The 55,697-nt window shown below is 70.4% G+C and carries 56 protein-coding genes, 3 tRNA genes and 1 pseudogene (2 of these 60 running past the window's edge); 13 read left to right on the forward strand and 47 right to left on the reverse strand.

From position 1 onward, the window contains the following. Positions 1-2, reverse strand: partial view of an SDR family oxidoreductase gene (locus NS354_RS03910; RefSeq protein WP_058593298.1) — a 2-nt sliver only. It extends 766 nt beyond the left edge of the window; just 2 of its 768 coding nucleotides fall inside the window; its start codon straddles the left edge of the window (only 2 of its three bases are visible, at positions 1-2); its stop codon lies off the left edge, out of view. 159 nt (positions 3-161) lie between these two features. Here NS354_RS03910 and NS354_RS03915 point away from each other — a divergent pair, with 159 nt between their 5' ends. Further along, complete coding sequence (locus NS354_RS03915) at positions 162-518, forward strand: RNA polymerase-binding protein RbpA (RefSeq protein WP_058593299.1); 357 nt, start codon at positions 162-164, stop codon at positions 516-518. 7 nt (positions 519-525) lie between these two features. Here NS354_RS03915 and lnt read toward each other — a convergent pair whose 3' ends face one another. The 8 genes and pseudogenes from lnt to NS354_RS13785 all read right to left on the reverse strand — a co-directional run. Beyond that, positions 526-2,208, reverse strand: coding sequence for an apolipoprotein N-acyltransferase (gene lnt, locus NS354_RS03920; protein WP_241490328.1), 1,683 nt, complete (start codon positions 2,206-2,208; stop codon positions 526-528). 8 nt (positions 2,209-2,216) lie between these two features. Next, positions 2,217-4,517, reverse strand: coding sequence for a DEAD/DEAH box helicase (locus NS354_RS03925; protein ID WP_058593300.1), 2,301 nt, complete (start codon positions 4,515-4,517; stop codon positions 2,217-2,219). Further along, positions 4,514-5,323 (reverse strand): twin-arginine translocase subunit TatC, encoded by an 810-nt coding sequence (tatC, locus tag NS354_RS03930; protein WP_241490329.1) that lies wholly within the window; start codon positions 5,321-5,323, stop codon positions 4,514-4,516. Before tatC ends, NS354_RS03925 begins: the two co-directional genes overlap by 4 nt. Positions 5,324-5,400: 77 nt before the next feature. Further along, positions 5,401-6,390, reverse strand: coding sequence for a helix-turn-helix transcriptional regulator (locus NS354_RS03935; protein ID WP_058593302.1), 990 nt, complete (start codon positions 6,388-6,390; stop codon positions 5,401-5,403). Further along, positions 6,383-7,510, reverse strand: a complete 1,128-nt coding sequence (locus tag NS354_RS03940; protein WP_058593303.1) for a helix-turn-helix transcriptional regulator — start codon at positions 7,508-7,510, stop codon at positions 6,383-6,385. Before NS354_RS03940 ends, NS354_RS03935 begins: the two co-directional genes overlap by 8 nt. 8 nt (positions 7,511-7,518) lie before the next feature. Continuing rightward, entirely contained in the window at positions 7,519-8,445 is a 927-nt protein-coding gene (locus NS354_RS03945) for a hypothetical protein (protein ID WP_058593388.1), read from the reverse strand. A 116-nt stretch (positions 8,446-8,561) separates the two neighbouring features. Beyond that, positions 8,562-9,641, reverse strand: coding sequence for a tRNA (adenine-N1)-methyltransferase (locus tag NS354_RS13780; RefSeq protein WP_058593389.1), 1,080 nt, complete (start codon positions 9,639-9,641; stop codon positions 8,562-8,564). A gap of 189 nt (positions 9,642-9,830) precedes the next feature. Then, a pseudogene (locus NS354_RS13785) lies at positions 9,831-10,400 on the reverse strand (HAD family hydrolase); the annotation flags it as partial. Between the two features lie 41 nt (positions 10,401-10,441). Between NS354_RS13785 and NS354_RS03955 the strand changes: the two are divergent. Next, a complete protein-coding gene (locus NS354_RS03955) occupies positions 10,442-11,563 on the forward strand; it encodes a PAC2 family protein (protein ID WP_058593304.1) in 1,122 nt (373 codons plus the stop codon). An 8-nt stretch (positions 11,564-11,571) separates the two neighbouring features. Here the strand turns inward: NS354_RS03955 and mshC are convergent, their stop codons facing one another. From mshC to NS354_RS03980, 5 genes are all read right to left on the reverse strand, one after another. Then, positions 11,572-12,819, reverse strand: a complete 1,248-nt coding sequence (gene mshC, locus NS354_RS03960; protein WP_058593305.1) for a cysteine--1-D-myo-inosityl 2-amino-2-deoxy-alpha-D-glucopyranoside ligase — start codon at positions 12,817-12,819, stop codon at positions 11,572-11,574. After that, positions 12,816-13,712, reverse strand: a complete 897-nt coding sequence (locus NS354_RS03965) for an undecaprenyl-diphosphate phosphatase (RefSeq protein WP_058593306.1) — start codon at positions 13,710-13,712, stop codon at positions 12,816-12,818. The genes mshC and NS354_RS03965 overlap by 4 nt, the downstream gene beginning before the upstream one ends. Before the next feature lie 145 nt (positions 13,713-13,857). Then, positions 13,858-15,171, reverse strand: coding sequence for a M20/M25/M40 family metallo-hydrolase (locus NS354_RS03970; RefSeq protein WP_058593307.1), 1,314 nt, complete (start codon positions 15,169-15,171; stop codon positions 13,858-13,860). A gap of 140 nt (positions 15,172-15,311) precedes the next feature. Continuing rightward, positions 15,312-15,396: transfer RNA gene (locus NS354_RS03975), tRNA-Leu, on the reverse strand. 165 nt (positions 15,397-15,561) lie between these two features. After that, positions 15,562-17,373 carry a DEAD/DEAH box helicase gene (locus NS354_RS03980; RefSeq protein ID WP_058593308.1) on the reverse strand — a complete coding sequence of 604 codons (1,812 nt, stop codon included), beginning with the start codon at positions 17,371-17,373 and terminating at the stop codon, positions 15,562-15,564. 93 nt (positions 17,374-17,466) lie between these two features. Here NS354_RS03980 and NS354_RS03985 point away from each other — a divergent pair, with 93 nt between their 5' ends. Then, entirely contained in the window at positions 17,467-18,294 is an 828-nt protein-coding gene (locus NS354_RS03985; RefSeq protein ID WP_058593309.1) for an SGNH/GDSL hydrolase family protein, read from the forward strand. Positions 18,295-18,317: 23 nt separating this feature from the next. Next, the gene (locus NS354_RS03990; protein WP_058593310.1) at positions 18,318-18,662 is read left to right on the forward strand and encodes a spore germination protein GerW family protein; all 345 of its coding nucleotides are present in this window, start codon (positions 18,318-18,320) and stop codon (positions 18,660-18,662) included. 8 nt (positions 18,663-18,670) lie between these two features. Here NS354_RS03990 and gluQRS read toward each other — a convergent pair whose 3' ends face one another. Continuing rightward, entirely contained in the window at positions 18,671-19,618 is a 948-nt protein-coding gene (gene gluQRS / locus NS354_RS03995; protein ID WP_058593311.1) for a tRNA glutamyl-Q(34) synthetase GluQRS, read from the reverse strand. A 68-nt stretch (positions 19,619-19,686) separates the two neighbouring features. Between gluQRS and NS354_RS04000 the strand changes: the two genes are divergently transcribed. The 3 genes from NS354_RS04000 (at position 19,687) to pdxY (ending at position 22,592) form a co-directional block, all read left to right on the forward strand. After that, positions 19,687-21,057 (forward strand): FAD-binding oxidoreductase, encoded by a 1,371-nt coding sequence (locus NS354_RS04000; RefSeq protein ID WP_058593312.1) that lies wholly within the window; start codon positions 19,687-19,689, stop codon positions 21,055-21,057. A 121-nt stretch (positions 21,058-21,178) separates the two neighbouring features. Beyond that, the gene (locus tag NS354_RS04005; protein ID WP_058593390.1) at positions 21,179-21,664 is read left to right on the forward strand and encodes a pyridoxamine 5'-phosphate oxidase family protein; all 486 of its coding nucleotides are present in this window, start codon (positions 21,179-21,181) and stop codon (positions 21,662-21,664) included. A 76-nt stretch (positions 21,665-21,740) separates the two neighbouring features. Next, positions 21,741-22,592 (forward strand): pyridoxal kinase PdxY, encoded by an 852-nt coding sequence (pdxY, locus tag NS354_RS04010; RefSeq protein WP_058593391.1) that lies wholly within the window; start codon positions 21,741-21,743, stop codon positions 22,590-22,592. Positions 22,593-22,661: 69 nt separating this feature from the next. Here the strand turns inward: pdxY and NS354_RS04015 are convergent, their stop codons facing one another. Together NS354_RS04015 and NS354_RS04020 are read right to left on the reverse strand one after the other, a co-directional pair. Beyond that, positions 22,662-23,033, reverse strand: a complete 372-nt coding sequence (locus tag NS354_RS04015) for a fluoride efflux transporter FluC (RefSeq protein WP_058593313.1) — start codon at positions 23,031-23,033, stop codon at positions 22,662-22,664. Beyond that, positions 23,030-23,488: a CrcB family protein gene (locus NS354_RS04020; RefSeq protein WP_082677889.1), complete on the reverse strand. Its 459-nt coding sequence runs from the start codon at positions 23,486-23,488 to the stop codon at positions 23,030-23,032. The genes NS354_RS04015 and NS354_RS04020 overlap by 4 nt, the downstream gene beginning before the upstream one ends. A 112-nt stretch (positions 23,489-23,600) precedes the next feature. Here NS354_RS04020 and NS354_RS04025 point away from each other — a divergent pair, with 112 nt between their 5' ends. From NS354_RS04025 to NS354_RS04035, 3 genes are read left to right on the forward strand one after another with little or no spacing between them, the layout of a single operon-like run. Further along, positions 23,601-24,608 (forward strand): metal ABC transporter substrate-binding protein, encoded by a 1,008-nt coding sequence (locus tag NS354_RS04025; RefSeq protein WP_082677880.1) that lies wholly within the window; start codon positions 23,601-23,603, stop codon positions 24,606-24,608. After that, positions 24,602-25,408 carry a metal ABC transporter ATP-binding protein gene (locus NS354_RS04030; RefSeq protein WP_241490338.1) on the forward strand — a complete coding sequence of 269 codons (807 nt, stop codon included), beginning with the start codon at positions 24,602-24,604 and terminating at the stop codon, positions 25,406-25,408. Before NS354_RS04025 ends, NS354_RS04030 begins: the two co-directional genes overlap by 7 nt. Next, entirely contained in the window at positions 25,405-26,271 is an 867-nt protein-coding gene (locus NS354_RS04035; protein ID WP_058593315.1) for a metal ABC transporter permease, read from the forward strand. The genes NS354_RS04030 and NS354_RS04035 overlap by 4 nt, the downstream gene beginning before the upstream one ends. 91 nt (positions 26,272-26,362) lie before the next feature. On the opposite strand, the gene NS354_RS04040 is transcribed toward NS354_RS04035, so the two are convergent. The 11 genes from NS354_RS04040 to NS354_RS04090 all read right to left on the reverse strand — a co-directional run bounded on the left by NS354_RS04040 (position 26,363) and on the right by NS354_RS04090 (position 36,608). Further along, positions 26,363-26,438, reverse strand: a tRNA-Ala gene (locus NS354_RS04040). A gap of 94 nt (positions 26,439-26,532) precedes the next feature. After that, positions 26,533-26,907 (reverse strand): ribosome silencing factor, encoded by a 375-nt coding sequence (gene rsfS, locus NS354_RS04045; RefSeq protein WP_193750696.1) that lies wholly within the window; start codon positions 26,905-26,907, stop codon positions 26,533-26,535. A 65-nt stretch (positions 26,908-26,972) separates the two neighbouring features. Next, positions 26,973-28,775 (reverse strand): hypothetical protein, encoded by a 1,803-nt coding sequence (locus NS354_RS04050; protein ID WP_153002103.1) that lies wholly within the window; start codon positions 28,773-28,775, stop codon positions 26,973-26,975. Then, positions 28,775-29,371 carry a nicotinate-nucleotide adenylyltransferase gene (nadD, locus tag NS354_RS04055; RefSeq protein WP_082677881.1) on the reverse strand — a complete coding sequence of 199 codons (597 nt, stop codon included), beginning with the start codon at positions 29,369-29,371 and terminating at the stop codon, positions 28,775-28,777. Before nadD ends, NS354_RS04050 begins: the two co-directional genes overlap by 1 nt. A 12-nt stretch (positions 29,372-29,383) precedes the next feature. Beyond that, on the reverse strand, positions 29,384-29,599 hold the full coding sequence (locus NS354_RS04060; RefSeq protein ID WP_058593318.1) for a hypothetical protein: 216 nt from the start codon (positions 29,597-29,599) through the stop codon (positions 29,384-29,386). Positions 29,600-29,656: 57 nt separating this feature from the next. Then, positions 29,657-30,910, reverse strand: coding sequence for a glutamate-5-semialdehyde dehydrogenase (locus NS354_RS04065; RefSeq protein WP_193750697.1), 1,254 nt, complete (start codon positions 30,908-30,910; stop codon positions 29,657-29,659). Between the two features lie 65 nt (positions 30,911-30,975). Continuing rightward, positions 30,976-31,752 carry a glutamate 5-kinase gene (gene proB, locus NS354_RS04070; RefSeq protein WP_082677882.1) on the reverse strand — a complete coding sequence of 259 codons (777 nt, stop codon included), beginning with the start codon at positions 31,750-31,752 and terminating at the stop codon, positions 30,976-30,978. Continuing rightward, positions 31,749-33,254, reverse strand: a complete 1,506-nt coding sequence (gene obgE, locus NS354_RS04075) for a GTPase ObgE (protein ID WP_058593321.1) — start codon at positions 33,252-33,254, stop codon at positions 31,749-31,751. Before obgE ends, proB begins: the two co-directional genes overlap by 4 nt. Positions 33,255-33,324: 70 nt before the next feature. After that, complete coding sequence (gene rpmA / locus NS354_RS04080; protein ID WP_010157307.1) at positions 33,325-33,579, reverse strand: 50S ribosomal protein L27; 255 nt, start codon at positions 33,577-33,579, stop codon at positions 33,325-33,327. A gap of 33 nt (positions 33,580-33,612) precedes the next feature. Beyond that, positions 33,613-33,921 (reverse strand): 50S ribosomal protein L21, encoded by a 309-nt coding sequence (gene rplU / locus NS354_RS04085; RefSeq protein ID WP_010157308.1) that lies wholly within the window; start codon positions 33,919-33,921, stop codon positions 33,613-33,615. Positions 33,922-34,067: 146 nt separating this feature from the next. Further along, positions 34,068-36,608 (reverse strand): Rne/Rng family ribonuclease, encoded by a 2,541-nt coding sequence (locus tag NS354_RS04090; protein ID WP_058593322.1) that lies wholly within the window; start codon positions 36,606-36,608, stop codon positions 34,068-34,070. A gap of 259 nt (positions 36,609-36,867) precedes the next feature. Between NS354_RS04090 and NS354_RS04095 the strand changes: the two genes are divergently transcribed. After that, positions 36,868-37,479 (forward strand): vitamin K epoxide reductase family protein, encoded by a 612-nt coding sequence (locus NS354_RS04095; RefSeq protein ID WP_058593323.1) that lies wholly within the window; start codon positions 36,868-36,870, stop codon positions 37,477-37,479. Here NS354_RS04095 and coaE read toward each other — a convergent pair. Continuing rightward, positions 37,466-38,071 (reverse strand): dephospho-CoA kinase, encoded by a 606-nt coding sequence (gene coaE, locus NS354_RS04100; RefSeq protein ID WP_058593324.1) that lies wholly within the window; start codon positions 38,069-38,071, stop codon positions 37,466-37,468. The genes NS354_RS04095 and coaE overlap by 14 nt on opposite strands. A gap of 48 nt (positions 38,072-38,119) precedes the next feature. On the opposite strand from coaE, the gene NS354_RS04105 reads away from it, so the two are divergent. Further along, positions 38,120-38,734: a DUF4126 domain-containing protein gene (locus tag NS354_RS04105; protein WP_058593325.1), complete on the forward strand. Its 615-nt coding sequence runs from the start codon at positions 38,120-38,122 to the stop codon at positions 38,732-38,734. A gap of 65 nt (positions 38,735-38,799) precedes the next feature. Here NS354_RS04105 and rpsA read toward each other — a convergent pair whose 3' ends face one another. After that, entirely contained in the window at positions 38,800-40,245 is a 1,446-nt protein-coding gene (gene rpsA, locus NS354_RS04110) for a 30S ribosomal protein S1 (protein WP_058593326.1), read from the reverse strand. Between the two features lie 219 nt (positions 40,246-40,464). Continuing rightward, positions 40,465-43,092: a DNA polymerase I gene (polA, locus tag NS354_RS04115; protein WP_193750702.1), complete on the reverse strand. Its 2,628-nt coding sequence runs from the start codon at positions 43,090-43,092 to the stop codon at positions 40,465-40,467. Between the two features lie 114 nt (positions 43,093-43,206). Between polA and NS354_RS04120 the strand changes: the two genes are divergently transcribed. Next, positions 43,207-43,665, forward strand: a complete 459-nt coding sequence (locus NS354_RS04120) for a hotdog fold thioesterase (protein ID WP_058593328.1) — start codon at positions 43,207-43,209, stop codon at positions 43,663-43,665. Positions 43,666-43,723: 58 nt separating this feature from the next. Here the strand turns inward: NS354_RS04120 and NS354_RS04125 are convergent, their stop codons facing one another. The 16 genes from NS354_RS04125 to rpe form a co-directional block, all read right to left on the reverse strand. After that, entirely contained in the window at positions 43,724-44,335 is a 612-nt protein-coding gene (locus NS354_RS04125; protein ID WP_010157317.1) for an ANTAR domain-containing response regulator, read from the reverse strand. 36 nt (positions 44,336-44,371) lie between these two features. Beyond that, positions 44,372-44,533: a hypothetical protein gene (locus NS354_RS13530; RefSeq protein WP_193750698.1), complete on the reverse strand. Its 162-nt coding sequence runs from the start codon at positions 44,531-44,533 to the stop codon at positions 44,372-44,374. A 187-nt stretch (positions 44,534-44,720) separates the two neighbouring features. Continuing rightward, positions 44,721-44,802, reverse strand: a tRNA-Leu gene (locus NS354_RS04130). Positions 44,803-44,885: 83 nt separating this feature from the next. Beyond that, positions 44,886-46,361, reverse strand: coding sequence for a pyruvate kinase (pyk, locus tag NS354_RS04135; protein WP_058593329.1), 1,476 nt, complete (start codon positions 46,359-46,361; stop codon positions 44,886-44,888). Between the two features lie 17 nt (positions 46,362-46,378). Continuing rightward, a complete protein-coding gene (gene lgt, locus NS354_RS04140) occupies positions 46,379-47,380 on the reverse strand; it encodes a prolipoprotein diacylglyceryl transferase (protein ID WP_058593330.1) in 1,002 nt (333 codons plus the stop codon). An 84-nt stretch (positions 47,381-47,464) separates the two neighbouring features. Continuing rightward, positions 47,465-48,259, reverse strand: coding sequence for a tryptophan synthase subunit alpha (gene trpA / locus NS354_RS04145; RefSeq protein ID WP_058593331.1), 795 nt, complete (start codon positions 48,257-48,259; stop codon positions 47,465-47,467). Next, on the reverse strand, positions 48,256-49,419 hold the full coding sequence (gene trpB / locus NS354_RS04150) for a tryptophan synthase subunit beta (protein ID WP_058593394.1): 1,164 nt from the start codon (positions 49,417-49,419) through the stop codon (positions 48,256-48,258). The genes trpA and trpB overlap by 4 nt, the downstream gene beginning before the upstream one ends. Positions 49,420-49,522: 103 nt before the next feature. Further along, positions 49,523-50,293, reverse strand: a complete 771-nt coding sequence (gene trpC, locus NS354_RS04155; protein WP_058593332.1) for an indole-3-glycerol phosphate synthase TrpC — start codon at positions 50,291-50,293, stop codon at positions 49,523-49,525. A gap of 1 nt (position 50,294) precedes the next feature. Next, entirely contained in the window at positions 50,295-50,528 is a 234-nt protein-coding gene (locus NS354_RS04160) for a DUF6704 family protein (RefSeq protein ID WP_010157323.1), read from the reverse strand. Positions 50,529-50,630: 102 nt separating this feature from the next. Next, positions 50,631-51,296 (reverse strand): Trp biosynthesis-associated membrane protein, encoded by a 666-nt coding sequence (locus NS354_RS04165; RefSeq protein WP_058593333.1) that lies wholly within the window; start codon positions 51,294-51,296, stop codon positions 50,631-50,633. After that, positions 51,286-52,920: an anthranilate synthase component I gene (locus tag NS354_RS04170; RefSeq protein ID WP_058593334.1), complete on the reverse strand. Its 1,635-nt coding sequence runs from the start codon at positions 52,918-52,920 to the stop codon at positions 51,286-51,288. Before NS354_RS04170 ends, NS354_RS04165 begins: the two co-directional genes overlap by 11 nt. Before the next feature lie 51 nt (positions 52,921-52,971). Further along, complete coding sequence (gene hisI, locus NS354_RS04175) at positions 52,972-53,370, reverse strand: phosphoribosyl-AMP cyclohydrolase (RefSeq protein ID WP_058593335.1); 399 nt, start codon at positions 53,368-53,370, stop codon at positions 52,972-52,974. Next, the gene (hisF, locus tag NS354_RS04180) at positions 53,367-54,152 is read right to left on the reverse strand and encodes an imidazole glycerol phosphate synthase subunit HisF (protein WP_058593336.1); all 786 of its coding nucleotides are present in this window, start codon (positions 54,150-54,152) and stop codon (positions 53,367-53,369) included. Before hisF ends, hisI begins: the two co-directional genes overlap by 4 nt. Before the next feature lie 10 nt (positions 54,153-54,162). Further along, positions 54,163-55,005, reverse strand: coding sequence for an ATP phosphoribosyltransferase (gene hisG / locus NS354_RS04185; protein WP_058593337.1), 843 nt, complete (start codon positions 55,003-55,005; stop codon positions 54,163-54,165). A gap of 92 nt (positions 55,006-55,097) precedes the next feature. Further along, positions 55,098-55,361 carry a phosphoribosyl-ATP diphosphatase gene (locus NS354_RS04190; protein WP_010157329.1) on the reverse strand — a complete coding sequence of 88 codons (264 nt, stop codon included), beginning with the start codon at positions 55,359-55,361 and terminating at the stop codon, positions 55,098-55,100. A gap of 55 nt (positions 55,362-55,416) precedes the next feature. Further along, positions 55,417-55,697 carry the 3' end of a ribulose-phosphate 3-epimerase gene (gene rpe, locus NS354_RS04195; protein WP_058593338.1) on the reverse strand. Its footprint extends 382 nt past the window's final position, so only the last 281 of its 663 coding nucleotides appear in the window; the start codon falls outside the window, past its right edge — the gene reads right to left on this strand; it ends in the stop codon at positions 55,417-55,419.

The following is a 55,697-nucleotide window of genomic DNA, read 5'->3' on the forward strand; positions in this document are numbered from 1 at the left end:
ACATGTACTCCTCAATCGTGGTGATTACCGTCGCTCCAGGGTACTGGACGGCCAGCGGATGCCCAGGTCGGGGCTATCGCGCGCGCACCACCGGCGGGTACCCTGCAGGAGGAGGCACGGCGCCCCGGCAGCGTGGGCGTCACACACGAGGGGGTTCCCGCATGGCTGATCGAACACTCCGCGGAACGCGCATCGGCGCGACCAGTCTGCAGGGCGAGGAGGGCGTCGAGCTCTCCCCCCGCCGGCCGGTCGAGTACCTCACCGACCGCGGGCAGCGCTTCACCGTCATGTTCGACGCAGACGCGGAACCGCCCGCCGAGTGGGTGGATCAGAAGAGCGGCGAGGTCGGGTTTCTCGACGACGAGGCGGGCCGCGCTGCGCGAGCCGAGTTCGAGGAGAAGGAGTCGTCGCAGCGCACGCCCTGGGACATGCTGATCGAGCGCCGCAGTCGCGAAGAGCTCGAAGAGCTGCTGGAGGAGCGGCTCCGCCTGCTGCGCTCCCGACGAGGCTCCGCCTAGCTGCGGATCATCGGTGCACGGGGCGCCGCGTACGCACGAGTGCAGTGGCGCCGGCTGCGAGACCGAGCACCCCGATGACCCCGATGAGCGTCGCCCCCGCAGCGCCGAACCGGAGCGCCGGGGTCGCGCCCGAGACGAGCGGCACCTCGGCCACCATCGCATCGCGCGTGAACGGCTCGAGCGCCGCGAGATCCCGCCCGTCCGGCGCGATGATCGCGCTCGTGCCGACCGTCGAGTCGTTGACCACGGCTCTCCCCATCTCCACGGCGCGCGTGCGCGCGATGGCGAGCTGCTGCGCGCTCTCGTCCGTTCTGCCGAAGTCGGCGTTGTTCGTCTGCGCGAAGATCACCTCGGCGCCGTCGCTCGCCAGCTGCACCGCCTGCGGGTCGAAGATGATGTCGAAGCAGATGGCGATGCCCGCGGACACCGCACCCGCCCGCGTCTCGACGTCGAGCGCTGCGGGCCGGGTGCCGGGCGCGTACTCGAGCTGCACGAGGTCGACGAGATCGGGAACGATCGCGTGGAAGAACGGGCGATTGGGCATGTACTCGGCGAAGGGAACGGGATACCGTTTGTCGTAGCGCGCCTCGGTCGGCCCATCCGGTCCCCACACGACCGAGCTGTTGCTGTAGGTGCCGTCGTCGTTCGCGAGGATCGTGCCGACGACGATCGGCGCATCCGCGCGTTCGGCGAGCTTCGCCAACCGCTGATTGCGCAGCAGGTTGTCCGGTGCGCTGAACTCCGCACTGTTCTCGGGCCAGACGATGACGTCGACGGACTCCCCCTCCGCCTCCAAGCGGTCGAGCAGCTCCTCCGTCGCGGCGAAGTGGTCGCGGATCACGCCCCCGGCCTCGCGATCGTCGAAGATCCCCGACTTCGAGTTCCCCTGCACGGCGCCCACGCGCAGCGATCCGGTCTGCTCCAGCGCCGCCGCCGGCACGAGGGCGAGGGCGACGAGGATCGCGAGCGACACGGCCGCACCCGCCAGCGACCGTCGCACCGGCCTACCACGACTCGAGATCCGGCTTCCGGCCCCGCTCGTGTCCCCGCTCCGCTCCGCGCTCTGCGGAGTCAGGGCGAGCGCGACCGGCAGCGCACCGGCGAGGGCGATCACAGCCGAGAGGCCGGCGAAGCCGAGCCAGGAGACGGCCTGCAGGATCGGCCCGTCGGCCTGCGTCGTGGCGAGCCGCCCCCACGCGAACCCGCCGTACGGCACGGCGCCCTGGAGCTGCTCCCGCAGCATCCACAGCGCAGCCACGGTCGCCGCCTGCGCCACCGCCCGCAGCACCGAGCGTCCCCCCGGCCACGCCGCCCGCGCGAGCCCGCGGGTGGCGACGGCGGCCGCGAGACCGAAGAGTCCGAACCACACGATCATCACCGCGCACAGCGCGGCCCACGGAATCGGCCCGAGATACAGGGTGAGCCAGCTGATGTGCGGCATCCAGAATGCGGCGCCCGCAATGGCTCCGAGCGCGAACCCCCAGCGAGCACCCTGGTGCCACACTGCGGCGGCGACGAGTGCGACGGCGGGAAACGCGAGCGGCCACCAGCCCATCGACGGCGTCGCGGCATCGAGCATGAGACCGCCGCCGACCGCCGACGCGACGGCGACGAGCCGGCGCAGACGCGGAGCCCCGGAATCGCCGACGCCGTCGAGCAGCGCGCCCGCGAACCTCCCGGACGTACGCACCGCCCCGCTCACGAGGTGCTCGAGGCCTCGACGATGCCCCGCTTCACCCCGCGCTTCGCCTCGCGGGCGAGACGGGCGAGCTCGCCCAGGCGGTCGGGCTCGACGCCGTCGAGCGCCGAGGTCTCGCACGCCTGCGCCACCTGGTCGAGCAGGTCGATCGTCTGCTTCGCCCAGCGCACGAAGTCGCCCGCGCCGATGCCCGCCATCTCGAGCACCTGCTCGATCGGCCGGCCGGTCGCCCACGCGTACATCGTCATCGCGAGGCCGGCGTGCGGCATCTCGCCGCGGGGCAGGCGCGACCGCTCGGCGAGATCGTCGAGGCGCACCCAGATGTCGAGCACGCGGTCGTGCGCGGAGGCGAACGCCGCTCCCCCGGGCAGACGCGGGTCGCCCTCGTCGTCGCGTCGCGGCTCGTAGCTCAGCACGCAGCACATCACGGCGAGTCCCGCGGCGTCGAGCCCCCGCCAGGCGTCCTCGCGGATGCACTCGGCTACGAGCAGGTCGCGGTCGCCGTAGATGCGGCGGAGCAGGTTGCCCCACGAGGTCACCCTCGGATCCTGGGCACCGTCGGATTCCAGATAGCCGAGCTCGAGCAGCTGCTCCACGACGCGGTCGAAGGTGCGCGCGATCGTGCCCGTGCGCGACGCGATCTGGCGCCGACCGCGCTCGACGCGGCGGCGCAGTTTGCGCGCGCGATCCTCCCAGCGCTTGCGATCCGAGCCCTGCGCCCGACGCGCCGCCGCGTCGTACCCCGCCAGCGACTCCTGCTCCGCGCGCAGTTCCCGCGCCTGATCCACGACTGCTCGATCCGCCTGGAACTGCGCGAACGAGAGCTCGAGCATCTCGCGCACATGGGCGCGGTCCATGCGCTGCAGCAGGTTGACCGTCATATTCGCGGTGGGGCGGAAGCTTGAGCGCACGGGGAAGGAGCGCGCGCCGGCGAGATGCGCGAGCGCCTCCAGGTCGACGTCGTCGCCCCACACGACGACCGCGTGGCCCTCGTCGTCGATGCCCCGCCGGCCCGCCCGACCGGTGAGCTGCGTGAACTCACCCGAGGTGAGGGGCACGCGCTGCTCGCCGTTGAACTTGTCCAGCCGCTCGATAACGACGGCTCGCGCGGGCATGTTGATGCCGAGCGCCAACGTCTCCGTCGCGAAGACGAGCTTCACGAGGCGACGCTGGAACAGGCGCTCGACGACCGCCTTGAACGCGGGGAGGAGACCCGCATGGTGCGCCGCGACGCCCCGTTCGAGCCCGGCGAGCCACTCGCGCACGCCGAGCACGCGACGCTCCTCCTCGCTCATCCCGGCAACCTCGGCCCGGGCGATCCGACGAATCTCGTCGCGCTCCTCGCGGCTCGTGAGCGTGATGCCCTCCATGAGGCACTGACGCACCGCCTGGTCGCAGCCGTTGCGGCTGAAGATGAAGACGATCGCCGGCACCAGATCCGTCTCGTCGAGCGCCCGCGCGATGTCCGCGCGCGAGATGCGTCGGGTGCGCCGCACCGGCGGCCGGCCCCGGGAGCGCTCGCCCCGGCCGCGACCGCGATCCTGGCCGCGGTCGCCGTCGCGATCCCGCCACCCGCCGCGCCGGTCGAGCGCGTACAGCTCCGGGTTCACCCGCCCGCCCGTCGCGAGCTCGCCGGCTCGATCGACGTAGAGCGGCAGCAGCGCGCGCGAGGTGAGCACGTGCTGATAGAGCGGAACGGGCCGGTGCTCCGAGAGGATCACGTCGGTGTCGCCGCGCACCGCGTGCATCCAATCGCCGAACTCCTCGGCGTTCGACACCGTCGCCGAGAGCGACACGAGACGCACGGCGGGCGGGAGATGCAGGATGATCTCCTCCCACACCGCACCCCGGAACCGGTCGCCCAGGTAGTGCACCTCGTCGAGCACCACGAACTCGAGATCGTCGAGGGCATCCGACCCCGCGTAGATCATGTTGCGGAGCACCTCGGTCGTCATCACGATGATCGGAGCGTCGGAGCGCAGGTTCACGTCCCCCGTGAGCAGCCCGACCTCATCCTCCCCGTACTCATCGCAGAGCTCGCGGAACTTCTGATTCGACAGAGCCTTGATCGGGGCCGTGTAGAAGATCCGAGCATCCCGCTCGCGGCGCGCGAGATACACCGCGAATTCGGCAACCGTCGTCTTGCCCGAACCCGTGGGCGCGGCGACGAGCACGCTGCGGCCCTCCTCGAGGCGCTCGCACGCGGTGCGCTGGAACCCGTCGAGCGGGTACTCGAGGCGCGCGGAGAACGCGTCGAGCGCGCTGCCGCCGGGCTGATCCGAGTGCGCTGCAGTGCTCATCGACGTCCTCTCGCGGGCCCGGAATCGCCCGTCCCGGATTCATGACCGGCCGTATCGTCGAGATCGTACTCGGCGAGCTCGGTCGCGCGCCGCTTGTCGACGCGGCGATCGTGGAGAATCGCGACGCCCGCCGCCGCGAAGTACAGCACGACGATGGGGGCGGCGAGCAGGAACATGCTCATCAGGTCGGCGGCCGGGGTGGCGATCGCCGCGAACAGCACGATGACGAGGATCGCGACCCGCCAGCTCCGAATGATCGACGCGCCGCGGAGCACGCCGATGAAGTTGAGCATCACCAGCAGGACGGGCAGCACGAAGCCGACTCCGACGGCGAGGAGCAGCTTGATGGCGAAGTCGAGGTAGTTGCGCGCCGTCAGGTAGAACGCGTCCTCCTCGGGCTGGAAACTCGCCATGAGGCGCACGATGTTCGGGAGGACGAGCCAGCCCGCGTACGCCCCGCCGAGGAACAGCGGCACGGCCGCGCCGATGAAGCCGATGCCGGTGAGCTTCTCCCGTCGCGTCAGACCCGGTGCGAGGAACGCCCACACCTGGTACAGCCACACCGGAGAGGCGATGAGCACCGCAATGAAGAGCGCGATCTGCACCTTCGTGTCGAAGCCGCTCGAGATGTCGCCGTACGAGATGATCGCGTCGCGTCCCTGCATCTCGAGGTCGTTGATCGGCTTGCGGAGCACCTCCCACACCCAGGTCGACAGGAACCAGCCCGCCACGAGGGCGACCACGATCGCCGCAGCCGAGATCAGGAGCCGCTTGCGGAACTCGACGAGGTGCTCTCCGAGGCTCATGCGCCCTTCGGAATTGCGCCGCTTCCGACCCCGCTCTGCCATTCGATCAGTGTATCCCAGCGGCCTCGACGTCCGCTTCAGGCGCCGTACGCCGAGAGCGCTCGATCCGTCCACTCGCGGACGGCCGCTCGTGCGGATTCCGGCGACTCGATCTCGACGTCGCCCGGGAGCACCTGAACGAGCTGCACCGCGGTGCCCCGGTGCCACGCCTCGATTCGCACGCGGAGCCGCCCGTCGTCCGCCTGCTCAAGCACCTCGGGATCGAAGCCGGCGAGCTGCGCGAGGGCCGTCTCGGATACGCGGGCGATGAGGTGCGTCATGGCGGGAGGCCCCGCATCGGCGGCAGCGCCTCGGGTCGGGCGCGACGCGGGAGCGTCGCCGAGGCGCTCGGAACCCGCCGCGGAGGCCCGGCCCACCGAGATGTCGCGCATCTGATCGACGCGGAACGTGCGGTCCGCAGCGCGATCGAAGCAGTACGCGCGGAGATACCAGGTGCCCGATCCCTGGGTGAGCGAGCGCGGACGAACGGTGCGTCGGGAGTCCGAGCCCGAGGCATCGCGATAGACGAACGCGACCGGGCGATCCGCCTCGATGGCCGCCACGAGCTGCGGCAGGCGCGCATCGCCCGGCCCCTCCGTCACCGACATGGGCGCCGCGGCGCCCGCGCCCAGCGCGGACCCGAGCTTCGCCGCGGTGGCCCGCGCGAGCTCGGCGTCCTCCGGTCCGAGCATCCCCGTGAGCGCCTGCAGACCCGCGATGAGCGCCGCCGTCTCCATCGGGGCGAATCGGGGTGCGTCGTCGACCGCTACCGTCCGCGTCAGACTCACCACATCCTGCTGCTCCAGCGCATCCCAGTCGATGTCGAAGAGATCCTCATGCTGATAGTTCAACGTCTCGCCGGGAACCCCCGCAGTGCCCAGGAATCGGACCAGGCTGCGCACCAGCTCGGGCGGAACCGAGAAGCGCTCGGCGAGCTCGGCGACGGTGGCCGACCCCGCATCGCGCAGGTAGGCGACGAGCGAGAGCAGGAACGTGACGCGTTCGGGGGCGAGGACCTGTTTACGCACGGGCGGCTCCTCCCGGGCCGTCGCCCTCCGCCCCATCAGCGGCCGGGGCGACCGTCGGCGCGACCGCGCCCCCGCGCGTGCGGTGCACGTCGGCGATGCGGCGCAGCCCGGCCACGACCAGGTCGCGCAGCCGCTCCGGCTCGCAGACCGACACGTCGGCCCCGTATCCGATGAGCTCGGTCGCGAAGATGTGCGGATCGAGCACGCCCACCTCGATCTCGCGGTGGTCCTCCGCACCGCAGCGCGCGGTTCCGGGCTCGTCGCTCGCGCGCGACAGGAGCCGCGCCTCCGCGATGCTCCCCCGGCGCACGCACAGGACCGCGCGCCGGTCGCTGCGGAGCCGCTCGAGATCGGCGACCGCATCGTCGATGCGCAGACGCAGCTCCGGGGCGACCTCCTCGGCGAGCTGCTGCACGCGCCCCTCGATGCGGGCGAGGAGGAAGGTGCGTGCGGCATCGCGCTCCAGATCCCACGAGATCAGATGCCAGCGGCCGTCGGCGCGATGCAGACGCAGCGGCGCCACCGTGCGCAGCAGCGGCTCGGAGCGGTCGGGCAGACGGTATGCGAAGCGCACCGTGCGCCCCGCATCGATGGCGCGCTGCAGGGGCGCCGCCGCCGCCTCAGCAGTGCCGAGCCGCGGCGCGATTCCGATCTGCTGCACATCGAGCCCCGCCCCGAGCGCTTCGAGCTTCATGGTGGCGCGCCGCGACTCCGCGCTCAGGCTCCCCTCGCTCCAGGCGAGGGCGGCCAGCCGCAGCAGCATGAGCTCCCGCTCGGAGAACCGCAGGTCGGAGGGGAACTGGAGACGCTCCTTCGAGATGCGGTACCGCGTGAGCTGGTTGTTGCCCGCATCCTGAGGATCGTCGAACGCCTCGATCTGGATCCCGAGAGACCGCAGCTGGTCCTTGTCGCGCTCGAACTGCTTCTCGAGGGCGGGGCTGATGCGTCCATGCCGATACCGGTCGGCGTAGCCGTACACGGACGAGAGCAGCTCCCGCTTCGTCGCGCCGAGCGGACTGACGACGAGGGCGAGCACCAGGCTGAACAGCCGCTGCTCGCTCGGCACGGAGGATCGCGGCGCCTTCGCGGGCGCGTCGGAGGAGGCCGAGCTGCTCGGCACGGCCGGCCTCAGCTGACCCCGAGGATGTCGACGACCACGACGCGGGCGTCGGCGCTGCCCTCGTTCTCGACGATGACCACCTGGGAGCCGACCGGCTTGCCGGTCAGCTCGGCTCGGTACGTCACGCCGGACTGCGCGATGTCGGCCTCGGTGTAGAGCAGCTTGAGACCCGTGTTCCAGGTGTTCTCCTGCTCCATCCCGTCCCAGCCGACGGCGAGCACCTGGGCGATCACGTTGTCGGTGGCCGTGACGTCGTCGCCATCGCCCTCGATGCGCACCGCCGAGGTCGTGCCCTCAGGCGCATCGGTCGGCGGCAGCACGACTCCGACGCGCCCCTCGTCGTCCGTGACCACCGCCGGGAACCCGTTCGGCAAGCCGCGAGCGGGGCCCTCCGCCGAGGTGGGAGCGGTCGAGATCACGTCGACGACGCCGATGAGCGCGCCGGCGTCGGGAGCGCCGAGCTGACCGGCGAGCTGCGCACTCTCCTGCGGTGCGAGCGCGAGCACCACGCGGTCGCCCGGCACGGAGCAGCGCACAGCCTCGCTCAGCGGGTTCGCGGTCTCCTCCGCGACGAGCAGCGGCTGCGGCGGACGCGACGAGTCGGTGAAGCCCTCGCTCTGGAACAGGGTCTCGCCCGTAGCGGCGTCGAAGAAGGCCATGTTGACGCCGACGAGCGACTGCTCCCCCGCCGCGTAGCCGTCGCGGTCGCCGGATTCGACCACGGTGCGCTGCGTGGAGGTGATCTCGACGTTCTCGGGCGCCGAGATCTGCGGCGCCTCGCCGAAGCTCCCCAGCACGGTCGTGCTGTCGCTCAGCGCGCCCGGCTGCAGCGTCGCCGTGCAGTCGGAGGCCTGCGCCTGCTGCGCGCTGCATCCCGTCGCTCCGGCGAGGAGCAGCGCAGCGGCGGCGGTAGCGGGAATGATGCGACGGAGCATGAGCACCTCTCGAGGAAGCCGATGTGAACCCGGCCATCCTATCGAACCGGGGCTGAGCGGGCGCGCACGGCCCACGCGGATGGCGTCGCCCGCTGACCTTCCGCGAGCCGGTCGCGCTACGCGGCGCCGTCCGGCCGTGCGGGGTCCGCGCGCTCCGGGCGCTCCTCCGCCTCGCCCGCCGGGAGCTCACCGCCGCGCTCACGGGCGAACTGCTGCGTCTCGCGCACCTTCTTCCGCAGCACCTTGTCGCTCTTGCTCCGCTCGCCCACCGCCTCGGGCGTCCACACCTCGGCGCTCGCCGGGGCTGCGCCCTCCGGCCCGAGGTCGGGCAGCCAGCTGCCCAGGTCCGCCTCGCTGAAGTCGCTCTTCGACGCCCGGCGCTTCAGCTCGGGGAGCACGGTGCCCGGCGCAAGGCGCCTGGCGGTCACGAGGAAGCCCGTGTGCGCGACCATGCGATGATCGGGGCGCACCGCGAGCCCCTCCACGTGCCAGCCGCGCACCAGCGTCTCCGAGGCCTGGGCGTGGGCGAATCCACCGCTCCGTCGGATCTGCTCCACGGTGCGGGAGAGCTGCGTCACAGTGGCGACGTAGCAGATGAGCACTCCGCCCGGGGCGAGCGCCTCGGCGGCCACGTCGACGCACTCCCAGGGTGCGAGCATGTCGAGCACCACCCGGTCGATGCTGCCCGGCGCGCACACCGTCGGCAGGGTCTCCTGCAGATCGCCGACGGAGAGGGTCCAGTTCTCGGGCACGCTCCCCGAGAAGGCGACCACGTTCGCGGTGGCGATCTCCGCGAACTCGTCGCGGCGTTCGAAGGAGAAGAGCGCTCCGTCGGAGCCGACGCCCCTGAGCAGGTGCAGCGACAGGGCTCCGGATCCGACGCCCGCCTCCACGACGCGAGCGCCCGGGAAGATGTCGGCGAGCGAGAGGATCTGCGCGGCGTCCTTGGGGTACACGATCGCGGCGCCCCGCGGCATCGACATGACGAAGTCGGAGAGCAGGGGCCGGAGCGCGAGGTACTCCTCGCCGCTGCTGTTGACCACGACCGAGGCGTCCGGTCGTCCGACGATCTCCGCGTGCGGGATCACACCGCGGTGGCTGTGGAACTCACCCTCGCGCACGAGGGTGATCGTGTTGAGCCGCCCCTTCGGCCCGGTGAGCTGCACGCGGTCGCCGTACTGGAACGGTCCCCGCACCGCGGGCGCCTCGCCCGCCGCGACCGCCGCGCCGTCGGCGTCCGCGCCGGCGACCGGCTGCGCCGCCTCGCCGCGCAGGGCGGCGTACCGCTCGCTCAGCGCCGCGGCGTCCACCCCGTCGAGCGACGGCCAGATCTCGTGCGCCGGCGCCTCCGCCAGGTCGAGCAGGTTCGGGATGCCGAAGGCGATCGCGCCGGAGGCGTGAGCCGATCGCAGCCCGGTGACCGAGTCCTCGAGCGCGACGCACTCCGCGATGTCGACGCCGAGCAGCTGCGCTCCCCTGAGATACGGGTCGGGATGCGGCTTCTCGTGCGCCACCTCGTCCCCGCCGACCACGCGGGCGAAGAGCCCCTCGGGGAGCAGCGCCACCACGGCGTCCGCGATCTCGCGCACCGCCATGGTCACGAGGGCGCACGGGATGCCGGCGTCGCGCAGCGAGTGCAGCAGCTCGACGGCGCCCGGCCTCCAGAGCGGCGTCGAAGCGGCGAGCCCGGCGATGACGCCCGACTTCCACTCCTCGATGATCTCGTCGACCTCCATCGGCACGCCGAGCTCCCGGAACCGCTGCGCGGCGGCGCGCAGACCCGACCCGATCAGCGAGTTGCGGACCTCCGGGGTCAGTTCGATGCCGTAGCGGCCGAGCATGGCGAGCTCGGACTCGAGCCAGAGCGGCTCCGAATCGATCAGGGTGCCGTCCATGTCCCAGAGCACGGCAGCGGGGCGAGCGTCGGCTGTCCGCTCAGAGAGGAATGCGTTCATCCGAACCAGTGTACTGTTCGACAGCCGATACCCTGGAGCGTATGTCCGAACCCTCCGCGCCGAATTCCCGTGTACTCATCGTCGCGTTCCAGGGATGGAGCGATGCCGGCGACGCCACCACGGAGGTGCTGCAGCATCTCGCGGGGCTGATCGACGCCGAGGTGCTCCACGAGATCGGCGCCGAGGGGTACGTCGACTTCCAGGTGCATCGCCCGAAGGTGCTCTTCGACGCGACGGGCAAGCGTGTGCTCGAATGGCCGGACACACGGCTGTTCGGCCCGGTGCAGCGCCCGGGCGCGTCGGCTGAGGCGCTCGAGGCGCCGCTCGCCTCCGAGAGCGAGACGGTGCGGCGGATCGACGGCAGCCCCGTGCGCGATCTCTTCCTCCTGGCCGGCGTCGAGCCCGCTCGCGACTGGCAGAACTTCGCCGATGAGGTCGTGGAGCTGGTCGACGTCTGGGCGATCGACTTCGTCATCATCCTGGGCTCCATGTTCTCCGACGCCCCGCACACGCGTCCGATCGTCACGACCGTCACCTCGGAGTACGCGGCGCGCCGCGACGCGGTCGGGGCGGTGCGCAGCAGCTACGAGGGCCCGGCGGGCATCTCGACCGTGATCGACCTCGCACTCGCGGAGGCCGGCATCGAGACGCTCTCGCTCTGGGCGCAGGTACCCCACTACGTGCACAGCACGCCGTCCCCCAAGGCGTCGCTCGCGCTGCTCGACAAGCTCGAAGAGCTGCTCGACATCGTGATCCCCCGCGGCGAGCTGCTCGCGCAGGCGAACGAGTGGGAGGCGAACATCAATCGGATCGCCGACGCCGACGAGGACATGTCGCGCTACATCCGGCGCCTCGAGGAATCGCGGGACGAGGAGCTCGCGGCCGAGACGACGGGCGACGCGATCGCGCTCGAGTTCGAGAAGTTCTTGAAGGGCGGGCCGCGGTTCGCCCGCGACGTCGAGGCCCCGCGGCCCGCCGCTGAGCGCCCGGCCGCACCGGGGCCCTCGCCCGCGCCGGAGCCCGCCGTCGACGCGGAACCCGCCGACGCGGAGCCCGCCGATGCGGAGACGGGCACCGGCCCGAGCGGATCAGATCCCGGCGGATCGAATCCGCGGGAGGCGCCGGCCGGCGACGACGACGCTCCCGACGCGCCGCGCCCGTAGCGCGGCTGTCAGCGCAGCTGCACCCCGAGCAGCGCGAGCGCGGCGTCGGCGATCAGGTCGGGCGAATCGACGCCCTGATCCAGCGCTGCGTCGAGCGTCGCGAGCATCACGGGCGTGTCGAGGTCGTTCGCGATCGCCGATCGCAGCTGCCTCACGACCGCGGCCGCGGGCACGGGATCGGCGGTCGTGCGCTGCAGCCCCGAACGCCAGGCCTCCAGCCGTCGGTTCGCGACGTCCAGATCGCTGTCGTGCCACTCCCACTCCGAGCGGTAGTGGTGCGCGAGCAGCCCCAGACGGATCGCCGAGGGGTCTGCGCCGCCGTCGAGCAGCTTCGACACGAAGACGAGGTTGCCCCGCGACTTCGACATCTTGTGCCCCTGGTACGAGACGAGGCCGGCGTGGCAGTAGGCGTGCGCGAGCGGCGTGCCCGACAGCGCCGTCGCGTGCGCCGCGGTGAACTCGTGGTGCGGGAAGACGAGATCCGAGCCGCCGCCCTGCACCGTGAACGCGCCGCCCAGCGCGCCCCGCGCGATGACGGAGCACTCGATGTGCCAGCCGGGCCGACCGGCGCCGACAGAGGTCTCCCAGCTCGGCTCGTCGGCGCGGGCCGCGCGCCAGAGCAGCGGGTCGAGCGGCCCCCGCTTGCCGGGCCGCTCGGGGTCTCCCCCGCGCTCCGCGCTCAGCCGCAGCATCAGATCGTGATCGTATGGTGCGACATCGCCCAGTCGCCACTGGGAATCCCGCTCCGCGGCGCGCGTGTCGAAGTAGATGTCGTCGCCCGCGGCCTCCGCGGTGGGAACCGGGTACGCGAAGCCGCGCTCGAGCAGCTCGCCCACCGCGTCGGCGATCTCGTCGATCTGCTCGGTCACCGCGATGTAGTGCTCGGGCGGCAGCATGCCCATGCGATGCATGTCGGAGCGGAAGAGCCCGATCTGCTCATCGGCGAGGGCGCGCCAGTCGACCCCGGTGTCGTTCGCCCGTTCGAGCAGCGGGTCGTCGATGTCGGTGATGTTCTGGCCGTACACCGTCTCGATGCCCGCATCGCGCCACGCGCGCTGCATGATGTCGAAGGCGAGGTAGGTGAATGCGTGGCCCAGGTGCGTGGCGTCGTACGGGGTGATGCCGCAGACGTACAGGTGCGCGCGGCCCTCCGGGATGGCGGGATGCTCGAGCCGCTCCGTCGCGGTGTTGTAGAGCTTGGGCGCGACGCCCGTTCCGGGGAGGTCGGGCACTTCGGGCGGGGTCCAGGTTCTCATCGTGCGCCTCCCGCGACGAGGGCGTGGGCATTGCTCGCGGCGCCCTCGGCGACCGATGCGCCGCCGTCGGCGGAGAGCACGCCGGTGGCGAGCAGGACGATGATGACGGCGCCGATGACGACGCGGTACACGACGAACGGCATGAAGCTGCGCTTCGAGATGTACTTCATGAAGAGCCCGATCACGAGCAGCGCGATGACGAACGCCACGACCGTAGCGACGATCGTGAGGCCCATGGGCGTCTCCTGCGCAGGAGCGCGCAGCGCCTTGAACACCTGGTAGAAGCCCGACCCGAGCACCGCCGGGATCGCCAGGAGGAACGAGTAGCGCGCGGCGGCCTCGCGGGTGTAGCCCATGAGCAGGCCCGCGGTGATGGTGCCGCCCGAGCGCGAGACGCCGGGGATGAGGGCGAGCGCCTGTGCGAAGCCGTAGACGAGGCCGTGCTTCCAGGTGAGCTGCTCGATCGGCCGCACCTTCGATCCCACGCGGTCCGCGACGCCGAGCAGCAGACCGAACACGATGAGGCTGATGGCGACGAACCAGAGCGAGCGGAGCGTGGTCTCGATCTGATCCTGGAAGAGGAGGCCGAGCACGACGATCGGCAGCGTGCCGATGATGATCCACCACCCCATGAGCGCGTCGGGGTCGGTGCGCGGCACGCGCCTCCCTCCGAGCGACTGCGCCCAGCGACCGATGATGCGCACGATGTCGCGCCAGAAGAACACGATCACGGCCGCTTCCGTGCCGATCTGCGTGATCGCGGTGAACGCCGCGCCGGCGTCGCCGATGCCGAGCAGCTCGCTCGCGATGCGCAGGTGCGCGCTCGACGAGATGGGCAGGAACTCGGTGAGTCCCTGAATGATTCCCAGGAGGATCGCCTCGAAGATTCCCATGATTCCTTTCCTGGCTGCGCGACGCTCGACTCGCCCGCGCCGCGTTTGGACCGCCGTCCAGACTAGCCCACGGCGCGCGGAGATCTCGTGAGGGGCGCCCTCCCGCGCGGCGGCCGGGCCGTCATCAGCAGGCGCTGAGCCGGCGTCAGTAGGTGCGGAGCAGGTCCACCAGCACGGCGTGCCCGAACTCGAGCGCATCGAGCGGAACGCGCTCGTCGACGCCGTGGAACATGCCGGGGAAGTCGAGATCCGCGGGCAGCCGCAGCGGGGCGAAGCCGTAGCCGGTGATGCCGAGGCGGGCCAGCGACTTGTTGTCGGTTCCGCCCGAGAGCAGGTAGGGCAGTACGCGCGCGCCCGGGTCGGCCCGCTGCAGGCAAGCCGTCATCGCGTCGACCAGTTCGCCGGAGAACGGCACCTCGAGGCCGATGTCGGAGTGCACCTGCTCGAGCTCGATGTCGTCGCCCACGATGGCGCGGATCTGGTCGAGGATCGTCGCCTGGTCTGCGGGCAGGGCGCGCACATCCACGAGCGCCTCCGCCGTGTCGGGGATGACGTTGTGCTTGTACCCCGCCTGCAGCACCGTCGGGTTGCTGGTGCTGCGCAGGCTCGCCTGGATGAAGCCGCCGCCCTTGCCCAGGCGCAGCACGAGATCCTCCGGGGTGACCTCGTGAGGATCCTCGCCCAGGATGCCCGCGATCGCGTCGACGAGGTCACGGGTCGTGTCGGTGAGCGTCACCGGCCACTCGTGCCGCCCGAGCGCGGCGATCGCCTCCGCAAGCCGCGTCACGGCGTTGTCGTGCCAGACCCGCGAGCCGTGGGCGGCGGTCCCCCGGGCGCGCAACCGAATCCACTCGAGCGACTTCTCGCCCGTCTGCACGAGGTACGCGCGCGTCCCGTCGATGTCGATCGAATAGCCCCCGACCTCGCTGATGGCGGTCTCCGCTCCGGCGAAGAGCTCCGGGCGGTGCCGCACGAGGTGCTGAGCGCCGTACACCCCGCCGTTCTCCTCGTCGGCGAAGAAGGCCAGCACGACGTCGCGGCGGGGCCGCTCTCCCCCGCGCAGCAGCTCGGCGATCGCGGTGAGGATCATGGCGTCCATGTCCTTCATGTCGACGGCGCCGCGCCCCCACAGCATCCCGTCCTTGACGACGCCTGCGAACGGGTCCACCGTCCAGTTCGCGGGATCGGCGGGCACGACGTCGAGGTGTCCGTGGAGCACGAGCGCCGGTAGGGCCGGATCGGCGCCGCGCACGCGCGCGACCACGCTCGCGCGACCCGGATCGGTCTCGATGATCTCCGGTTCGAGGCCGAGGTCGCGGAGATACGCCGCGACGTACTCCGCCGCCGGCCGCTCGGGTTCGGCGTCCCCGCCCCCGCGGTTGGAGGTGTCGAATCGGATCAGGTCGCGGGCGACGCGGGCCGTTTCCGACAGTGTCTGCTCGGAGGTCTCGGGACTCATGATCCCAGCGTAGCCGGAGCGCACCGCTCGGCACACACTCCGGCAACGGGTCGCCTCGCAGCAGGTTCCGCGTGCAGACGAAGGCGCGGGGCCGCAACGCAAAAGAGGCCCTCCATCACGGAGAGCCTCTTTCGTTCACGTGCGCGGAGGGGGACTTGAACCCCCACGCCCTAATACGGGCACTAGCACCTCAAGCTAGCGCGTCTGCCATTCCGCCACCCGCGCGAACGATCCGCACCTTCATCGGCCGAACAGAAGATAACTTAGCACGGATTTCGATCCCCGTTCGAATCGGTCCGGGATCTCGCGCGCGTCGCGCCGTCGCGCCGGGCTCCCGCGCCCGCCTTCTCCGGCCCCGGCGCCCGCCCTCTCCGGCCCCGGCGCCGTCGATCACGGGCGCAGCCGCCGCCGCAGCAGCTCGATCCGCTTCTGCAGCTGCGTCACCGAGGCCTGCGCCACGGCGGGCCCGCCGCAGACACGCCGGAGCTCGGTATGGATGTCCTTGTGGGCTTCGCCCGACACCTTCGCGTACATGCCGACGAGGGAGCTGAGCAGCTTGCGCTGCTCGCCGAGGGTGCGGTGCAGGGCCTCCGGCGGCTCCGACCTCTCGGGAGCGTGCTCCAGGATCCCCTGCCGCCCCGCGCTGCGGCGGGCCTGCTTGGCCTGCCGCTGCTGCAGCAGCGCCCGCACCTCCTGCGGCTCGAGCAGCCCGGGGAACCCGAGGAAGTCGAGCTCCTCCTCCGTCTCGACCTCGGCGTACCCGCCGAACTCCGCCCCGTCGAACACGGCGCGGTCGAAGTGCGCGTCCGAGGCGAGCGCCTGATACGAGAACGTCTCCCCCTCGACGAGTTCGGACGAGGCCTGATCCCCGCGCTCGGCCTCGGCCATGAGCGCCGCCTCGGCATCCCACATCTCCTCGGCGCTCTTCGGCCCCTCGAGCACGTGGTTGCGCTCCTTCTCGAGCTCGGAGGCCAGCTGCATGAGCGCGGGGACGTTCGGGATGAACACCGACGCCACCTCGCCCCGACGCCGCGACCGCACGAAGCGGCCGATCGCCTGCGCGAAGAAGAGCGGCGTCGACGAGCTCGTCGCATACACGCCGACTGAGAGCCGCGGCACGTCGACGCCCTCGGACACCATGCGCACCGCGACCATCCACCGCTGCTCACCGCGCGAGAACTCGTCGATCTTCTCCGACGCGCCGGCGTCGTCCGAGAGGATGAGCGAGACCTCCTCGCCCGTGATCTCCTGCAGTTGCGCGGCGTACGACCGGGCCGAGGCATGGTCCGTCGCGATGACGAGGCCGCCCGCGTCGTGCACCTGCTGGCGCACTTCGGTCAGGCGGCGATCCGCGGCGCGCAGCACCTTGCCGATCCAGTCCCCCGCGGGGTCGAGAGCGGTGCGCCACGCCTGCGACGTCACGTCCTTCGTGTTGCCCTCGCCGAGCGCCGCCTCCATCTCCTCGCCGGCCGACGTCTGCCAGCGCATCTTGCCCGCGTAGACCATGAAGATCACCGGCCGCACGATGCCGTCGGCGAGGGCCCGCCCGTAGCCGTAGTCGTAGTCGGTGAGCGACAGGCGCGAGCCGTCGCCCTGCGGCGCGTACTGCACGAAGGGGATCGGCGCGTCGTCGGAGCGGAACGGGGTTCCGGTGAGCGACAGCCGTCGCCGCGCATTGCCGTACGCCTCTCGGATCGCGTCGCCCCAGCTGAGCGCGTCGCCGCCGTGGTGCACCTCGTCCATGATCACGAGCGTGTCCTCGTGCTCGGTCAGCAGCCGGTGCTGCACCGGCTTCATCGCGACCTGCGCGTACGTCACCGCGACGCCGTGGAAGTGCCGTCCGTACGCGAGCCCGTCGCTGTTCGAGTAGTGCGGGTTCAGACGGATGCCCGCACGGGCCGCCGCGTCGGCCCACTGCGTCTTCAGGTGCTCGGTGGGCGCGACGACGATGATCTGCCGCACGGTGTGGTTGGAGCGCAGGATCGCGGCGAGCCGGAGCGCGAACGTCGTCTTGCCGGCGCCGGGCGTCGCCGATGCGAGGAAGTCGCGCGGAGCGGTGTCGAGGTAGCGTCTGATGGCCTCCTCCTGCCAGGCGCGCAGCGTGCCCGCCGTGCCGTGCGCGGCCCGCTCGGGATAGGCGGGCGGCAGGTGCTCGGCCGCACTCGTCCCAGGAAGGTGGAGGCCCGGGTCCGAATCTGTCACGACGTTCTAGACTATCGCTGTACGCCGAGCGCTGCGTCTTCGTCGAGGCCCGCACCCGGCTCCCCTGCACCCCGACACACTCAGAGGTAGGCAATGGCACAGGATGGCAGCGCTCAGCAGGAGCGGGTCGAACTTCCGTGGTCGCGTTTCGTCGCCCTCGGCGATTCCTTCACCGAGGGCGTCGGAGATCCGGATCCCGACAGCCCCGGCGGGTTGCGCGGCTGGGCTGATCGCCTCGCCGAGGTGCTCAGCGAATTCGACGAGGACTTCGCCTACGCGAACCTCGCCGTGCGCGGAAAGCTCATCCAGCAGATCGCCGACACGCAGGTGGAGGCCGCGCTCGACCTGCGACCCGACCTGATCAGCGTCTGCGCGGGCGGCAATGATGTGATCCGCCCCGGCACCGACCCCGATGAGGTCGCTGCGAAGCTCGAGCGCATCGTCGAGCGGCTGAGCGCGGGCGGCGCCACCATCATGCTGTTCACCGGCGTCGACACGGCGTTCCAGCCGGTCTTCCGCTCCATTCGCGGCAAGGTGGCCATCTACAACGAGAACGTGCGCAAGGTCGCGCAGCGCCACGACTGCATCGTGGTCGACCAGTGGGCGCTCGACGAGCTGCACGACAGCCGCTACTGGGCCGGGGATCGCCTGCACCTGAATGCGCTGGGCCACCACACGATCGCTCGCGCTGCGCTCGCCGCCCTCGGCGTGCCGCACGAGCTCGAGCCGCTCGAGGTGCCCGACCTGCCGGAGCGGAGCTGGCGCGAGGCCCGCCGCGAAGACGTGGTGTGGGCCCGCGAGCACTTCGTGCCCTGGGTCATCCGCCGGATCAAGCACGTGTCGTCGGGCGACCACATCGAGGCGAAGCGGCCGGTCGCCGCGGCCCTGCGCGCCTCGCGTCACGGGGCTGCCGAAGACTAGACCGAACGAGTAGGGTGGGGCGCATGACTCACCTCACGAAGCAGATCGCAGATACCCTGGTCGAGGTCGGCGTGCACTCCGCGTACGGCGATCCCGTCGAGGTCGACGGAACGACCCTCATCCCGGTGGCGTACACCGCGTACGGCTTCGGTGCCGGCGAGGGCGCAGGCGGCGGCGAGGGAGCCGCGCAGGGCGAGGGCTCCGGCGGAGGCGGCGGCGGATTCTCGATCCCGGTCGGTTCGTACGTCACCCGCGAGGGGACCACGCGGTTCGAACCCAACATCATCGCGCTGCTCGCCGTGGGCACCCCGTTCGTCTGGGTCGCCGGTCGCGCGCTCGCGCGCATCGTCAAAGCCCTCAAGAAGTAGCGCACCGCTCACGGCGCGGCGAGCCGCTCCGCCCCCGGCCAGGTCCACGGCGACCGCGGCAGGGCGGCGGGGTCGAACCGCCCGACGAGCTCTGCCGCGGAGACGCGCTCTCCGGGCGCGGCGAGCCCGAGCGATCGCGCGAGCACGGCCAGCACCGCGCCCGCGTCGATGCCGTCTGCGCGCAGGTCGGCCAGCGTCACGGCGCCGTCGCGCTTCGCCAGGCGGGATCCCGTGGGTCCGAGCACCAGAGGCACGTGCGCGTACGCGATCTCCGGCGGCGACGGCAGCCCCAGCAGCCGCTGCAGGAGGATGTGCCTCGGAGTCGAGGGCGCGAGATCGTCGCCCCGCACGATCTGGTCCACCCCCATCGAGGCATCGTCGACGACGACGGCGAGGTTGTACGCGACCGTGCCGTCGCCCCGGCGCAGCACGAAGTCGTCGATGTCGCCGGCCACCTCCCCGAGCAGCGCGTCGGAGAATCGCGGAGCGACCGTCCCCGCCGGCACGCGCAGCCGCAGAGCGGGACGGCGTGGCGCGATGCGCTCCCGCTCCCGCTCGCGCACGGCTCCGCTCCGATCGCGGCACGTCCCGGGATACGCCCCGGGCGGCGCATGCGGGGCGCTCGGCGCCGCGAGAATGTCGGCGCGCGTGCAGGTGCATTCGTAGACGAGTCCCGCATCTCGCAGCGCAGCGATCGCGGCCTCGTGCGCCTCGCCGAGTTCGGATTGCAGCACGGGCGCGCCATCCCAGTCGATGCCGAGCCGGGCGAGATCCTCCAGCTGCCGCGACGCCGAGCCGGCGTCGCGCGCGCGATCGAGATCCTCGACGCGCACGACGAACCGGCGGCCGCTCGCGCGGGCGAAGCACCAGGCGAGCAGCGCCGTGCGCAGATTGCCGATGTGGAGGTCTCCCGACGGACTCGGAGCGTATCGCCCCGCCCCGCTCCATCCCGTCATGCTCTTCATCCTCTCACGCGGTGCGGCCGGCCGCCGCTACGCTGGTTCCCGAACGCAAGGAGGCGCACGTGACCGACACCCGCACCGCACCGCACCCCGATCTCTCCGCGTTGGAGTCCGCCCTCGGGCCGCGACTCGTCCGCGACCCCGACCTGATCGCGCCGTACGCGCGCGACACGTCGCGGGCCGTCGACGAGGGGACGCCGCTCGCGGTCGTGCTCGCCGAATCGACGGCCGACGTCTCGGCCGCCCTCGCCTGGGCCGACCGCTTCGGAGTGCAGGTGAGCGTGCGCGGCGCCGGCACCGGACTCGCGGGAGGGGCCATGGCGTACTCGGGCGGCCTCGTCGTGTCGGTGGACCGCATGACCGCGATCCTCGACATCGATGTGGCCAACCGGCTCGCAACCGTGCAGCCCGGCGTGATCACCGCCGACCTCGATGCGGCGGCCCGGCGACACGGCCTCTTCTTCCCGCCGGACCCGGCGAGCGCGCGGATGAGCACGGTCGGCGGCAACATCGCGACGAACGCCGGCGGCCTGCGCTGCGTCGCGCACGGCGTCACCAGCGATGCCGTGTCGGCACTCGAGGTGGTGCTCGCCGACGGTCGGGTGATGCGCACCGGGGCCCGCACGCGGAAGAACGTGGTGGGGTACGACCTCACGCGCCTCTTCGTCGGATCGGAGGGCACGCTCGGAGTGATCACCGAGGCCACCGTTCGGCTCAAGCCCGTGCCGCCCGGCTCGCCGCGCACCTTCCGAGCGAGTTTCCCGGAGCTCGAAGATGCGGGGCGAGCGGTCACCGCGATCGTCAACAGCGCCGTGCGGCCGGAAGTGCTCGAACTGATGGATTCGCTGAGCGTCGAGATCATCGAATCGTTCCACCCGAGCGGCCTGACGGCGCCGGCGGGCGCGATGCTCGTCGGCCAGACCGTCGGCTGGGATGCGCAGGTGCAGGCCGAGACCATCACGGCGCTCTGCCGCGAACTCGGCTCCGACGACACGGAGATCTCGGAGACCGACGCGCTCCTCGAAGCGCGCCGTCTCTCGAACCCGGCGCTCAATGCGCGCGGATTGAAGATCTCGTGCGACGTCGGCGTGCCCGTCGCGGCGCTCGCCGAGGTCTTCCGCGGAATCGCGCAGATCTCGGCCCAGCATGGCAAGCGCGTCTCCACCGTCGCGCACGCCGGCGACGGCAACCTGCACAGCACGGTCGAATCCCCGGACACTCCCGAGGGGATTCGTGAGGCCGACGCCGTGATCGACGACATCACGCGCCTCGCGCTCTTGCTCGGCGGCACCATCTCCGGGGAGCACGGCATCGGGTCTGTGAAGCGGCACGAGCTCGCCTGGCAACTCGACCCGGTGGCGCTCGACGTGCAGCGCGCCATCAAGGATGCGCTCGATCCGAACGGCATCCTCACCCCCGACCGCGCGATCTGAACGGATCCGCGCAGCGACGCGCCATCGCGTCGTGTCAACGGTCTTTCGCGCCGCCCCGAGCCGCGCGAAACTGCGTATGAGCATGCACCCGTGTGCGCAGACGATCGACTGGAGGACGAACATGAGCGAATCGACCGAGCTGACCCCGGAGACCGTGATCGAGGTGATGCGCGAGGAGCGCTTCGTGATGCTGTCGACGGCGACTCCGGATGGGAAGATCGTGTCGCACCCGATGACCCCGCAGGAGGTCACGGACGACGGCGACGTCTGGTTCTTCATCGGGTTGCAGGGCGACCAGGCCGACGCGATTCGCGCGAACCCGCAGGTCAACCTGGCGTTCGCCGAGACGGGAAGCTGGCTCTCGGTCTCGGGCGTCGCCGAGTTCGTCTCCGATCGCGCGAAGGCCGCCGAGCTGTGGGACGGCGAGGTCGAGGCCTACTTCGACGGCGGACTCGAGGATCCGAACCTCGGCCTGCTCCGCGTGAAAGGCGAGTCGGCGCAGTACTGGGGCATCCCGGGAGGCAGGGTGGCGGCGGCCGTGAAGATCGCCGCGGCGAAGATCACCGGCAGCGAGGGCCCCGGACGTTCGGGCACCACCGAGCTCTGACCGCATCAACTGCACGTGGTCCTCGCGTTGGAACGGCAACTGGTCCATCGCGGGGACCACTGGCATGATCGTCACCATGCGCATCCTCTCGATCCAGTCATCGGTCTCGTTCGGTCACGTGGGAAACTCCGCCGCTGTTTTCCCGCTGCAGCGCATCGGCGTCGAGGTGATGCCGATCTACACCGTGATGTTCTCGAACCACACCGGGTACGGCTCGTGGCGCGGCCCGATGATGTCGGGCGATGATGTGCGCGAGATCGTTGCGGGCATCGAGGAGCGGGGCGGCCTGGCCGACGTCGACGCGGTGCTGTCGGGGTACCAGGGCGGCGACAGCATCGGCGACGCGATCCTCGACGCGGTCGCACGCGTGAAGCAGGCGAGCCCCGATGCGATCTACGCCTGCGATCCGGTGCTGGGCAATGCGCGATCCGGGTGCCACGTCTCCCCCGAAGTGCAGAACCTGATCCGCGATCGCGTCGTCCCGCGGGCGGACCTCATCACGCCCAACCAGTTCGAGCTCGGGTTCCTCACCGGCACGACGCCGGACACGCTCGAGTCGACGCTCGCGTCGGTCGATCTCGTGCGCGCGGGCGGCCCTTCCACGGTGCTCGTCACGAGTGTGGAACGACCCGAGCGCCCGGAGGAGTCCATCGAGATGCTCGCGGTGACGGATGAGGGAGCCTGGCTGATCGAGACGCCGCGCATCCCGTTCAAGGTGAACGGGTCGGGCGACGTGACGGCGGCGCTCTTCACTGCGCACTACCGGAGCACGGGGAGCGGAGCCGAAGCGCTCGAGCGCACGACCGCCAGTGTGTTCTCGCTGCTCGAGCGCACCTTCGCGACCGGCGCCCGTGAGCTCGCGCTCGTCGAGGCGCAGGACGCATACGCGCACCCGGATCTCCGGTTCTCGGCGCAGCGCGTGCGCTGAGGGGCGGCGGCGCGACGCCGCATCGGCACGGGCGCCGCGGTGCCGGCGATGCTCGGTGACGGGCGCGGCTCAAACGAGGGATCGGCCGAGCAGCATCCCGCACACCGCGAGCACAACGGCCGCCACGAGCATCCCGGCCCCATTGGCGAGCGCCGCGCGGTAGCGTCGCCGCCCGAGGAGCTGCACCGTATCGAGGCTCGCCGTGCTGAATGTCGTGTACCCGCCGAGGAAACCGGTCGTTGCGACGACGACGAGCGGCTGATCGGCGGCGAAGCCCATGAGCACCCCGATCGCGAACGCCCCGGTCAGGTTCACGACGAGGATGCCCCACGGGAAGCGCGCGCGCGTGCGGGCGCTGACCGCCTGGTCGAGGAGGTGCCGGGCTCCGGCTCCGACGCCCCCGGCCGCAGCGATGGCGAGCGCCAGTCCCGCGTCGTTCATCGGCGCGGCCCTGCTCCCTGCGGCCCTGCTCCCCGCGCATCCCGTGCGCCGGCCTGCGCAATGCCCCGCCCGGCGAGGAGACCGAGCCAGCTCGCCAGCGCACCCCCGAGGAGCGTCGCTGCCGCGTAGACGGCCGCGAGAGCGTATCGACCGGCGAGCAGCGACTCGGCGAGTTCGCCGGCCAGCAGACTGTACGTGGTGAAACCGCCGAGCAGCCCGGTGCCGAGGAGCAGGCGGATGCGACGTCGTGCCGGATCGCTCCGGTGGGCGATGACCTCGACGAGCAGCCCGAGCGCGAACGCCCCGGTCACGTTCACCAGGAGGGCCGCGAACGGCAGGCCGCGCCCGTCGGTCGTCGCTGCGAGGGCCGCGGAGATCGCGGCGCGGCCGAGCGACCCGACCGCTCCCCCGAGCACGACCAGGCCGAGCTCGATCAGGCCGTCGCGTGAGGTCACCGGATCAGTGTACGCGGTGCGCACTCGCCATATCGACGCCGTTCCGCTACCATCGCAGGAAAGTTCGGTATGTCGAACTTTCAGGTTCGTTGAGACTGGAAAGCGGTGGAGCGTGCAGGTTCGGGCTGTGGAGGTGCGGAGGAAGCGGGAGAGCGAGCAGACGCAGCGGTGGAAGCGGCGGGGGCTCCGAAGCGCGGTGGCGCTGGCCGGCGCGGCGGTGGTCCTCACGGGCTGCGCGGCACCGTCGGGGGACGACGGCGCGGCTGGCGCGGGGGCCGCCGACGACGATCGCCCGGTCGTACTCACCACGTTCACCGTGCTCGCCGACATGGCCCGAGAGGTCGGCGGCGATCGCCTCGACGTGCGCTCCATCACGAAGGTCGGGGCCGAGATCCACGGGTACGAGCCCACTCCGCTCGACATCGCCAAGGCGTCGGAGGCCGACCTGATCCTCGACAACGGTCTCGGGCTCGAGGCGTGGTTCGCGCGCTTCGTCGACCAGGCCGACGTTCCCCATGTCGTCGTCTCCGACGGCATCGATCCCATCGACATCGCCGGCGACGCGTACGCCGGCAAGCCGAACCCGCACGCGTGGATGAGTCCCCGCAACGCGCAGCTCTACATCGACCGCATGGTGGACGCCTTCAGCGATCTGGCCCCCGAGCACGCGGACGAGTTCGCCGACCGGGGCGACGCGTATCAGGCGGAGCTCCAGCAGGTGCAGGATCGTCTCGCGAACGCCGTCGCCGCGCTCCCCGAGTCGCATCGCGCCCTGGTGACCTGCGAGGGGGCGTTCTCGTACCTCGCCCGGGACGCGGGTCTCACCGAGCGCTACATCTGGCCGGTGAACGCCGAGCAGCAGGCGACGCCGCGGCAGATCGCCGACACCATCGAGTTCGTGCGTGAGCACGACGTGCCCGCGGTGTTCTGCGAGTCGACCGTCTCCGATCGTCCGATGCGACAGGTCGCCGAGGCGTCGGGGGCCGCCTTCGGGGGCACCCTGTACGTCGATTCGCTCTCAGAGCCCGACGGTCCGGTGCCGACGTACCTCGACCTGCTCGCCCACGACACCGATGTGATCGTGGAGGCCCTGAGCGACGCGTCCGAGGGTCGATCGTGACCGCGGCCATCGACGTGCAGAACGTCACGGTGCGGTACGGCGACGTGCTGGCACTCGACGACGCGACGCTGCAGGTGGACGCGGGCCGCGTGACCGGGTTGATCGGCATGAACGGCTCGGGCAAGTCGACGCTCTTCAAGTCGATCATGGGGGCGGTCAGACCCGAGCGCGGCGCGGTCCGCATCGGCGGGCTGACTCCCGCGGCCGCGCGCGCGAGCGGGCGGGTGGCGTACGTTCCGCAGAGCGAAGACGTCGACTGGGCGTTCCCGGTCTCCGTGCGGGACGTGGTGATGATGGGCCGGTACGGCCGTCTGGGCATCACGCGGCGCGCGGGCTCCGCGGACCGCCGCGCGGTGGAGCACGCCCTCGAGCGCGTCGAGCTCGCGGACCTCGGCGACCGCCAGATCGGTGCGCTGTCGGGCGGGCAGAAGAAGCGCGCCTTCGTCGCGCGATCCATCGCGCAGGATGCGGAGACGCTGCTGCTCGACGAGCCGTTCGCGGGCGTCGATCAGCGCAGTGAGGCGACGATCGTGCGCCTGCTCCGCGAACTCGCGAGCGGCGGACGCACGGTGCTCGTCTCGACGCACGACCTGCACGCGCTTCCCGATCTCGCCGACGAGGCCGCGCTGCTGCTGCGCCGGGTGCTCTTCCGAGGTTCGGTGCGGGAGGCGCTGACTCCGGAGCGCCTCGCTCAGGCGTTCGGACTGGAGCGTTCGGCGCCCCGGACGGCGAACAACGCCGAGTGCAGCGAGACCGCTGAACGCACGCACCCGACGGAGCAGACAGGAGAGACCGCATGACGCCCCTCGACTTCCTCCTCGAACCCCTGCAGTACGGGTTCATGGTGCGCGCGCTGGTCACCACGACGATCGCCGCGGTCGTGTGCGCGCTGCTCTCGTGCTGGCTCGTGCTCACCGGATGGTCGCTCATGGGCGACGCCGTCTCGCACGCCGTGCTGCCGGGTGTCGTGCTCGCCTACCTCGTCGGCGCCCCCTTCGCCCTCGGCGCGCTCGTATTCGGCTTCCTCGCGGTGGCGCTCATCGGTGCGATCCGCGATACCAGCCGCGTGAAGGAGGATGCGGCGATCGGCATCGTGTTCACCACGCTGTTCGCGCTCGGGCTCGTGCTGATCTCCGTGATCCCGAGCCAGACCGATCTCACGCACATCGTGTTCGGCAACATCCTCGGGGTCTCCGATGGCGACCTCCTGCAGATCGGCGTGCTGGCCGCCGTGGCGTTCGTCGTGCTGATCGTGAAGCGCCGCGATCTGACCCTGTACGCCTTCGATCCGACGCACGCGCACGCGATCGGTCTCAGCCCGCGCCGGCTCGGCGCGCTCCTGCTCGGGCTGCTCGCGCTGACCTCCGTGGTCGCGCTGCAGGTGGTCGGCGTGATCCTCGTCGTCGCGATGCTCATCATCCCGGGAGCGACCGCGTACCTGCTCACCGACCGGTTCGGTCGGATGCTCGTCATCGCCCCGGTGCTCTCCGCGAGCTGCTCCGTGGTGGGCATCATGGTGAGTTTCTGGCTCGACGCATCGTCAGGGGGTCTGGTGATTCTGGTGCAGGGGATCGCCTTCGCGCTCGCCTACCTCGGCAGCCCGAGACAGGGCCTGCTGGTGCGCGCGTTCCGCCGCCGGCGTCACGCCTCGACGCACGCGTGACCGGCCGCGCGCGGCGCGCGTGACCGGCCGTGCACCGCGCGCAGTCCCGGAAGACGAGAACAGCCCCGCCGAAGCGGGGCTGTTCTCGATGTGGTGGATCTAAGGGGACTCGAACCCCTGACCCCCTGCATGCCATGCAGGTGCGCTACCAGCTGCGCCATAGACCCAGGGAAGTCGGACGAATTCTCGCCCGACAACTCTTCTACTGTACATCACCCGGCTACCCGAAGACCAAATCGTGGAATCTCGGGCGCGTCACGCTCAGTCGCCCGCCGGCTCCTGCTCGACGGGCGCCGAGAACTCGGCCAGGTCGATCGTCGGGCAGTCCTGCCAGAGCCGCTCGAGTTGGTAGAAGTCGCGCTCCTCCTGATGGAAAACGTGGACGATGAGGTCGCCGAAGTCGAGCAGGATCCAGCGCCCGCTCTCACGGCCCTCGCGGCGCACCGTGCGCACGCCCGCCCCGTTCAGGGCGTCCTCGATGCCGTCCGAGATCGCCTGCACGTTGCGCTCCACGGAGCCGCTGACGATCAGGAACACGTCGGCGAGGCCGAACTGCTCCGTCACCTCGAGCGCCACGGGCCCCGTGGCGCCCTTCGCATCGGCGGCGTTCACCGCCAGCTTCAGATCGCTTCGCACGTCTCGTGCGTCAGTTGCAGCGTTCAGTTCGTGTCCTTCGTTCGCTCTGTCCAAGCTTCGGCCGGTCAGCCGAAGAAACCGTTGCTCGCGCCCCAGGCACCCAGGCCGACGACGACGATCAGCAGGCCGCCACCGGTCAGCGAGAGCACCAGCGGCAGCTTGCTCTTCTCCCGCGTGGGCTTCGCGACCACGGGGATGCCGGAGTCGACTCGGGCGCTGACCGCGTGACGAGCGGAGACGGGTGCCGGCCCCTCGTTCGGATCGTCCCGGTGCGGCATCTGATCCCCCGTGATGGGATCCATCTCGATCGAGTCGTGGAGCGCCGAGTGGCCGCCGGTCTCGCCGAGCGACTTCGGCAGCTTCAACGAACCCGTCACGTACAGGTCGCCGGTCGCTCCGAGCGGGCCGGTGAGGCCGCCGGTGTCCTCGGGCATCGAGGGCAGGATCAGGGCGGAGGTGCCCGTGCTGCTCGTCGACCCCTCCTGCGCGACCGCTCGGGAGATCAGGTCGTCGAAGTCGCCGTCATTCTGGGCGCCGCCGCTTCGGGCGGGGAACTCGCGCCCGGAGGGGTCGTCGAACACCGATCGCCATTCCTCCGGGGGCGCGATGTCGGGGAACGAGTAGTTCTCCCGCTGCTGAGGGTTCCCAGCGCTGGCGCGCTTCGCGTCGGGCGTCACGGCGTCATCGGTCGCGGGATCCGCCGCCGTGGGCGTCGCGTCGCCGCCTTGGGCGGGCAGCACCGTCGTCTCCGGGGGCGCCGTGGGCAGGTCTTCGGGGGCGTCCGCAGGGGCGGGTGCCCCGGGCGTCGCGTCGAGCACGGTGGTCTCGGCCTCGCTGCGCTCGTCGCGTGCGCCCGACTCATCCGCGCTCTCGTCGACGAGCTCGGCGATCACCGGCTCGGTCTCGGGCGCGCCCGATGCATCCCCGGTGCGGGAGCCCGATGCAGCGGATGCGGGCGGCGCGGTCTCAGCCTCGAACGACCCCGCGTCGATCGGCTCGGCATCGACGGACTCGAGCACGGCGGTCTCGGGGGCGTCGGTCGGCGTCGCGCCGGCTGCGGCCACCGGGTGCGCGGCCTCGCCGGTCTCGTCGGAGCGCTCCTCGGTCTGCTTCGCACGCTGCCACGGGAAGCGCCGCTTGCTCTTGACCGGGGCGTCTGTCTCCTCCGGCTCCGCCGTCGCCTCGGCGTCGGCCTCGCCCGTCGTCACGTGCTCTGCAGCTCCCGATACGACCTCGTCCCGAGCGGCGGGCCCGGAGGCCCCGGACTGCTCGGCGGGCTCGGCGTTCTCGGAGGATTCTGCCTCGCGCAGCTCTTCGACCGTGAATGGCTCCGTCGGCGGCGACATGAGGGTGTCGAAGTCGGGTTCGTCACTCGCGGGGGCACCGGGAGGGTTCGAGGCCTCGGGCTCCGGGGCGACCGGCTCCTCGATGGCCTGGGCGGACTCCTCGGGCGCCTGCGCGGGAGCCTCCGGCTCGGAGTCGTTCGCCGCAGCGGGGGCCTCCGCCTCCGCCGCCGAGTCGTCCGCGGATGCCGACTGCTCGGCCGCGTCGGGCTGCGCGGTCGCGATCGACTCGTCCTCGGCAGGTGCTCCGGCTGCTGCGCCTCCGCCGCTGCGCGCGGCGAGTTCGGCGAGCGCTTCCTCGCGCAGCTGCCGCATCTCTCGTCGGCTGCGCGGGGTGCCGTCGGGATGGAACGGGGAGATCTCGATGTCCGCTTCCGTCGCCGGCTGTGCTGCGGGCGCCTCCGGCTGCGGAGCGCCACTCGGCGGCTCCCCCACCTCCGAGAGGTCCATGGCGCCGGTTTCCCCGAGGTCGCGCATGCGTCGCTCACGCCGGGTCAGCGGTCGTTGTTCGTCCTGCTCGCTCATCACTTAGTCGCTTCCTCGGTGTATAGCCCGTGCTTCGCAATGTACTGCACCACACCGTCCGGGACGAGGTACCACACCGGATAACCTCGGGCGACTCGCGCCCGGCAGTCGGTCGACGAGATCGCCAGCGCGGGGACTTCCAACAAGCTTACGTGCTCCTCTGACAAACCTGAAAGCGAGAGCTCGTGCCCGGGCCGCGAGACGGCGATGAAGTGCGCGTAGTCCCAGAGGTGGTCGACGTCCTTCCAGCTGAGGATCTGCTCCACGGCATCGGCGCCGGAGATGAAGAAGAGCTCGGCGTCGGGATGCTGCTCGTGCAGATCGCGCAGGGTGTCCACCGTGTACGTGGGGCCCGCACGATCCACATCGACGCGACTCACGGTGAACCTGGGGTTCGATGCGGTGGCGATCACCGTCATGAGATAGCGGTGCTCGCTCGCGGATACGTTCTGCTTCTGCCACGGCTGCCCGGTCGGGACGAACAGCACCTCGTCGAGCCCGAAGCTCTGCGCGACCTCGCTCGCGGCGACGAGATGACCGTGGTGGATCGGGTCGAACGTTCCGCCCATCACCCCGATCCGACGTGTGTGTGACACGTTCGGCGCGCTTTACGGGTGATGCGTCGCTGAGCCGTGGTCGCGGGCGTATGCCTCGGCCTTCGCCGCGTGGCGGTTCGCGACGTCGCGGAAGGAGAAGGTGACCGCCGCGAAGACGACGAAGATGGCGAAGACGACGATGCCGAACACGACAGCCGGGAACGGCAGCTCATTGACGATGTGGTGCCCCTCTTCGGCGGCAGCTGCGATCGTGGCAAGAAGTGACATTGGTGGTCCCCTGCGTTCGTAACGGAAAGTGGTACCGAATCAGTCTAGCGGGTGGCGTCAGCGTATCTGGCCAGCGCCGCGCACGAGCCACTTGGTGCTGGTCAGCTCGGGAAGCCCCATGGGACCGCGGGCGTGCAGCTTCTGGGTGGAGATGCCGACCTCCGCACCGAATCCGAACTCCCCGCCATCGGTGAAGCGCGTCGACGCGTTCACCATGACCACGGCCGAATCGACCTCGGCGAGGAACCGTTCTGCGCTGGCGTAGTCCCGCGTCACGATCGCCTCCGTGTGCCGTGTCGAATACCGATCGATGTGGGCGAGCGCCTCGTCGAGCGAGTCGACGATCCGGATCCCCATCTCCAGCGCGAGATGCTCCGTCGCCCAGGTCTCCTCGTCGGCCGGCGCGATTCCCGCGATCCGCTCGACCGTCGCCGCATCTCCGTACATCGACACGTCGGCCTCGCGGAGCGCGTCGGTGAGCCGCGGCAGCAGGCGATCGGCAGCTCCGCGGTGCACCAGCAGCGTCTCGGCCGCGTTGCAGACGCTCGGCCGGTGGGTCTTCGCGTTGAGCGCGATGTCGACCGCCATGTCGTCGTCGGCGGTCTCGTCGACATACACGTGCACGACGCCCGAGCCCGTTTCGATCACCGGAACCGTCGACTCGGTGACCACGGTCGAGATGAGCGCAGCGCTGCCGCGCGGGATCAGCACGTCCACGTAGCCCCGCGCTCGCATCAGGCGCCCCGCGCCCTCACGGCCGAACGGGTCGATGGTCTGCACCGCCCCGCCATCCAGCCCGACGCTCGAGATCGCACGCTGCACGACGTCGACGAGGGCGGCGTTCGTCTGCTCGGCAGCGCTCCCCCCGCGCAGCACCACGCCGTTGCCGCTCTTCAGCGCGAGCGCGGCGATGTCGATGGTGACGTTCGGGCGGGCCTCGTAGATCGCGCCGATCACGCCGAAGGGCACGCGCACCTGGCTGATGCCGATGCCGTTCGCGAGCGTGCTGCCCCGCACCACCTGTCCGACCGGGTCGGGCAGCGCGATGATCTCGCGAACTGCGCCCGCGAGTGCGCGCACGCGGGGCTCGTCCAGGCGCAGCCGGTCGAGCAGCCCGGCGCCGATCTCGTTCTGCTCGCCACGCTCCAGATCCTGCGCATTGGCGTCGACGATGCTCGGTGCACTGCGCTCGAGGCCGACGGCGATCGCCTCGAGTGCGGCGTTCTTCGCGTCGGTCGTCGCTCCGGCGAGCGATCGGGCGGCGTCGCGGGCGTTCTGGAGACGTTCGATGAAGGCGTCGGCAGCAGGCATGGCCATCAGCCTAGTGCCTCGCCGGCCGCTCGGCCGCCCGGCGCAGCGCCGTTGCGATTCGCGCGCTACGCGGGACGGGCGGCGAAGCGCGTGCCGTGGTCCGAGCCCCCGAGCACGGCGGCGAGCAGCCGCGTCTCCGTGAGCAGCACGGTCGCCCCGGCATCCGCGGCGAGCCGGGCGGCCTGCACCTTGGTCGCCGCCCCTCCGGTGCCCCAACCCGACTGGCTCTCGCCGATCTCGATGCCCGCGAGAGGATCGCCGTACGCCACCTCGGAGATGCGCTCCGCCCCGGCCATCGCCGGCGGAGCCGTGTACAGCGCGTCGACATCCGAGAGCAGTACGAGTCGATCGGCGTCGACGAGCCGGGCGACGAGCGCCGCGAGGCGATCGTTGTCGCCGAAGCGGATCTCGTGGGTCGCGACCGTGTCGTTCTCGTTGATGATCGGCAGGATGCCGAGTTGCAGCAGCCGCTCGATGGCCCGACGCGCGTTGTCGCGGTGGGTCGGGTTCTCGATGTCGTGCGCGGTGAGCAGCACCTGGCCGGCGATGATCTCGTGCGTGGTCAGCGCGCGCTGGTAGCGGTTCACCAGGATGTTCTGGCCGACCGCCGCAGCCGCCTGCTGCGTCGCGAGATCATCGGGTCGTTCTTCGAGATGCAGGAACGGCACGCCGGTCGCGATCGCGCCGCTCGAGACGAGGATCACCTGAGCGCCCGCCGCATGGAGTTGGGCGAGCGACGCCACGAGTTCGGGGATCTGCCCGGCGTTCTCACCGCTCACCGATGAGGAGCCCACCTTCACGACGACGCGTCGGGCTGCGAGCAGCTCGTCGCCGTGCGTCACTGCTGATCCTCCCAGAGTCCCGCCTTCCGCTCGCGCTCGAGCTCGGCGCGCGCCGCGGCCTTGGCATCCATGAGGTTGTGGTACTCCGCACGGCGCTCCTGGTTCGTCCGTCGCCCGTTGGGGTCGACGCGCAGGTCGGTGCCGCGCGCACCCATCTGCACCTCTGCGGCGCTCGTCATGGTCGGCTCCCAGTCGAAGACGACTCCGGCCCCGGGACCGATGACGACCGTGGAACCGGCGACGGCGCCCGCCTTCACGAGCGCATCCTCGATACCGATCTTCTGCAGGCGATCTGCGAGGTACCCCACCGCTTCGTCGTTCTTGAAGTCGGTCTGCGCCACCCAGCGCTCCGGTTTCGCGCCGAGAATGCGGTACAGGGTGCCGTAGCTGCCCCCTTCGGTGACGACGCGGAAACCGCCGTCGTCGACCGCCTTGGGCTGCAGCACGATGCGTTCCTGCACCGGGGCTTCGTCGATGCGGCGCTGCCGCTCAGCCTCCACGAGTTCGGCCAGCGCGAACCCGAGCTCCCGGAGCCCCTCGTGGGAGACCGTCGAGATCTCGAAGACGCGGTATCCCTGGGCCTCGAGCTCGGGCCGCACGAACTCGGCGAGTTCCCGCCCCTCGGGCACGTCGATCTTGTTGAGGGCGATGAGCTGCGGCCGTTCGAGGAGGGCGGTCTGCCCCTCCGGCACGGGGTAGGCGGCGAGTTCGTTCTTGATGACCTCGAGATCGGAGAGCGGATCCCGCCCCGGCTCCAACGTCGCGCAGTCGAGCACATGGAGCAGCGCGCTGCACCGCTCGACGTGGCGGAGGAAGTCGAGCCCGAGTCCCTTGCCCTCGCTCGCGCCCTCGATCAGGCCGGGCACGTCGGCGACGGTGAACCGGTGATCCGCCACCTGCACCACGCCGAGGTTCGGGTGGAGCGTCGTGAACGGATAGTCGGCGATCTTCGGCTTCGCCGCGCTCATCGCGGCGATGAGGCTCGACTTGCCCGCAGAGGGATACCCGACGAGCGCGACATCTGCGATCGTCTTCAGCTCCAGCGTGAGAGTACCCGCCCAGCCGTCCGTGCCGAGGAGCGCGAAGCCCGGTGCCTTCCGCTTGCTGCTGGCCAGCGCGAGGTTGCCGAGGCCCCCCACGCCGCCCTTCGCCGCGATGAAGCGCGTGCCCGGCTCCGTGAGATCGACCAGGGTCTCCCCCGCCTCGTTCTTCACGACGGTGCCCACCGGCACGGGCAGCACGAGGTCGGCGCCGTTCGTCCCGGCCCGGTAGTCGCCCGCGCCGTAGCCGCCGTTCTCGGCGCTCCGGTGCGGGCGCCGGTGGTAGTCGAGCAGCGTGGTCACCTGGGGGTCGGCGACGAGCACGACGTCTCCGCCGTGCCCGCCCGCCCCGCCGTCGGGGCCGGCGAGCGGCTTGAACTTCTCACGACGGATCGACACGCAGCCGTTTCCGCCGCGGCCTGATTGGACGTGCACCTGCACCCGATCGACAAACGTGACCATAACCGTCTTTCCTACCCCGAGATACGGCAAAAGGCGAGCCGAAGCCCGCCTCGCCGTTGAACGCCTGCAGTCAGGCTGCGGCTACGATGTTGACGACCTTGCGGCCGCCCTTCGCTCCGAACTCCACCGCGCCCGCAGCGAGTGCGAACAGCGTGTCGTCTCCGCCACGGCCGACATTGGCGCCCGGGTGGAAATGGGTTCCGCGCTGGCGAACGATGATCTCGCCGGCGTTCACCTGCTGGCCGCCGAAGCGCTTGACGCCGAGGCGCTGAGCGTTCGAGTCGCGACCGTTGCGGGTGGAGCTGGCGCCCTTCTTATGTGCCATGAGTCTCTACTCCTTGAATCGTTGTCGAGGCGATTACTTGATGCCGGTGACCTTGAGGCGCGTCAGATCCTGACGGTGCCCCTGGCGGCTCTTGTAACCGGTCTTGTTCTTGTACCGCTGGATCACGATCTTCGGCCCGCGGAGGTCGTTGAGCACCTCTGCAGTCACGGTGACCTTGGCCAGCTCGGCCGCATCGGTGGTCACCTTGTCGCCGTCGACGAGGAGCACCGCGGGAAGCTGAAGCTTGCCCGTGGAGTCGCCCGAAACACGGTTGACGGTGATGATCGAGCCGACCTCGACCTTTTCCTGACGTCCGCTTGTGCGCACTACTGCGTAAACCACTTCATACCCTTTTCTCGAGGATCGCCTTGCGTGTCGAACCGCAGCGCCGCCGCGATCGAAGCTTGTGTTCGCCACCCCGAAGAGTGGCACCAACGGTCAATATTATCTCGAAGCACCAATTCTGGTCAAATAGGCGCCTGCGCGTGTCACGAACGACCCGCGTCCTTCCGCTTCGCGGTCGCATCGAGCGCCTCCGCGAGCGCGATCTGCGCGGCCCGCTGAGGATCGGCCGGCTCCGCCGCAGCCGCACGAGCCTCGCTCCGCGCAGCACCCTCGGAGCGCTCCGCATCCATGCCGCCCCGCACGGGCGCGGTCGACACTCGCCGATTGCGCGCGCGACCGTTCCCCGCGGCGGGAGCCGCCGGAAGGGCGTCGAGCACCGAGTCCAGCAGGCCGCTCGCGGCGGCCTCGGGACGCTCCTGACGCGCTTCCGGGGCGCGCTGCGACTGCGAGCCTCCGAGTTGCACGCGACCCGTGGCCCCGGCTTCCTCGCGCTGAGCGCCCCGCGGCTCCTGGCGCACGTCCGATCGGGCGCCCGACCGGGTGCTGCGCACCGAGTCCGCTGCCTCGGCGGCACCGCGGAGGGCCTGCACCAGCTCGTCGCGCTCGGGCTCCTTGGCGGCGTGCAGCGTGGATGCCGCCACCTGGGCGAGCATGTTCTTCGCTCCGTCCGTGATCGCGTGCGTCTGCGCCTTCGCCTCGGCCTGGTGGTGCTGCTGCGAAGCGGCGTGCTGCTGACCCTTGCCGCGCTTCGATCCCCGTGACGGAGCGTCGCTTCGGTGGTGCTTGCTGACCGGCTCGTGATGCACGATCACACCGCGACCCGCGCAGACGTCGCACGGCTCGCTGAACGATTCGAGGAGCCCGAGACCGAGCTTCTTGCGCGTCATCTGCACGAGGCCCAGCGAGGTCACCTCGGCGACCTGGTGCTTCGTGCGGTCGCGGCTCAGGCACTCGACCATGCGCCGCAGTACCAGGTCCCGGTTCGATTCGAGCACCATGTCGATGAAGTCGACCACGATGATGCCGCCGATGTCGCGCAGCCGCAGCTGGCGCACGATCTCCTCGGCCGCCTCCAGGTTGTTCTTCGTGACGGTCTCCTCGAGATTTCCGCCGGACCCCACGAACTTGCCCGTGTTGACGTCGACGACGGTCATCGCCTCCGTGCGGTCGATCACGAGGGATCCGCCCGAGGGCAGCCAGACCTTGCGATCCAGCGCCTTCGCGATCTGCTCGGTGACGCGGTACTCGTCGAAGATGTCGCGGTCGCCCTGGTACTGCTCGACGCGCTCCAGGAGATCGGGAGCGACCTGCGAGAGATAGTGCTCGATCGTGCCGTACGTGTCGGCGCCCGAGATCGTGAGGCGGTGGAAGTCCTCGTTGAAGACGTCCCGCACGATCTTGATGAGCATGTCGGGCTCCGAGTGCAGCAGCACCGGCCCGCCGCCCTTCTCGACGCGCTTCTGGATCGACTCCCACTGGCGGGCGAGGCGCTGCACGTCGTGCGTGAGCTGATCCTCGCTCGCCCCTTCGGCGGCCGTGCGCACGATGACGCCGGCACCCGTGGGCAGCACCTCCTTGAGGATCTTCTTCAGACGGGCGCGCTCCGTGTCGGGAAGCTTGCGTGAGATGCCGTTCATCGCGCCGCCGGGCACGTACACGAGGAAGCGTCCGGGCAGCGAGATCTGACTGGTGAGCCGCGCGCCCTTGTGGCCGACCGGATCCTTAGTCACCTGGACGAGCACCTGGTCGCCCGGCTTCAACGCGTTCTCGATGCGCCGGGCCGTGTTGCCGCCCTCGAACTCCGACCAATCGACCTCACCCGAGTACAGCACAGCGTTGCGACCGCGCCCGATGTCGACGAAGGCGGCCTCCATGCTGGGGAGCACGTTCTGCACGCGGCCGAGGTAGACGTTGCCGATGAGCGAGTTCTCGCTGGATCGCGCGACGTAGTGCTCGACGAGCACCTTGTCCTCCAGCACGCCGATCTGCACGCGATCGGCCGTCGTGCGCACGATCATCTCGCGGTCCACCGACTCGCGGCGCGCGAGGAACTCCGACTCCGTGATGACCACGCGCCGTCGGCCCGCGTCCCTCCCGTCGCGGCGGCGCTGCTTCTTGGCTTCGAGGCGCGTCGACCCCTTGACCTTCTGGGGCTCCGTGATCACCGGCGCCTGTCGCGGCTGGCGGCGGGGCGCCTCCTCCTCCGGCGCCGCGGGCGCCTCGCCCGTCGAGCGCCGACGATTGCGCCGCTGCGAGGACGCGGTCTCGCGCTCCCCGCCCGCCTCATCGCGGGAGAAACGCTCGTCGAGCAGGTCGTCGAGCTGGCGCAGCTCGGCCGGACGGAAGTCCACGCGTCGGGGCCGCGGCGCGATCGGCGGCACATCGGGCGCGAGGAAGATCAGTCGAGTCGTCGCTCGAAAGCGCTCCTCGGGCGTCATCTCGGAGAGGGGCAGGATGAGCTGCGGGGCGTCGGCCTTCGGCGCATCCGCTGCGGTCTGCTCAGACGGTTCGCCGGTCGCGGGCGCGGCCGCGTCTCCAGCGGGCGCATCGCCCTCGGTGTGCGAGCGGGCCTCGCCGCTCTGCGCCTCCGGTGCACCGGGAGCGGACTCCGCCGCCTGCTCGCGCTCCTCCACGGGTTCGGTCCCGGAGCCGTCGTGCTCTGCTTCTGCTGTGTGCTTCACCATTCCTGGTGTCTCCTCTGCCCCGGGAGAATGCGCATTCCCCTGGGGTTGCTCATCGTGCGGTGTCACCCGCGAATCCTGTTCTCCGCGAGCGTGTCGGCTCGCGCTCGGTCGTTCATCGACCGGTGAAGGTACCCGACCTTCAAAAGACTGTGCATGAGCCGCGCCGGTTCGGCACCGCTCACCCAGTCCATTATGTCACGTCGGTGTCCGGGAAGGGGGTCGGAGCTGAACTTGCAGGTGGACGCAGTAGGATCGCGCCATGAGTTCAGAGCTCCGCGCCGCGTCGCGCCCCGTCGCCTTCGCAGTCTTCACCATCATCGCCGGAGCGGTCGGGTGGTTCGCCTCGTTCGAACTGCTCACGGAGTACATCAAGACTCTGCAGAACCCCGATTACATCCCGAACTGCTCGGTCAGCATCCTGGTGACCTGCGGGCCGAACATGGCCTCCTGGCAGGGGTCCATCTTCGGATTCAGCAACACGATCATCGGCGTCGCCGCCTTCATCGCGCCGATCGCCGTCGGCGTCGCGCTCCTCGCGGGCGCCCGGTTCGCCCCCTGGTTCTGGGTCGCCTACCAGGTCGGCCTGCTCGGGGCCTTCACCCTGGTCTGCTGGCTGTTCGTGCAGAGCGTGTTCATGCTCGGCACGCTCTGCCCGTGGTGCATGGTGGTCTGGACGGCCACCATTCCGCTCTTCTGGATCACGCTCCTGCGCCCCTACGCCGTGGGCGATGTTCCGGTGGGCTCCGGCGCGCAGCGCGTCCTTGCTCGATGCTACGCCTGGAGCTGGGTGATCATTCTCGCGTGCTTCGCCGTCATCGCGTTCATCGCGCAGCTGCAGCTCGACTGGGTCTCGGAGTTCAGTCGAGGCTGATGAGGCGCTCCCAGAGGCGGTCGGCGTGGGCGAGCGTCTCCTCCTCCGCGCCCGAGGTGTCGATGACGATATCGGCGATGGCGCGACGCTCGGCGTCGCTCCCCTGACGGTCGATGCGCTGCCGCGCGGCTTCGGCGGTCATGCCCCGGAGCGCCGTCATGCGCCCGATCCGGGTCTCGGCGTCCGCCTCGGCGACGACCACCAGGTCCCACGGCTCCTCCCGGGCAGAGGTCTCGACGAGCAGCGGCACCTCGTAGACGATGATGGCATCGGGGTCGGCCGCCACGGCCCGATCGACCTGCTCCCGGAAGAGGCGCCGCACCTCCGGATGCACGATGGCGTTGAGATCGCCCAGAGCGGCCGGATCTCCGAATACGACGGCGCCGAGTGCGGCACGGTCGAGGGATCCATCCTCGTGCACGACCCCCGCACCGAACCTCTCCGCCACGCGCGCGAGCCCCGGCGAACCTGGTGCCACCGCCTCGCGGGCGAGCGCATCGGCGTCGATCCGATGCGCTCCGTGATGCGCGAGACGCCGCCCGATCGTCGACTTCCCCGCCGCGATGCCGCCTGTCAACCCGATCAATCGCATGGTGCCAGCTTAACCGTCGACCCCGTAGGCTGAACTCGGGAGGCAGTCATGCTCGAGGTGATCACCGGAGTCGTACTCGCTGCGTCGGCGGGCCTCAATGCGTACATTCCCCTGCTCGGGCTCGGCCTGCTCTCGCGGTTCACGGAGTGGGTGTCCCTGCCGAGCGGCTGGAGTTGGATCGAGAACGAGTGGTGCCTCGGCATTCTGGCCGTGCTGCTGGTGTTCGAGATGCTGGTCGACAAGGTGCCGGCGCTCGATTCCGTCAACGACGCGCTCCACACGCTCATCCGCCCGGCATCGGGCGGCATGGTGTTCGCCGCGGGCGCGGGCAGCGACACCGTCGCAGTCGCCGACCCCGCCCAGTTCATCGCCTCAGCCGACGTGTGGCCAGTGGTGCTGGGCGCGTGCATCGCGCTCGTTCCCCACGCATTGAAGGCGATCGCACGTCCGATCGTCAACGTGCTGACCGCGGGTGCGGGGGCGGCGGTCGCGAGCGTCCTCGAGGATCTCGGGGCGGTCGTGCTCACGCTGCTCGCCGTCGTCGCCCCGGTGATCGCGCTCGTGGCGCTCGCCTGCGTCATCGTGCTGCTCGTGCGCAGGCTCCGGCGCGCGCTGCGCGATCGGCGCGCCCGGGCCGTGCGATCCGGACTTCCGGCGTCCTGAGCCGGAGACGCCGGAAGGCCCGGCCCCCGAACCGGGGGCCGGGCCTTCCGCACTGCGGCTGAGGGTCAGTTGCCCTCGAGCTGCGCCTTCAGCGCTGCGAGAGCAGCGTCGTCGGCGAGAGCGCCGGCCGAAGCGGCATCGCTCGAGAACGTCGACGAGGGCGAGTCCGCTGCGGGTGCAGCGGCGGCCTCGGCGAGCATCGAAGCGACCTGCTTCTTGTGCGCCTCCCAGCGCTCCTGAGCGGCAGCGTACTCCTGCTCCCACTTCTCGCGCTGCGACTCGAAGCCTTCCTTCCACTCCTGAGTCTCGGGATCGAAGCCCTCGGGGTACTTGTACTCCCCGTTCTCGTCGTACTCGGTGGTCATGCCGTAGAGCGCCGGATCGAACTCGGTGCCCTCGGGATCGACGCCCTCGTTGGCCTGCTTGAGGCTGAGCGAGATGCGACGGCGGTCGAGATCGATGTCGATGATCTTGACGAAGACCTCCTGGCCCGCCTGCACGACCTGCTCGGCGAGCTCGACGTGCTGGCCCGAGAGCTCGGAGATGTGCACGAGGCCCTCGATGCCGTCCGCGACGCGCACGAATGCGCCGAAGGGAACGAGCTTCGTCACGACGCCCGGGGCGATCTGGCCGATCGCGTGGGTGCGTGCGAAGACCTGCCACGGGTCCTCCTGCGTCGCCTTGAGCGACAGCGAGACGCGCTCGCGATCGAGCTCGACGGAGAGCACCTCGACGGTGACTTCCTGGCCGACCTCGACGACGTCGGATGCGTGCTCGATGTGCTTCCAGGAGAGCTCGGAGACGTGCACGAGACCGTCGACTCCGCCGAGGTCGACGAACGCGCCGAAGTTGACGATCGACGAGATGACGCCCTTGCGCACCTGGCCGGGCTTGAGCTCGGCGAGGAACGAGGAGCGGGTGGCCGACTGGGTCTCCTCGAGGAGCGCACGACGCGAGAGCACCACGTTGTTGCGGTTCTTGTCGAGCTCGAGAATCTTCGCCTCGATCTCCTGCCCCAGGTAGGGGGTGAGATCGCGCACGCGGCGCAGCTCGATGAGCGACGCCGGGAGGAAGCCGCGGAGCCCGATGTCCACGATGAGGCCGCCCTTGACGACCTCGATGACGGTGCCGGTGACGACGCCCTCGTTCTCCTTGATCTTCTCCACGTCGCCCCAAGCGCGCTCGTACTGAGCACGCTTCTTCGACAGGATGAGGCGGCCTTCCTTGTCCTCCTTCTGGAGCACGAGCGCCTCGACGGAATCGCCGACCTCGACGACCTCACCGGGGTCGACGTCGTGCTTGATGGACAGCTCGCGCGAGGGGATGACGCCCTCGGTCTTGTACCCGACGTCGAGGAGCACCTCGTCGCGGTCGATCTTCACAACGGTGCCTTCGATGAGGTCGCCGTCGTTGAAGAACTTCAGGGTCGATTCGACCGCTGCAAGGAAGTCGTCGGCAGAGCCGATGTCGTTTACTGCGACCTGCTTGCGTTCGGTCGTTGCGTTCGTCATGTAATTGGTCTCCAGAATGGACAGGGTATCGAGGCGGAAGCACGCCGATCGCGGCCGAATCCGAGGGATTCGCGAGCGCTCCCACGCGTGGACATGGTTGAGTCGCCACAGTTGTGACACTTCATGTTACCCGGGGACGCGCCCGGGATCAATCGAGAATCGCGTCGGCGCGTCGGCGCGTGTGAGCACGCGGGCCGTCCCCGGAGTCCCCTCGTGCGATCAGTGCGCAGCCGCGTTCCAATTCGGCCCGTGCCCCACCTGCACCTCGAGCGGCACGGAGAGCTCCGCGGCGCCCGCCATCTCCTCGCGGACGATCGCCTCGAGCGCGTCCCACTCGCCGGGCGCGACTTCGAACATGAGTTCGTCGTGGATCTGCAGGAGCATGCGAGAGGCGAGGCGCGCCTCGGCGATGCGGTGTTCGACGCGGATCATGGCGCGCTTGATGATGTCGGCTGCGGAGCCCTGGATCGGAGCGTTCAGCGCGGCCCGTTCGGCGTTCTCCCGCAGCACGCGATTCGGGCTGGCGAGATCGGGGAAGGGACGCCGACGACCGTAGATAGTCTCGGTGAACATGTCGCGCTTGGCCTGATCGACAACGGACCGAAGGTAGTCGCGCACGCCGCCGAACCGTTCGAAGTAGTCGGTCATCAGCTGCTTGGCCTCGGCGGAGCTGATGTTGAGCTGCTTCGACAGACCGAACGCGGAGAGTCCGTAGGCGAGGCCGTACGACATCGCCTTCACCTTGGAGCGCATCTCGTTCGTCACCTCGGCGGGTGCGACGCCGAAGATGCGCGATCCCACGAAGCGGTGCAGGTCCTCGCCCTCGTTGAACGCCTGGATGAGCCCCGCGTCACCCGAGAGATGCGCCATGATGCGCATCTCGATCTGCGAGTAGTCCGCCGTCATCAGCGTCTCGTACTCGCCGGCGTGGATGAAGCCCTCGCGAATGCGACGCCCCTCTTCGGACCGAACCGGGATGTTCTGGAGGTTCGGATCGGTCGACGCCAGCCGCCCGGTGCTCGAACCCGTCTGCACGAACGTGGTGTGAATGCGGCCGTCGGGTCGAACCGACTTGATCAGCGTCTCGATCATCTGGCGGAGCTTGTTGGCGTCCCGATGCCCGAGCAGCGCATCGAGGAAGGGATGGGGCTGCTTCGCCTGCAGGTCGGCGAGCGCCGCGGCATCGGTCGTGTACCCGCGCTGCGTCTTCCGCGTCTTCGGCATGTCGAGCTCGTCGAACAGCACCTCCTGGAGCTGCTTCGGCGACGACAGGTTGACCTCGTGCCCGATCGCGTCGAACGCCGCCTGCTGGAGCTGGGCGACGCGCTCGGTGAGTTCGGCGTGATGCGCCTCGAACAGCGGCCCGTCGACCTGCACGCCGCGCGTCTCCAGCGCGTCGAGCACCGGCACGAGCGGAAGCTCGATCTCCTGATAGATCTCCCCCGAGCGCGACTCGAACCGCTCGACGGCCGCCGCATGCGTGCGCACCGCGTACCACGCGAGCGTCGCAGCATCGGCGACGCTGCCCTCTTCGGGCACGAGCTGGTTGGGATCGCCCTCGGGCACCTGCTCGCCGAGGTAGCGGAACACCGCATCGGCGAGGCTCTTCTCGGCGTTCGAGGGACGCAGCACCCAGGTGGCGAGCAGCACATCGCCGGCGATCCCGCCGACCGCAGCCCCCGCGCGACGCGCGAGCGCGAGCTGCTGCTTCGCATCGTAGAAGACCTTGGGCGCGTCCGAAGCCAGCCACTGCTCGAACAGCGTGTAATCGCGGCCGCCGGGCTGCCAGTCGAACCGCACCGAGCTCTCCGGCGTGGCGATGCCGACCTCGAAGGCGCCGCCGACCTCGCGGATCAGCACCGCCGGCGCCTCGTGCTTCGCGAGCCAGTCCGCCAGCTCCTCGTCGATGAGGTTCTTCGGCGTGGGGCGCTCCGGTGCGAGCGACGCAGCGGGTGCCGACACCGCACCCGCCACCGGGACCTCGGCGCCCGCGAGCTTGCCGACCCGCTGCAGCAGCGTGCGGAATTCGAGCTTCGCGAAGATCTCCTGCACGGCCCCCATGTCGATCTCCCCGCGCTTGAGCTCGTCGAGCCCGATGCCGAGGTCGACATCGCGCACCAGACGATTCAGGCGCCGGTTGCGCTCCGCCAGATGCGCGTGCTCGCGGAGGCTCTCCCCCACCTTCCCGCCGACCTCGTCCTGCCGGCGCAGAATCTCCTCGAGCGAGCCGAACTGATTGATCCACTTGACGGCGGTCTTCTCGCCGACCCGCGGGATTCCCGGCAGGTTGTCGCTCGTCTCGCCGACGAGGGCCGCGATCTCGGGATACTGCTCGGGGCGGATGCCGTAGCGCTCCATCACCTTCGCCGCGTCGTAGCGCGTGAGCTCGCTCACCCCCTGCTTCGACGGATACAGCAGGGTCACGCGATCGTCGACGAGCTGGATCGTATCGCGATCACCGCTGACGACGAGTACGCGGTACCCCTGCTCCGACGCGCGCGTCGCGAGCGTCGCGAGAATGTCGTCGGCCTCGTAGTTCTCCTTCTCGATGGTGCGGATGCCCATCGCATGCAGTGCATCCTGCAGCAGCGGGATCTGGCCCTTGAACTCGGGCGGCGTCTCGCCGCGCGTGCCCTTGTACTCGGGATACTCCTCGGTGCGGAACGAGTGCCGTGAGATGTCGAAGGCCACCGCCAGCGCATCGGGCCGCTCGTTGCCGAGCAGGTTGATCAGCATCGCGATGAAGCCGTGGATCGCATTCGTGTGCTGGCCGGACTGCGTCTGGAAGCTGTCGACCGGGAGCGCGTAGAAGGCGCGGAAGGCGAGCGAGTGGCCGTCGATGACCATGAGGGTAGGCTGAGTGTTCGACACGTGCCCAGCCTACAATCCGGCGCCGACATTCCCCAGGGCGGCCGCCGTCGCCCCGGGCTCGCGCGTGTCGCCGATCGACGAAAGGCACCGATGACCAGTCCCGCAGCCTCAGCCGCATCCGCACCGAAGCGCGAGGACGGCCTCGCGTACATCCGCGAGCGGGGGCTCGGCGCCCTCGCCGACCGCATGGGCATCGAGATGGTCGAGTTCACCGCCGAGCGCGCCGTGGCGACCATGCCGGTGGCGGGCAACACGCAGCCCGTCATGCTCCTGCACGGGGGCGCATACGTGGTGCTCGGAGAGACGCTGGGTTCGATGCACGCGAACTTCCACGCCCCGGCGGGCTGCGTGGCCGTCGGTCTCGACATCAACGCCACCCACACGGGCTCGGCCGTCGACGGAATGGTCACGGGCGTCTGCACGCCGATCAAGCTCGGCACCAGCATCGCCGTGCACGAGATCGTCGTGTCCGACGAGCGCGGGCGGCGCTGCTCGACCGTGCGCATCACGAACTTCTACAAGCGGGCGGCTCCCGAGCCGTCCCCCTGACAACGCGAACGCCCCGGATCGCAACAGCGGATCCGGGGCGCTCGACGGCGGGGCGCGACTAGTCCTTCTTCGGCCCCAGCTGATCGATGATGGTCTTCGCGACGTCCTGCATCGTCAGGCGACGGTCCATCGAGGCCTTCTGGATCCAGCGGAACGCCTCGGGCTCGCTCAGGCCCATCTTGTCGTTGAGGATGCCCTTGGCGCGGTCGACCAGCTTGCGGGTCTCGAACCGCTCCGCGAGATCGGCGACCTCGCTCTCGAGCGCGACGATCTGCTGGAAGCGCGAGAGGGCGATCTCGATGGCGGGGATCAGGTCGGCCGGGGTGAACGGCTTGACGACGTAGGCGAGCGCGCCGGCCTCGCTCGCGCGCTCCACCAGCTCGCGCTGGCTGAACGCGGTCAGCAGGACGACGGGCGCGAGATGCGTCTTGTTGATGCGCTCTGCAGCGGAGATGCCGTCGAGCTGCGGCATCTTCACGTCCATCACGACGAGGTCGGGTCGCAGTTCCTCGACGAGCTTCACCGCGGTCTCGCCGTCTCCCGCTTCGCCGACCACTTCGAAGCCGTTGTCGCGCAGGGTCTCGACGATGTCGAGACGGATCAGGGATTCGTCTTCCGCGACGACGACGCGTCGCGGAGCGCTCGGTGCAGTGCTCTGGTCATTCACCATTCCAGCTTACGACATTCTCTCTGGGGATATCCGACGCTACTCGAGATTCGCGACGGGCTCTTCGGCGTCGTCCTCGCCGAACTCCGGAGCCTCCGGATGCCCGTGCTGCACCAGCAGGTCGTCCTCGCCGGCGGGCTGGGCGAGCGGCGCGCGGCCCTCTTCGCCCTCGGGGTTCGCGCTCGTGTTGTTCATCGACATGGTGTCCTCCTCCAAAACCTGGAATGCAGCTGCGTCGCGCGCTGCGTGGAACACCAGTGTGCGCGCGGCGGAAGCGCTCCGCCAGGGGCTAGCCGGAGAGCCCCCGCCGCCCTATTCTGCGGGTCCCGCTGCGCGACGAAGCCCCCGCTCCGTCGCGCGCTGCGACAAGACGGGGGCTTCGTGTTCGTGCCGAATGCGGGACTTGAACCCGCACGCCTTTCGGCAACGCATTTTGAGTGCGCCGTGTCTGCCAATTCCACCAATTCGGCGAACTCCCCCAGCCTACCGCAGGGGCGCACCACCCGGCACGCGCCCTGCGGGAATGCGGAGCGCGTGGCCGGCGGCTCGAGCGTCAGGCCTCGGACGTCTCGGGGCCCTTCGTGAACTTCCTCGGCCCGGCCTCCGGCAGAAGACCCGTGGCCTCGCCGATCCGATGGATCCGCAGGGTGTTGGTGGTACCCACCACTCCGGGAGGCGATCCGGCGATGATGACGACCTTCTCGCCCACCTCGACGCGCGAGTGCTCCAGCAAGACCTTGTCGACCTGGACGAACATCTCATCCGTGCTGTCCACGCGCGGAACCTCGTAACTGCGCGCGCCCCACGTCAGCTCCATGCGGCGCCGCGTGTCGGGGTCGGGCGTGAAACCGATGATCGGCATCGGCCGGCGCAGACGCGACATGCGCCGAACGGTATCGCCCGACTCCGTGAACACGCAGATGTAACGCGCGCCGACGAAGTCCGCGACATCGGACGCCGCCAGCGTCAGCACCCCACCCTGGGTGCGCGGTGCGGCGCCCAGCGGCTCGATGCGCTCAAGCGCGTGATCCTCGGTCGCCTCGATGATCCGCGCCATCGTCGCGACGGCCTCGATCGGGTACGCGCCGACACTCGTCTCGCCGGAGAGCATCACGGCATCCGCACCGTCGAGCACCGCGTTCGCGCAGTCCGACGCCTCCGCGCGCGTCGGGCGTGGGTTCTCGATCATCGACTCCAGCACCTGCGTCGCCACGATGACGGGCTTCGCGTTCCTGCGGGCGATCGCCACAGCCTCGGTCTGCACCAGCGGCACCTGCTCGAGCGGCAGCTCGACGCCGAGATCGCCGCGGGCGACCATGATGCCGTCGAACGCGGCGACGATCTCCTCCAGCCGCTCCGCAGCCTGCGGCTTCTCGATCTTGGCGATCACGGGCAGGCGCACGCCCGTCTCGTCCATGATCTCGTGCACCCGGTCGATGTCGGCGGCGTCGCGCACGAACGAGAGGGCGATGTAGTCCACGCCCAGGGCGAGCGCCCAGCGAAGATCCTCCTCGTCCTTGTCGGAGAGCGCGGGCACGTTGACCGCGACGCCCGGGAGGTTGATGCCCTTGTTGTTCGAGATCGAGCCCGGCACCTCGACGACGGTGTGCACCGTGTCCTCGGTGACCCGTACGGCCCGCAGCGTCACCTTGCCGTCGTCGATGAGCAGCGGATCCCCCGGGTTCACGTCACCGGCCAGCCCCTTGTGGGTCGTACCGCCGATCGTACGGTCGCCGACGATGTCTCGCGTCGTGATCGCGAACTCGTCGCCGACGGCGAGGGCGTACGGGCCGTCCTCGAACACGCCGAGCCGGATCTTCGGCCCCTGGAGGTCGGCGAGCACCGCGATCGGCCGGCCCACCTCGTCTTCCGCGCGCCTGATGTTGCGATAGATCCCCTCGTGCACGTTGTACGTGCCGTGGGACATGTTGAGCCGAGCAACGTTCACGCCGGCCTGGATCAGCGCGAGCGTATGGTCATAGCTGGAAACGGCGGGTCCCCATGTGGCGACGATCTTCGCGTGACGCATGCAGCGTGCTCCTTCGGTTAGTGGGTCTTGCTGGGCTCGACGTCGCCCTCGGGCGCGTGACTCGTTCCGCGTGTCTCGTCGTCGGCGTCCCCCGCCGATCCGGGCGCGTCACGGCGATCGATCACGTGGTAGAACTCGTCCGCATTCGCGGTGTCGACGAGCACCGTGTCACCGGGATGCCGGCGCCCGGGCAGGTACACGCTGTTCTCGATCCCCACGTGACGGCGACGGCGCAGCACGAACAGCACGATCCCCGCGACGACCGCGAGCACCGCTGCGAGCACGTTGGTGCGCACTCCGAAGAAGAGCAGGCTCGGATCCACGCGCAGCGACTCCGTGAAGACGCGCCCGATGCCGTACCAGACGAGGTACAGCGCGAAGAACGTGCCCCAGCGCGGCCGCCACTTGCGCTCGACCGCGAGCAGTACGACGATGCCGAGGATGTTCCACAGCGCCTCGTAGAGGAAGGTCGGGTGGAAGAGCGTGCCCTCGGGGAGGCCGATCGGGAACGCGGCATTGGTCGACTCGATCTCGAGCCCCCAGGGGAGCGTCGTGGGGCCGCCGAACAGCTCGTGGTTGAACCAGTTGCCGAGGCGGCCGACGGCCTGCGCGAGGAGCAGACCGGGCACGAGCGCGTCGGCGAACGACCAGAAGCGGATGCCGGTGATGCGCGAGGCGATGAGCACGCCGATCGCGCCGCCGATCAGGGCGCCGAAGATCGCGATTCCGCCGTTCCAGAACGCGAAGATCTCGAGGGGGTTCTTCCCGGGGCCGAAGTAGTCGCCCCAGTGGGTGACGACGTGGTAGAGACGCGCGCCGAGGATGCCGAGCACGAGGGACCAGACGAGGAAGTCGAAGACCGCGCCCCGCTCGCCGCCGCGTCGGCCGAGCCGCCGCGCAGTCCAGATGCCGGCCGCGATGATGCCGACGATGATGCAGAGCGCGTAGAAGTAGATCCGGAACGGCCCGAGCTGGAGATACTGCAGCTCGGGGCTCGGAATGCTCAACGGGAGAATCATTCACTCCTCTTTCGCCGACGGCCTCGCGCCGCAGGACTCTGGGTGGATACCGCGCGGCTGCACCGCGCGGCGGACGGGACAATCTTAGCGCGCGGTGCCCTGCGCGATGCTCGCCACGGTCTCCGCGAGACGCTCCACGCCGCCGTCGCGGAGCGCACGCACGAAGGCGGTGCCGACGATGGCTCCGTCGGCGTACTCGAGCGCGGCGGCGACCTGCTCCGCCGTGGAGATCCCGATGCCGACGCACGCCAGCTCCGCACCCTGCTCGCGCAGCCGCGCGGTCAATCCGCGAGCCGCAGCGTCGAGTTCCGCGCGCTCCCCCGTGATGCCCATGGTCGAGACCGTGTACACGAACCCGGTGCTCGAACGGCTGACGAGGCCGAGCCGCTCATCCGTCGAGCTCGGCGCCGCGAGGAAGACCCGGTCGAGACCGTGCGCCTCGCTCGCCGCAATCCACTCGTCGGCGGAGTCCGGCGTGATATCGGGCGTGATGAGGCCCGCACCCCCGGCCGCGGCGAGGTCGCGCGCGAACGCGTCGACGCCGTACTGCACGACGGGGTTCCAGTACGTCATCACGAGCACCGGCACGTCGACCGCCTCGCGGACGCGGCGCACGGCCTCGAAGACGTGGGCGAGGCGGAAGCCCCCGGCGAGCGCCGTCTGGGTCGCCTCCTGGATCACGGCGCCGTCCATCACCGGATCGGAGTAGGGCACGCCGAACTCCAGGACGTCCGCACCGCTGCGCGCCATGGCGATGGCCGCCTCCACACTGGTATCGAGGTCGGGGAACCCCACCGGGAGATACCCGACGAGCGCTCCCCGCCGGTCGCGATTCGCCGAGCGGATCACCTCGGCGACGCTCGAAGCCTGCCGTGTCATCCGTCGACCTCCGGTCCGTCCTCGGGAAGCAGGCCGAAGTACCGGCCGGCAGTCGCCATGTCCTTGTCTCCCCGTCCGGACAGGCTCACGAGCACGACGCCGTCCGGCCCGAGCTCACGTCCGATCCGCTGCGCGCCCGCCAGGGCGTGCGCGGACTCGATAGCGGGAATGATGCCCTCGGTGCGACTCAGCAGTTTGAGCGCCTGCATCGCCTCGTCGTCGGTCGCGGGGATGTAGGTCGCCCGCCCGATGTCGGAGAGCCAGGCGTGCTCGGGCCCCACGCCGGGGTAATCGAGTCCGGCGGAGATCGAGTGGGACTCGACGGTCTGGCCGTCCTCGTTCTGCAGCACGTACGTCCGCGCGCCGTGGAGCACACCGGGCCGCCCGCGTTCGATCGAGGCCGCGTGCTGCTCGGTGTCGACCCCGTCGCCCGCTGCCTCGACGCCGTACAGGCGCACGTCGGCGTCGTCGAGGAACGCGTCGAACATGCCGATGGCGTTCGAGCCGCCGCCCACGCAGGCGACGACCGCGTCGGGGAGCCTCCCGATGCGGTCGAGCAGCTGCGCGCGAGCCTCCTCGGAGATGACCTTCTGGAAATCGCGCACCATCGCGGGGAACGGGTGCGGGCCCGCGGCGGTGCCGAAGATGTAGTTCGTGCGATCCACGCTCGCGACCCAGTCGCGGTAGGCCTCGTTGATGGCGTCCTTGAGCGTGCGCGAGCCGGTGCGCACGGGAACGACGTCGGCTCCGAGCAGGCGCATGCGCGCCACGTTCAGCGCCTGCCGCTCGGTGTCGACCTCGCCCATGTAGACCGTGCACTCGAGCCCGAACAGCGCCGCAGCGGTCGCCGTCGCGACGCCGTGCTGGCCGGCGCCCGTCTCGGCGATGACCCGCGTCTTGCCGAGGCGCTTCGTGAGGAGCGCCTGGCCGAGCACGTTGTTGATCTTGTGCGAGCCCGTGTGATTCAGGTCCTCGCGCTTGAGGAACACGCGCGCACCGCCCGCATGCTCGGCGAACCGCGGTACCTCGGTGATGGGCGACGGACGCCCCGCGTACGTGAGCAGGAGCTCGGCGAGCTCGGCGCGGAACGCCGGGTCGGCCTGCGCCGCCGAGTACGCCTCGGTGAGCTCGTCGATGGCCGCGATGAGCGACTCCGGCATGAAGCGCCCGCCGAACTCCCCGAAGAAGGGGCCGTGCTGGTCGCGCAGGCTGGTGACGACGGGGGTCGATTCGGTCACGAGTGTCCTTTTCAGCTGGTGACGCTCAGACGTTGAGGTACGTCTGCAGCGTCGCGATGGGATCGTTCGTCACGAGCGCCTCGCCGACGAGCACCGCGTCGGCGCCGGCTTCCCGGTAGTGCTCGACATCGGCGACGCTCAGCACGGCGGACTCCGCGACGCGGATCACGCCCGCCGGGATCTGATCCGCGACGTTCCCGAAGAGGTCGCGGTCGAGTTCGAAGGTGCGGAGGTCGCGCGCGTTGACGCCGACGAGCTGCGCTCCGAGGTCGACGGCGCGGGCCACCTCCTCGGCGCTGTGCGCCTCGACGAGGGGGGTCATGCCGAGCTCGCGGATGACGTCGTGCAGACGCACCAGGCGGTCCTGCGGTAGCGCGGCGACGATGAGCAGCACCAGGTCGGCACCCGCGGCGCGGGCCTCGAGCACCTGGTACTCGTCGCCGATGAAGTCCTTGCGCAGCACCGGGATGCTGATCGCCTTGCGCACGGCCTCGAGATCGGCGAGCGACCCCTTGAACTTGCGCTCCTCGGTGAGCACGCTCACCGCGCTCGCGCCGCCCGCCTCGTACTGGGTGGCGAGCTCCTGCGGCTGCGCGATCGCGGCGAGGTCGCCGCGCGATGGGCTCGCGCGCTTCACCTCGGCGATCACCTTCATGTGCTCGGCCGGCGCGAGGGCCGCGAGCGCATCGAGCGCCGGGCGAGCCGCGAGGGCTTCGGCTTCGACGACGGAGTAGGAGCGCTGCTGACGACGCGCTGCGGCGTCCTCGAGCGAACCGGCGAGAAGATCCTCGAGCACGTCAGTCGTGCGCGGGAGGAGTGAACTTCGGTCCGTTCACGCCGTATCCGGCCTTCGAGAGGATCCACCCGAGCAGAGCGCCGACGACGACGACTCCCACGCATGCCCACACGAGAACGGGCATATCAAGGAAGAAGAAGACGGTGCCGGCGGCGATGCCGATCAGCATCACCACGACCGCTGTCCATGCCGCCGGCGAATCGCCGTGGCCGGGGTCTCCGTGCTGGGTACTCATGAATCTCCTCTGAACAGATTTCGACGGTTCAAGACTAGCGGAAATCTCGAGGGCGTTCCGGCACCCGCGCCCGCGCTCCCGAGGAATGCCCCACGATCGCCCTCACCGGTCGGCGCCGCCGCCGATGCCGCCCTGCTCGGGTCGTCCGTCGGTGTCGAAGACGGGGCCGTCGCCACCGCGGTCGTCCTCGGCATCGCTCGGATCGTCGCCCTCGGAGAGCGCATCCCAATCCGAGATGCGATCCGGAGCGCCCGGCCTCGCGCCGCTCCCGGCGGCGTTCGCCGCGGCGCCGTACTTCCGGCCGCCCGATGCCCACGCTCCGCCGAACACGGCGACGACGAGCCCCAGGAGCGCGGCCAGCACGCCCGCGGCGACGCACACCCACGCCCACGGCGACACGCTGCTCCACAGGACCAGCGACGTGGTGGCGTCGCCCGAGATCCCTGTGAGGTCGGTGATCGTGCCGGTGATCGCGGTGAGCGGCGCGGCGAGCACGCTGATCGTGAGCGCGGCCAGGCCCGCGCCGAGCAGCACGACGAGCACTCCGAGCGCGCGGCGGAATACCGGGCCGGCGATCGTGAGGGCGAGCGCCGCGGCGACGATCGCGATGGAGATCGGCGACACCGCGGCGTTCACCTCGTGACCGGCGACGGTCTCGAGGCTGTGCGTGCCGTCGAGCATGAAGGAGATCCACGTCTGCGATCCGGCGAGGAGCCCGAGTGCACCCGTCAGCGCGACCGCGGCGATGGTGAGCGGTTTACGACGCATGGACGCTCTCCCCGAGCGTGCGCAGCGTATTCGCGATGGCGATCGCGCGCAGCGGAGCCGCCGCCTTGCTGCGGCACTCCGCATCCTCGGTCTCCGGTACCGAGTCGGCGACCACGCCGGCTCCCGCCTGCACCATCGCCACGCCGCCCTTGATCGTCGCGGTGCGGATCGCGATCGCGAGATCGGCGGCGCCGCCGAGCCCGAAGTACCCGACGACTCCCCCGTACACGCCCCGCTGCACGGGCTCCAGCTCGTCGATGATCTGCAGGGCGCGCGGCTTCGGCGCCCCCGACAGCGTGCCCGCCGGGAAGGTGGCGCGGAACACGTCGATGGGGTTCGCGTCGGGCCGCCTCCGCCCCTCGACGCTCGACACGATGTGCATGATGTGGCTGAATCGCTCGATCCGCATGAACTCCGTCACCTCGACGGAGCCCGGCTCGCAGACCCGCAGCAGGTCGTTCCGCGCGAGATCGACGAGCATGAGATGCTCGGCCCGCTCCTTCTCGTCGGCGAGCAGATCGCGCTCGTGCTGCTGATCCTCCTCGATGCTCGCGCCGCGCGGCCGCGACCCCGCGATCGGGTGCGTCAGCACGTGCCCGCCCTCCTGCACCGTCACCAGCGCTTCGGGGCTCGACCCCACGACCGAGAACGGCTCGCCCGCGGCGTCTTCGAGCTGCAGCAGGTAGAGGTACGGGCTCGGGTTCAGATGGCGGAGCACCCGGTACACGTCGAGCGGGTCGGCGGTGCACTCCTGGTCGAAGCGCTGCGACGGCACCACCTGGAAGATGTCTCCGTCGACGATGTAGCGCTTCGCCGCCTCGACGGCTGCCACGTACTCCGGGGTGCTCGTCAACCGATGCGGATCGGCGGTCGCCGCACGATCGACCGAGCTCAGCGGCGACGACTCCGGTGCGGAGAGGGCCGCCTGGAGCGCGTCGAGGCGCGCCTGCGCGTGCGCCCACTGCGCGTCGGCCGTCTCGACGGCCGCGACATCGACGGACGCTGCATCGCCGGGCGCGGCATCGACGAGACCGGCGTCGCCGGGCGCGGCATCGACGAGGGCGGCGTCGTTCAGCACATTTGCGAGCAGCACGACGCTGCCCTCGCGGTGATCGATGACGACGAGCTCCGAGACGAAGCTCAGCCCCTGCGTCGGGAGGCCCGATCCGACCGCCGGAGCGTCGTCGAGCTTCTCGAACTGGCGCACCGTCTCCCAACCGAGGTAGCCGACGAAGCCGCTCGCGAGGGGCGGGAGCCCCGCCACCTGCGGGGACCGCCACCGCTCGTAGAGCGCACTGAGCGCCGCCACCGGCGCCAGCGAGTCGACGCCACCGGGCAGCAGACGCTCCGCGGAGACGTCGAACGCCGGATCGGGAGCCCAGTGCGCCGCGCCGTCGCGCTCCCCGAGCACGCCGAAGCTGCCCGCTCCGACGAAGCTGAATCGCGTCCACACGCCGCCCTGCTCCGCCGACTCCAGCAGGAAGGTGCCGGGCCGCGACCCGGCGACCTTGCGATAGATGCCGACGGGCGTATCGGCGTCCGCGAAGATCTCGCGGCAAACGGGGATCACGGCGTGGGAGGCGCGCGCGGCGTCGAACGCGGCGCGCGTGGTGGTCAGGCTCACCGCATCAGCCTATCGCGGACCTCCGACGCGGAGCTGCGTCGCCGGGCCGCATCAGGCATCCGCCTCGGGATCCCCGACGAGGGCAGCGATGTCGCGGTCGGTGAAGCAGGTGCGGGTGCCGGTGTGGCACGCCGCCCCGATCTGCACGACCCGCACGAGCAGCGTGTCCCCGTCGCAGTCCATCTGCACGCCGCGCACGTACTGCCGGTGGCCCGAGGTGTCGCCCTTCCTCCAGTACTCCTGGCGCGATCGCGACCAGAACGTGACGCGGCCCGAGGTCAGCGTGCGTCGCACCGCCTCGCGATCCATCCAGGCGAGCATCAGCACGTCGCCGGAATCGTCGTCCTGGATGATCGCGGGCAGCAGGCCGTCGTTCGCGAAGACGAGGTCGCCCGGCACCGGATCGGGGCCGCTCGCGAGTTCGCTCGGCACCGGATCGACGCCGCTCACGACTCCTCCCCCGCGATGGCGGTGCGCACGCTGCAGCCCGCCTCGGCGAGCGCCGACTTGACCTCGCCGATTGTGAACGTGCCGTCGTGGAACACCGACGCCGCAAGCACCGCATCGGCGCCCGCGTCGACCGCGGGCGCGAAGTGCTCCAGGCGCCCCGCACCGCCGGAGGCGATGATCGGCACCGGCGAGATCTCTCGGACGAGCGCCATGAGCTCCAGGTCGAAGCCCGCGAGCGTGCCGTCGGCGTCCATCGAGTTCACGAGCAGCTCGCCGGCGCCCCGATCGACCGCCTCGCGGCACCACTCCAGCGCGTCGAGGTCGGTCTCCCGCTTGCCGCCGTGCGTCGTGACGACGAAGCCCGACGGCGTGCGCGGACTGCGCTTCACATCCAGGGAGAGCACGAGGACCTGGGCGCCGAACCGGTCGGCGATCTCGCCGATCACCGCGGGGCGGGCGATCGCACCGCTGTTGATCCCGATCTTGTCGGCGCCGACCCCGAGGAGCCTCGCGACGTCCTCCGGCCCGCGCACGCCGCCGCCGACCGTCAGCGGGATGAACACCTGCTCCGCGGTGCGGCGCACGACGTCGTACGTGGTGGAGCGGTCGTCGACCGTTGCGGTGACGTCGAGGAAGGTCAGCTCATCCGCCCCCTGGGCCGCGTACCGCGCCGCGAGCTCGACCGGGTCGCCCGCGTCGCGCAGATTCAGGAAGTTGACGCCCTTGACGACGCGCCCGCCCGACACGTCGAGGCAGGGGATGACGCGGGTTGCGATCGACATGCCGTCCCCCTCAGAGTCGCGCCGCGTGAATCGCGGTCACGAGGATCGCGCGGGCGCCCAGGTCGTAGAGACGGTCCATGATCTCGTTCGCGTCGTCGGCGGGAACCATGACGCGCACCGCGACCCACCGCTCGTCGTGCAGCGGCGAGACGGTCGGCGACTCCATGCCGCCGGCGACCCGCGAGGCCGCCTCAAGCTGCTCGACCGGGAGGTCGTAGTCCATGAGCACGTACTTGCGCGCCACGAGCACGCCCTGCAGGCGTCGCAGCAGGCGGTCGATGTCGGGGTGCGAGTTGGGCCCGCCGATGAGCACCGCGGTCGATTCGAGGATAACCGGCCCGAAGATCTCGAGGCCCGCCGCGCGGAGGGTGGCGCCGGTCGACACGACGTCGGCCACCGCGTCGGCGACGCCGAGCTGCACGGCCGATTCCACTGCGCCGTCGAGCTTCACGTGCTCGGCCTCGACGCCGCGGGCGCGGAGGAAGTCGTCGACGAGCTTGGGGTAGCTCGTGGCGACGCGCTTGCCCGAGAGGTCGGCGAGTTCGGCGAAGCCGCTCCCCGCCGGGGCCGCGAATCGGAAGGTGGAGTCGCCGAAGTCGAGTGCCGCGATCTCGCGCGCCGCCGAGCCGGAGTCGAGCAGCAGATCGCGGCCCGTGATGCCGACGTCGAGGGCGCCCGAACCGACGTACGTCGCGATGTCCTTCGGGCGCAGGTAGAAGAACTCCACCTGGTTGCGGGCGTCGGTGTGCACGAGCTTGCGGCTGTCGCGGCGGCCCGAGTAGCCGGCTTCGGCCAGCATCTCGGCGGCGGTGTCGGAGAGCGATCCCTTGTTGGGAACAGCGATGCGGAGCATGGTGCGGGAAGTCCTTCCGTGCGGCCGGGCAGCCGGCCAGTGAGTGAGATCAGCGGCGAGCATCGACGCGCGGGGAGACCGGCGCGCCGATGCTACAGATGCGCGTAGACGTCTTCGAGCGTCATGCCCTTCGCGAGCATGAGCACCTGCAGGTGGTAGAGCAGCTGGCTGATCTCCTCCGCGCACGCCTCGTCGGATTCGTGCTCGGCGGCCATCCACACCTCGGCGGCCTCTTCGACGATCTTCTTGCCGATCGTGTGCACGCCCGCGTCGAGGCGGGCGACCGTGTCGCTGCCTGCGGGGCGCGCGGCGGCCTTCTCGCTGAGCTCGGAGAAGAGCGCTTCGAACGATTTCACGTGAACAGCCTAGCGGGTTTCGCGCGGGCTCCGGATCGCGGGGGCGCCGGCCGGCTCAGTGCGCGTGCGCCGCGGCCGCCCGTCGGAGGTCGGCGATGCGCTCTTCGGGCACTCCCGAGTAGACGGCGGAGCCCGCGACGAAGGTGTCGGCTCCCGCCTCGGCCGCGATGCCGATCGTGTCAGCGGTGATGCCGCCGTCGACCTGCAGCCAGACGTCGAGCCCGTGCCGTGCCCGGGCCTCGGCGAAACGCCGCAGTTTCGGCATCATGTCGGGCATGAAGGCCTGCCCGCCGAAGCCGGGCTCGACCGTCATCACGAGCACCTGATCGAATTCGG

This window comes from Leucobacter chromiiresistens, from assembly GCF_001477055.1.
Lineage (GTDB): Bacteria > Actinomycetota > Actinomycetes > Actinomycetales > Microbacteriaceae > Leucobacter > Leucobacter chromiiresistens_A.

Bases quoted from the DNA above. Each gene is read 5' to 3' on its own strand.
- NS354_RS03965 (WP_058593306.1), bottom strand. From the start codon at position 13,712: ATGGGAATCTTCGAGGCGATCCTCCTGGGAATCATTCAGGGACTCACC.
- NS354_RS04095 (WP_058593323.1), top strand. From the start codon at position 36,868: ATGAGTTCAGAGCTCCGCGCCGCGTCGCGCCCCGTCGCCTTCGCAGTC.
- pdxY (WP_058593391.1), top strand. From the start codon at position 21,741: ATGCGCATCCTCTCGATCCAGTCATCGGTCTCGTTCGGTCACGTGGGA.
- NS354_RS04060 (WP_058593318.1), bottom strand. From the start codon at position 29,599: ATGTCACTTCTTGCCACGATCGCAGCTGCCGCCGAAGAGGGGCACCAC.
- rpmA (WP_010157307.1), bottom strand. From the start codon at position 33,579: ATGGCACATAAGAAGGGCGCCAGCTCCACCCGCAACGGTCGCGACTCG.
- hisG (WP_058593337.1), bottom strand. From the start codon at position 55,005: ATGCTCCGCATCGCTGTTCCCAACAAGGGATCGCTCTCCGACACCGCC.
- NS354_RS04090 (WP_058593322.1), bottom strand. From the start codon at position 36,608: ATGGTGAAGCACACAGCAGAAGCAGAGCACGACGGCTCCGGGACCGAA.
- hisF (WP_058593336.1), bottom strand. From the start codon at position 54,152: ATGTCGATCGCAACCCGCGTCATCCCCTGCCTCGACGTGTCGGGCGGG.
- NS354_RS03970 (WP_058593307.1), bottom strand. From the start codon at position 15,171: ATGAGTCCCGAGACCTCCGAGCAGACACTGTCGGAAACGGCCCGCGTC.
- NS354_RS03985 (WP_058593309.1), top strand. From the start codon at position 17,467: ATGGCACAGGATGGCAGCGCTCAGCAGGAGCGGGTCGAACTTCCGTGG.
- NS354_RS03915 (WP_058593299.1), top strand. From the start codon at position 162: ATGGCTGATCGAACACTCCGCGGAACGCGCATCGGCGCGACCAGTCTG.
- trpA (WP_058593331.1), bottom strand. From the start codon at position 48,259: ATGACACGGCAGGCTTCGAGCGTCGCCGAGGTGATCCGCTCGGCGAAT.
- pyk (WP_058593329.1), bottom strand. From the start codon at position 46,361: ATGCGTCACGCGAAGATCGTCGCCACATGGGGACCCGCCGTTTCCAGC.
- NS354_RS04160 (WP_010157323.1), bottom strand. From the start codon at position 50,528: ATGAGTACCCAGCACGGAGACCCCGGCCACGGCGATTCGCCGGCGGCA.
- polA (WP_193750702.1), bottom strand. From the start codon at position 43,092: ATGGTCATCGACGGCCACTCGCTCGCCTTCCGCGCCTTCTACGCGCTC.
- NS354_RS04165 (WP_058593333.1), bottom strand. From the start codon at position 51,296: ATGCGTCGTAAACCGCTCACCATCGCCGCGGTCGCGCTGACGGGTGCA.
- NS354_RS04120 (WP_058593328.1), top strand. From the start codon at position 43,207: ATGACCAGTCCCGCAGCCTCAGCCGCATCCGCACCGAAGCGCGAGGAC.
- coaE (WP_058593324.1), bottom strand. From the start codon at position 38,071: ATGCGATTGATCGGGTTGACAGGCGGCATCGCGGCGGGGAAGTCGACG.
- obgE (WP_058593321.1), bottom strand. From the start codon at position 33,254: ATGGTCACGTTTGTCGATCGGGTGCAGGTGCACGTCCAATCAGGCCGC.
- NS354_RS04105 (WP_058593325.1), top strand. From the start codon at position 38,120: ATGCTCGAGGTGATCACCGGAGTCGTACTCGCTGCGTCGGCGGGCCTC.
- NS354_RS04125 (WP_010157317.1), bottom strand. From the start codon at position 44,335: ATGGTGAATGACCAGAGCACTGCACCGAGCGCTCCGCGACGCGTCGTC.
- NS354_RS03955 (WP_058593304.1), top strand. From the start codon at position 10,442: ATGTCCGAACCCTCCGCGCCGAATTCCCGTGTACTCATCGTCGCGTTC.
- NS354_RS03925 (WP_058593300.1), bottom strand. From the start codon at position 4,517: ATGAGCACTGCAGCGCACTCGGATCAGCCCGGCGGCAGCGCGCTCGAC.
- NS354_RS13530 (WP_193750698.1), bottom strand. From the start codon at position 44,533: ATGTCGATGAACAACACGAGCGCGAACCCCGAGGGCGAAGAGGGCCGC.
- NS354_RS03945 (WP_058593388.1), bottom strand. From the start codon at position 8,445: ATGCTCCGTCGCATCATTCCCGCTACCGCCGCCGCTGCGCTGCTCCTC.
- NS354_RS04035 (WP_058593315.1), top strand. From the start codon at position 25,405: ATGACGCCCCTCGACTTCCTCCTCGAACCCCTGCAGTACGGGTTCATG.
- NS354_RS04005 (WP_058593390.1), top strand. From the start codon at position 21,179: ATGAGCGAATCGACCGAGCTGACCCCGGAGACCGTGATCGAGGTGATG.
- tatC (WP_241490329.1), bottom strand. From the start codon at position 5,323: ATGAGCCTCGGAGAGCACCTCGTCGAGTTCCGCAAGCGGCTCCTGATC.
- NS354_RS03990 (WP_058593310.1), top strand. From the start codon at position 18,318: ATGACTCACCTCACGAAGCAGATCGCAGATACCCTGGTCGAGGTCGGC.
- NS354_RS04065 (WP_193750697.1), bottom strand. From the start codon at position 30,910: ATGCCTGCTGCCGACGCCTTCATCGAACGTCTCCAGAACGCCCGCGAC.
- mshC (WP_058593305.1), bottom strand. From the start codon at position 12,819: ATGAGAACCTGGACCCCGCCCGAAGTGCCCGACCTCCCCGGAACGGGC.
- rpsA (WP_058593326.1), bottom strand. From the start codon at position 40,245: ATGACGAACGCAACGACCGAACGCAAGCAGGTCGCAGTAAACGACATC.
- lgt (WP_058593330.1), bottom strand. From the start codon at position 47,380: ATGATTCTCCCGTTGAGCATTCCGAGCCCCGAGCTGCAGTATCTCCAG.
- NS354_RS04050 (WP_153002103.1), bottom strand. From the start codon at position 28,775: ATGAGCGAGCAGGACGAACAACGACCGCTGACCCGGCGTGAGCGACGC.
- trpB (WP_058593394.1), bottom strand. From the start codon at position 49,419: ATGCCGGAGTCGCTCATCGCGGCCATCGACGAGCTCACCGAGGCGTAC.
- NS354_RS04015 (WP_058593313.1), bottom strand. From the start codon at position 23,033: ATGAACGACGCGGGACTGGCGCTCGCCATCGCTGCGGCCGGGGGCGTC.
- gluQRS (WP_058593311.1), bottom strand. From the start codon at position 19,618: ATGACGGGATGGAGCGGGGCGGGGCGATACGCTCCGAGTCCGTCGGGA.